The organism is Mycobacterium sp. 852002-40037_SCH5390672, from assembly GCF_001665875.1.
In the GTDB taxonomy this organism is placed as follows: Bacteria; Actinomycetota; Actinomycetes; order Mycobacteriales; family Mycobacteriaceae; genus Mycobacterium.
In genome coordinates, this window is record NZ_LZTA01000108.1 from 1 (window position 1) to 55220 (window position 55220).

60 protein-coding genes, 2 pseudogenes and 1 riboswitch (1 of these 63 running past the window's edge) are annotated in these 55220 nt (G+C 67.1%); of the genes and pseudogenes, 31 read left to right on the forward strand and 31 right to left on the reverse strand.

All coding sequences use genetic code 11. The annotated features are described in order from the left end of the window. The 4 genes from A5782_RS20455 to A5782_RS20470 all read right to left on the reverse strand — a co-directional run. Window positions 1-351, reverse strand: a 351-nt coding sequence (locus A5782_RS20455; RefSeq protein ID WP_197694293.1) for a class I SAM-dependent methyltransferase, incomplete at its 3' end; no start/stop codon positions are given. A 94-nt stretch (window positions 352-445) separates the two neighbouring features. Further along, window positions 446-1309, reverse strand: a complete 864-nt coding sequence (locus A5782_RS20460) for a 3-hydroxybutyryl-CoA dehydrogenase (protein ID WP_067103920.1) — start codon at window positions 1307-1309, stop codon at window positions 446-448. A gap of 252 nt (window positions 1310-1561) precedes the next feature. Beyond that, the gene (aceA, locus tag A5782_RS20465; protein ID WP_067103921.1) at window positions 1562-2848 is read right to left on the reverse strand and encodes an isocitrate lyase; all 1287 of its coding nucleotides are present in this window, start codon (window positions 2846-2848) and stop codon (window positions 1562-1564) included. Between the two features lie 269 nt (window positions 2849-3117). Then, window positions 3118-3912 carry an acyl-[acyl-carrier-protein] thioesterase gene (locus tag A5782_RS20470; protein WP_067103922.1) on the reverse strand — a complete coding sequence of 265 codons (795 nt, stop codon included), beginning with the start codon at window positions 3910-3912 and terminating at the stop codon, window positions 3118-3120. Window positions 3913-4067: 155 nt separating this feature from the next. Here A5782_RS20470 and ramB point away from each other — a divergent pair, with 155 nt between their 5' ends. Further along, a complete protein-coding gene (ramB, locus tag A5782_RS20475) occupies window positions 4068-5492 on the forward strand; it encodes an acetate metabolism transcriptional regulator RamB (protein ID WP_067104028.1) in 1425 nt (474 codons plus the stop codon). Further along, the gene (locus tag A5782_RS20480) at window positions 5489-6049 is read left to right on the forward strand and encodes a carboxymuconolactone decarboxylase family protein (RefSeq protein ID WP_067103923.1); all 561 of its coding nucleotides are present in this window, start codon (window positions 5489-5491) and stop codon (window positions 6047-6049) included. Before ramB ends, A5782_RS20480 begins: the two co-directional genes overlap by 4 nt. On the opposite strand, the gene A5782_RS20485 is transcribed toward A5782_RS20480, so the two are convergent. The 7 genes and pseudogenes from A5782_RS20485 to A5782_RS20510 form a co-directional block, all read right to left on the reverse strand. After that, window positions 6050-6331 carry a hypothetical protein gene (locus A5782_RS20485; RefSeq protein ID WP_067103924.1) on the reverse strand — a complete coding sequence of 94 codons (282 nt, stop codon included), beginning with the start codon at window positions 6329-6331 and terminating at the stop codon, window positions 6050-6052. It lies immediately after the preceding gene. A gap of 7 nt (window positions 6332-6338) precedes the next feature. Beyond that, window positions 6339-7736, reverse strand: a complete 1398-nt coding sequence (gene lpdA / locus A5782_RS20490) for a dihydrolipoyl dehydrogenase (RefSeq protein WP_067103925.1) — start codon at window positions 7734-7736, stop codon at window positions 6339-6341. A gap of 49 nt (window positions 7737-7785) precedes the next feature. Beyond that, window positions 7786-8379: a hypothetical protein gene (locus A5782_RS20495; RefSeq protein WP_067103926.1), complete on the reverse strand. Its 594-nt coding sequence runs from the start codon at window positions 8377-8379 to the stop codon at window positions 7786-7788. Beyond that, window positions 8372-8650, reverse strand: a complete 279-nt coding sequence (locus A5782_RS20500; protein ID WP_197694294.1) for a putative holin — start codon at window positions 8648-8650, stop codon at window positions 8372-8374. Before A5782_RS20500 ends, A5782_RS20495 begins: the two co-directional genes overlap by 8 nt. 19 nt (window positions 8651-8669) lie before the next feature. Continuing rightward, complete coding sequence (locus A5782_RS20505) at window positions 8670-9137, reverse strand: DUF779 domain-containing protein (RefSeq protein WP_067104030.1); 468 nt, start codon at window positions 9135-9137, stop codon at window positions 8670-8672. A 26-nt stretch (window positions 9138-9163) separates the two neighbouring features. Next, window positions 9164-9235 (reverse strand): annotated as a pseudogene (locus A5782_RS26930) (hypothetical protein); the annotation flags it as partial. Between the two features lie 21 nt (window positions 9236-9256). Further along, window positions 9257-10780 carry an aldehyde dehydrogenase family protein gene (locus tag A5782_RS20510; protein WP_067103927.1) on the reverse strand — a complete coding sequence of 508 codons (1524 nt, stop codon included), beginning with the start codon at window positions 10778-10780 and terminating at the stop codon, window positions 9257-9259. A 66-nt stretch (window positions 10781-10846) separates the two neighbouring features. Here A5782_RS20510 and A5782_RS20515 point away from each other — a divergent pair, with 66 nt between their 5' ends. The 4 genes from A5782_RS20515 (at window position 10847) to A5782_RS20530 (ending at window position 14716) form a co-directional block, all read left to right on the forward strand. Beyond that, window positions 10847-12889 carry a prolyl oligopeptidase family protein gene (locus A5782_RS20515; RefSeq protein WP_067103928.1) on the forward strand — a complete coding sequence of 681 codons (2043 nt, stop codon included), beginning with the start codon at window positions 10847-10849 and terminating at the stop codon, window positions 12887-12889. A 10-nt stretch (window positions 12890-12899) separates the two neighbouring features. Then, window positions 12900-13211, forward strand: coding sequence for a hypothetical protein (locus A5782_RS20520; RefSeq protein WP_067103929.1), 312 nt, complete (start codon window positions 12900-12902; stop codon window positions 13209-13211). 7 nt (window positions 13212-13218) lie between these two features. Next, entirely contained in the window at window positions 13219-14130 is a 912-nt protein-coding gene (locus tag A5782_RS20525; RefSeq protein ID WP_067103930.1) for a crotonase/enoyl-CoA hydratase family protein, read from the forward strand. Window positions 14131-14209: 79 nt separating this feature from the next. Beyond that, on the forward strand, window positions 14210-14716 hold the full coding sequence (locus A5782_RS20530; protein ID WP_064884039.1) for a DUF5078 domain-containing protein: 507 nt from the start codon (window positions 14210-14212) through the stop codon (window positions 14714-14716). A gap of 311 nt (window positions 14717-15027) precedes the next feature. Here the strand turns inward: A5782_RS20530 and A5782_RS20535 are convergent, their stop codons facing one another. The 3 genes from A5782_RS20535 to A5782_RS20545 all read right to left on the reverse strand — a co-directional run bounded on the left by A5782_RS20535 (window position 15028) and on the right by A5782_RS20545 (window position 19485). Continuing rightward, window positions 15028-17958: an RND family transporter gene (locus A5782_RS20535; RefSeq protein WP_067103931.1), complete on the reverse strand. Its 2931-nt coding sequence runs from the start codon at window positions 17956-17958 to the stop codon at window positions 15028-15030. Next, complete coding sequence (locus A5782_RS20540; protein ID WP_067103932.1) at window positions 17955-18503, reverse strand: MmpS family transport accessory protein; 549 nt, start codon at window positions 18501-18503, stop codon at window positions 17955-17957. The genes A5782_RS20535 and A5782_RS20540 overlap by 4 nt, the downstream gene beginning before the upstream one ends. 295 nt (window positions 18504-18798) lie before the next feature. Beyond that, window positions 18799-19485: a TetR family transcriptional regulator gene (locus tag A5782_RS20545; protein ID WP_156624035.1), complete on the reverse strand. Its 687-nt coding sequence runs from the start codon at window positions 19483-19485 to the stop codon at window positions 18799-18801. Window positions 19486-19607: 122 nt separating this feature from the next. On the opposite strand from A5782_RS20545, the gene A5782_RS20550 reads away from it, so the two are divergent. Continuing rightward, on the forward strand, window positions 19608-21338 hold the full coding sequence (locus A5782_RS20550) for a cytochrome c biogenesis protein DipZ (protein ID WP_067103933.1): 1731 nt from the start codon (window positions 19608-19610) through the stop codon (window positions 21336-21338). An 11-nt stretch (window positions 21339-21349) separates the two neighbouring features. On the opposite strand, the gene A5782_RS20555 is transcribed toward A5782_RS20550, so the two are convergent. Further along, a complete protein-coding gene (locus tag A5782_RS20555) occupies window positions 21350-22204 on the reverse strand; it encodes a hypothetical protein (RefSeq protein WP_067103934.1) in 855 nt (284 codons plus the stop codon). A gap of 10 nt (window positions 22205-22214) precedes the next feature. Then, window positions 22215-22733 (reverse strand): mycothiol transferase, encoded by a 519-nt coding sequence (locus tag A5782_RS20560; protein ID WP_067103935.1) that lies wholly within the window; start codon window positions 22731-22733, stop codon window positions 22215-22217. 99 nt (window positions 22734-22832) lie between these two features. On the opposite strand from A5782_RS20560, the gene A5782_RS20565 reads away from it, so the two are divergent. The 5 genes from A5782_RS20565 to A5782_RS26555 are packed head-to-tail and all read left to right on the forward strand — an operon-like array spanning window position 22833 to window position 26341. After that, the gene (locus tag A5782_RS20565; RefSeq protein WP_067103936.1) at window positions 22833-24563 is read left to right on the forward strand and encodes an amidohydrolase family protein; all 1731 of its coding nucleotides are present in this window, start codon (window positions 22833-22835) and stop codon (window positions 24561-24563) included. 38 nt (window positions 24564-24601) lie between these two features. Next, entirely contained in the window at window positions 24602-25246 is a 645-nt protein-coding gene (locus A5782_RS20570) for a PPE family protein (protein ID WP_082943036.1), read from the forward strand. Window positions 25247-25285: 39 nt separating this feature from the next. Further along, window positions 25286-25681: a hypothetical protein gene (locus A5782_RS20575; protein ID WP_067103937.1), complete on the forward strand. Its 396-nt coding sequence runs from the start codon at window positions 25286-25288 to the stop codon at window positions 25679-25681. Between the two features lie 29 nt (window positions 25682-25710). Then, on the forward strand, window positions 25711-26019 hold the full coding sequence (locus tag A5782_RS20580; protein ID WP_231986739.1) for a hypothetical protein: 309 nt from the start codon (window positions 25711-25713) through the stop codon (window positions 26017-26019). Between the two features lie 40 nt (window positions 26020-26059). Further along, window positions 26060-26341 (forward strand): hypothetical protein, encoded by a 282-nt coding sequence (locus A5782_RS26555; RefSeq protein ID WP_197694295.1) that lies wholly within the window; start codon window positions 26060-26062, stop codon window positions 26339-26341. Between the two features lie 50 nt (window positions 26342-26391). On the opposite strand, the gene groL is transcribed toward A5782_RS26555, so the two are convergent. Beyond that, window positions 26392-28017, reverse strand: a complete 1626-nt coding sequence (gene groL / locus A5782_RS20590) for a chaperonin GroEL (RefSeq protein ID WP_067103939.1) — start codon at window positions 28015-28017, stop codon at window positions 26392-26394. 176 nt (window positions 28018-28193) lie between these two features. Beyond that, window positions 28194-28760, reverse strand: a complete 567-nt coding sequence (locus A5782_RS20595) for a TetR/AcrR family transcriptional regulator (RefSeq protein WP_067104032.1) — start codon at window positions 28758-28760, stop codon at window positions 28194-28196. A 104-nt stretch (window positions 28761-28864) separates the two neighbouring features. Between A5782_RS20595 and A5782_RS20600 the strand changes: the two genes are divergently transcribed. Next, window positions 28865-29779 carry an SDR family NAD(P)-dependent oxidoreductase gene (locus A5782_RS20600; protein ID WP_067103940.1) on the forward strand — a complete coding sequence of 305 codons (915 nt, stop codon included), beginning with the start codon at window positions 28865-28867 and terminating at the stop codon, window positions 29777-29779. 54 nt (window positions 29780-29833) lie between these two features. Here the strand turns inward: A5782_RS20600 and A5782_RS20605 are convergent, their stop codons facing one another. Beyond that, window positions 29834-30589: a M24 family metallopeptidase gene (locus A5782_RS20605; RefSeq protein WP_369815659.1), complete on the reverse strand. Its 756-nt coding sequence runs from the start codon at window positions 30587-30589 to the stop codon at window positions 29834-29836. Here A5782_RS20605 and A5782_RS20610 point away from each other — a divergent pair. From A5782_RS20610 to glp, 3 genes are all read left to right on the forward strand, one after another. Then, entirely contained in the window at window positions 30568-31062 is a 495-nt protein-coding gene (locus tag A5782_RS20610) for a cupin domain-containing protein (RefSeq protein WP_067103942.1), read from the forward strand. The genes A5782_RS20605 and A5782_RS20610 overlap by 22 nt on opposite strands. A gap of 625 nt (window positions 31063-31687) precedes the next feature. Further along, a complete protein-coding gene (locus tag A5782_RS20615) occupies window positions 31688-32626 on the forward strand; it encodes an SDR family NAD(P)-dependent oxidoreductase (protein WP_067104033.1) in 939 nt (312 codons plus the stop codon). Between the two features lie 19 nt (window positions 32627-32645). After that, on the forward strand, window positions 32646-33851 hold the full coding sequence (gene glp / locus A5782_RS20620) for a gephyrin-like molybdotransferase Glp (protein WP_067103943.1): 1206 nt from the start codon (window positions 32646-32648) through the stop codon (window positions 33849-33851). 8 nt (window positions 33852-33859) lie between these two features. On the opposite strand, the gene A5782_RS20625 is transcribed toward glp, so the two are convergent. Further along, on the reverse strand, window positions 33860-35071 hold the full coding sequence (locus A5782_RS20625; protein WP_067103944.1) for an MFS transporter: 1212 nt from the start codon (window positions 35069-35071) through the stop codon (window positions 33860-33862). Window positions 35072-35136: 65 nt separating this feature from the next. Between A5782_RS20625 and A5782_RS20630 the strand changes: the two genes are divergently transcribed. From A5782_RS20630 to A5782_RS20640, 3 genes are read left to right on the forward strand one after another with little or no spacing between them, the layout of a single operon-like run. Next, the gene (locus A5782_RS20630) at window positions 35137-35859 is read left to right on the forward strand and encodes a phosphatidylserine decarboxylase (RefSeq protein WP_197694296.1); all 723 of its coding nucleotides are present in this window, start codon (window positions 35137-35139) and stop codon (window positions 35857-35859) included. Continuing rightward, window positions 35856-36719 carry a CDP-diacylglycerol--serine O-phosphatidyltransferase gene (pssA, locus tag A5782_RS20635; RefSeq protein ID WP_067103945.1) on the forward strand — a complete coding sequence of 288 codons (864 nt, stop codon included), beginning with the start codon at window positions 35856-35858 and terminating at the stop codon, window positions 36717-36719. Before A5782_RS20630 ends, pssA begins: the two co-directional genes overlap by 4 nt. After that, window positions 36716-38896: an AAA family ATPase gene (locus A5782_RS20640; protein ID WP_067103946.1), complete on the forward strand. Its 2181-nt coding sequence runs from the start codon at window positions 36716-36718 to the stop codon at window positions 38894-38896. Before pssA ends, A5782_RS20640 begins: the two co-directional genes overlap by 4 nt. Here A5782_RS20640 and A5782_RS20645 read toward each other — a convergent pair. Next, entirely contained in the window at window positions 38870-39466 is a 597-nt protein-coding gene (locus tag A5782_RS20645) for a TetR/AcrR family transcriptional regulator (RefSeq protein ID WP_067103947.1), read from the reverse strand. The genes A5782_RS20640 and A5782_RS20645 overlap by 27 nt on opposite strands. A gap of 21 nt (window positions 39467-39487) precedes the next feature. Between A5782_RS20645 and A5782_RS27125 the strand changes: the two are divergent. Further along, window positions 39488-39713, forward strand: a pseudogene (locus A5782_RS27125) (hypothetical protein); the annotation flags it as partial. A 94-nt stretch (window positions 39714-39807) separates the two neighbouring features. Continuing rightward, entirely contained in the window at window positions 39808-40344 is a 537-nt protein-coding gene (locus A5782_RS26940; RefSeq protein ID WP_231986740.1) for a DUF2867 domain-containing protein, read from the forward strand. Here the strand turns inward: A5782_RS26940 and A5782_RS20660 are convergent. After that, the gene (locus A5782_RS20660; RefSeq protein ID WP_067103950.1) at window positions 40298-41125 is read right to left on the reverse strand and encodes an enoyl-CoA hydratase/isomerase family protein; all 828 of its coding nucleotides are present in this window, start codon (window positions 41123-41125) and stop codon (window positions 40298-40300) included. The two genes, A5782_RS26940 and A5782_RS20660, sit on opposite strands and share 47 nt — an antisense overlap. Beyond that, window positions 41122-42144, reverse strand: coding sequence for a TIGR03617 family F420-dependent LLM class oxidoreductase (locus tag A5782_RS20665; protein ID WP_067103951.1), 1023 nt, complete (start codon window positions 42142-42144; stop codon window positions 41122-41124). Before A5782_RS20665 ends, A5782_RS20660 begins: the two co-directional genes overlap by 4 nt. 242 nt (window positions 42145-42386) lie before the next feature. Between A5782_RS20665 and A5782_RS20670 the strand changes: the two genes are divergently transcribed. Both A5782_RS20670 and A5782_RS27065 read left to right on the forward strand, forming a co-directional pair. Beyond that, on the forward strand, window positions 42387-43268 hold the full coding sequence (locus tag A5782_RS20670) for a formylglycine-generating enzyme family protein (RefSeq protein WP_067104035.1): 882 nt from the start codon (window positions 42387-42389) through the stop codon (window positions 43266-43268). 171 nt (window positions 43269-43439) lie between these two features. Then, window positions 43440-43568: a hypothetical protein gene (locus tag A5782_RS27065; protein WP_255360785.1), complete on the forward strand. Its 129-nt coding sequence runs from the start codon at window positions 43440-43442 to the stop codon at window positions 43566-43568. A gap of 37 nt (window positions 43569-43605) precedes the next feature. Here the strand turns inward: A5782_RS27065 and A5782_RS20675 are convergent, their stop codons facing one another. From A5782_RS20675 to A5782_RS20695, 5 genes are read right to left on the reverse strand one after another with little or no spacing between them, the layout of a single operon-like run. After that, window positions 43606-44244: an LON peptidase substrate-binding domain-containing protein gene (locus A5782_RS20675; RefSeq protein WP_067103952.1), complete on the reverse strand. Its 639-nt coding sequence runs from the start codon at window positions 44242-44244 to the stop codon at window positions 43606-43608. Then, complete coding sequence (locus A5782_RS20680; protein ID WP_067103953.1) at window positions 44244-45374, reverse strand: glutamate--cysteine ligase; 1131 nt, start codon at window positions 45372-45374, stop codon at window positions 44244-44246. Before A5782_RS20680 ends, A5782_RS20675 begins: the two co-directional genes overlap by 1 nt. Beyond that, complete coding sequence (locus tag A5782_RS20685; RefSeq protein WP_067103954.1) at window positions 45364-46044, reverse strand: superoxide dismutase family protein; 681 nt, start codon at window positions 46042-46044, stop codon at window positions 45364-45366. The genes A5782_RS20680 and A5782_RS20685 overlap by 11 nt, the downstream gene beginning before the upstream one ends. A 21-nt stretch (window positions 46045-46065) precedes the next feature. Further along, complete coding sequence (locus A5782_RS20690; RefSeq protein ID WP_067103955.1) at window positions 46066-46542, reverse strand: LytR C-terminal domain-containing protein; 477 nt, start codon at window positions 46540-46542, stop codon at window positions 46066-46068. A 19-nt stretch (window positions 46543-46561) separates the two neighbouring features. After that, window positions 46562-46870 carry a DUF3263 domain-containing protein gene (locus tag A5782_RS20695; protein ID WP_067103956.1) on the reverse strand — a complete coding sequence of 103 codons (309 nt, stop codon included), beginning with the start codon at window positions 46868-46870 and terminating at the stop codon, window positions 46562-46564. A gap of 202 nt (window positions 46871-47072) precedes the next feature. Between A5782_RS20695 and A5782_RS20700 the strand changes: the two genes are divergently transcribed. The 4 genes from A5782_RS20700 to A5782_RS20715 all read left to right on the forward strand — a co-directional run bounded on the left by A5782_RS20700 (window position 47073) and on the right by A5782_RS20715 (window position 50157). Then, window positions 47073-47666: a peptide deformylase gene (locus A5782_RS20700; RefSeq protein ID WP_067103957.1), complete on the forward strand. Its 594-nt coding sequence runs from the start codon at window positions 47073-47075 to the stop codon at window positions 47664-47666. Next, the gene (locus A5782_RS20705) at window positions 47666-48589 is read left to right on the forward strand and encodes a GCN5 family acetyltransferase (RefSeq protein WP_067103958.1); all 924 of its coding nucleotides are present in this window, start codon (window positions 47666-47668) and stop codon (window positions 48587-48589) included. The genes A5782_RS20700 and A5782_RS20705 overlap by 1 nt, the downstream gene beginning before the upstream one ends. 89 nt (window positions 48590-48678) lie before the next feature. Then, window positions 48679-49485: an exodeoxyribonuclease III gene (locus A5782_RS20710; protein ID WP_067104036.1), complete on the forward strand. Its 807-nt coding sequence runs from the start codon at window positions 48679-48681 to the stop codon at window positions 49483-49485. A gap of 210 nt (window positions 49486-49695) precedes the next feature. Next, complete coding sequence (locus A5782_RS20715) at window positions 49696-50157, forward strand: hypothetical protein (RefSeq protein WP_067103959.1); 462 nt, start codon at window positions 49696-49698, stop codon at window positions 50155-50157. Window positions 50158-50172: 15 nt separating this feature from the next. On the opposite strand, the gene A5782_RS20720 is transcribed toward A5782_RS20715, so the two are convergent. After that, window positions 50173-50448 carry an Rv1535 domain-containing protein gene (locus tag A5782_RS20720; RefSeq protein ID WP_231986741.1) on the reverse strand — a complete coding sequence of 92 codons (276 nt, stop codon included), beginning with the start codon at window positions 50446-50448 and terminating at the stop codon, window positions 50173-50175. A 63-nt stretch (window positions 50449-50511) separates the two neighbouring features. Here A5782_RS20720 and A5782_RS20725 point away from each other — a divergent pair, with 63 nt between their 5' ends. Then, a complete protein-coding gene (locus A5782_RS20725; protein WP_156624039.1) occupies window positions 50512-50787 on the forward strand; it encodes a hypothetical protein in 276 nt (91 codons plus the stop codon). 53 nt (window positions 50788-50840) lie between these two features. Here A5782_RS20725 and A5782_RS20730 read toward each other — a convergent pair whose 3' ends face one another. Further along, window positions 50841-51203 carry an STAS domain-containing protein gene (locus A5782_RS20730; RefSeq protein ID WP_067103962.1) on the reverse strand — a complete coding sequence of 121 codons (363 nt, stop codon included), beginning with the start codon at window positions 51201-51203 and terminating at the stop codon, window positions 50841-50843. 130 nt (window positions 51204-51333) lie between these two features. Then, window positions 51334-52041, reverse strand: coding sequence for a PAS and ANTAR domain-containing protein (locus A5782_RS20735; RefSeq protein ID WP_197694297.1), 708 nt, complete (start codon window positions 52039-52041; stop codon window positions 51334-51336). 107 nt (window positions 52042-52148) lie between these two features. Continuing rightward, window positions 52149-52259: riboswitch (TPP riboswitch) on the forward strand. Between A5782_RS20735 and thiC the strand changes: the two genes are divergently transcribed. From thiC to A5782_RS20750, 3 genes are all read left to right on the forward strand, one after another. Then, window positions 52251-53891: a phosphomethylpyrimidine synthase ThiC gene (thiC, locus tag A5782_RS20740; protein ID WP_067103964.1), complete on the forward strand. Its 1641-nt coding sequence runs from the start codon at window positions 52251-52253 to the stop codon at window positions 53889-53891. It overlaps the preceding riboswitch by 9 nt. Beyond that, window positions 53888-54715 carry a bifunctional hydroxymethylpyrimidine kinase/phosphomethylpyrimidine kinase gene (thiD, locus tag A5782_RS20745; protein WP_067103965.1) on the forward strand — a complete coding sequence of 276 codons (828 nt, stop codon included), beginning with the start codon at window positions 53888-53890 and terminating at the stop codon, window positions 54713-54715. Before thiC ends, thiD begins: the two co-directional genes overlap by 4 nt. Before the next feature lie 49 nt (window positions 54716-54764). Next, window positions 54765-55220, forward strand: partial view of an alpha/beta family hydrolase gene (locus A5782_RS20750; protein WP_067103966.1) — the 5' portion only. Its footprint extends 168 nt past the window's final position; 456 of the gene's 624 nt are visible here — the first part of the coding sequence; its start codon is at window positions 54765-54767; its stop codon lies beyond the right edge, outside the window.

Genomic DNA, 55220 nt, shown 5'->3' on the forward strand with positions numbered 1-55220 from the left:
CACCCGCCTGGTGCGGGGGGTGTCCATCTGGTCGAAGGTCTTCTGCACGTGCTCGGCCTGGTTTTCCGACAGCGTGAGGCCGACGACGTTCACGTCGTATTTCTCGATGGCTCGCCGAAGGGTGGCTCCCCAGCCGCAACCGATGTCCAGCAGCGTCATCCCGGGCTCGAGCTTCAGCTTTCCCAGCGCCAGATCGATTTTCGCGATCTGCGCCTCTTCGAGGGTCATGTCATCGCGCTCGAAGTAGGCGCACGTGTAGCCCATCGTGGGGTCGAGAAATAATGCGAAGAATTCGTCCGAGACGTCGTAGATGGACTGCGACTCCTCGTAATAGGGCTCCAGTTTCGTCATCCTCGATACATACCTTTCGTCCTATTCACCGCGAAATACTAACCGACGGGATAGTGGCCAGCCATCCGGACACCGGTGAGTCACGGAATGTTGCTCAGTAGGTATAGAAGCCTTGGCCCGTCTTCTTGCCCAGCCGACCTGCCTCCACCATGCGCAGCAACAGCGGCGGGGGGCCGTACTGAGGCTCCTTGAACTCCTCGAACATCTTGTCCGCGATCAGCTTCAAGGTGTCCAGACCGACCAGGTCGGCCAGCCGCAGCGGGCCCATCGGGTGCGACAACCCGGCCACCACGGCCTTGTCGACGTCTTCGACGGTGGCAAAACCGGCTTCCACCATGCGAATCGCGGACAGCAGATACGGCACCAGCAGCGCGTTCACCACGAAGCCGGACCGGTCCGAGCAGCGCACGACCTGCTTGCCCAGGACCGCGCTGGCGAATTCCTCGGTGCGCGCGGCGGCGGCGTCGTCGGTGACCAACGTGCTGACCAACTCGACCAACGGCAGCACCGGGACGGGGTTGAAGAAGTGCAGCCCCAGCACCCGTTGCGGGTTCTTGGTAGCCGCTGCGATCTTCATGATCGGAATGCTGGACGTGTTGGACGCCAGAACCGCATCGGGATCGGTGATGACCCGGTCGAGTTCGGCGAAGACCGCAGCCTTGATGGCGTCGTCTTCGATGATCGCCTCGATGACCAGTTGGCGGTCGGCGAGGTCCTTCAAATCTGTCGTGAAGGTGAGCTTGCTCAGCGCCCGGTCGCGTTCCCGCTCGGTGACCTTGCCGGCGCTGACGCCGCGCTCCAGCGACTTCACGATGCGGTTGCGTCCGGCCGTGATGAGGGCCTCGGTGGTCTCGAACACGGTCACATCGACACCGGCGCGGACCGAGACTTCGGCGATGCCGGACCCCATCTGGCCTGCCCCGACAACCCCTACGCGCTGAATCGTTGCGTCACTCACTGATTCCTCTCCGGTTCTCTCCGGTGACCCGTATCGTCTTGCACCGCAATAGGCCCCGCCCAGGTTTAGCTGGGCGGGGCCTACGCTACTTCATCTCATTCTCAGGGCGCGCGTTGCGCCGCGGGCCAGGCCCGCTCGGGCTCAGTGACTCAAGCCTTCGGTTTCACTTCATCCTCGCGGGCCAGGCCCGCTCGGGCTCAGTGACTCAAGCCTTCGGTTCACTTCATCCTCGCGGGCCAGGCCCGCTCGGGCTCAGTGAAACTGCCCCTCCTCGGTGGAGCCGGTCAGCGCGGTGGTCGATGAGGTCGGGTCCACTGTGGTGGCGATGCGGTCGAAGTAACCCGCACCCACCTCACGCTGGTGCTTGGTGGCGGTGTAGCCACGCTCCTCGGCGGCGAACTCGCGCTCCTGCAGCTCGACGTACGCGCTCATCTGGTTGCGGGCGTAGCCGTAGGCGAGATCGAACATCGAGTAGTTCAGGGCGTGGAAGCCGGCCAGCGTGATGAACTGGAACTTGAATCCCATTGCCCCAAGCTCCTTTTGGAACTTCGCGATGGTGGAGTCGTCAAGGTGCTTGCGCCAGTTGAACGACGGCGAGCAGTTGTAGGCCAGCATCTGGTCGGGGAACTCGGACTTGACGCCCTCGGCGAACTTGGCGGCGAGCTCGAGGTCCGGAGTGCCGGTCTCCATCCAGATCAGGTCGGAGAACGGCGCGTAGGCCTTGGCCCGCGCGATGCACGGCTCGAGACCGTTGCGGACCCGGTAGAAGCCTTCCTTGGTGCGCTCACCGGTGATGAACGGCTGGTCGCGCTCGTCCACGTCGGAGGTGATCAGCGTGGCCGCCTCGGCGTCGGTCCGGGCGATGACGACCGTCGGCACGTCGCACACGTCGGCAGCCAGCCGGGCCGAGGTCAGGGTCCGGATGTGCTGCTGAGTCGGGATCAGCACCTTGCCGCCCAAGTGACCACACTTCTTCTCCGAGGCCAGCTGGTCCTCCCAGTGCGATCCCGCGACACCGGCGGCGATCATGGCCTTCTGCAGCTCGTAGACGTTGAGGGCACCGCCGAAACCGGCCTCACCGTCGGCGACGATCGGCGCCAGCCAGTTCTCCACCGAGGTGTCACCCTCGACCGCGGCGATCTCGTCGGCGCGCAGCAGCGCGTTGTTGATGCGGCGCACCACCTGCGGCACCGAGTTGGCCGGGTAGAGGCTCTGGTCGGGGTAGGTGTGGCCGGACAGGTTGGCGTCACCGGCGACCTGCCAACCCGACAGGTAGATGGCCTTCAGGCCGGCGCGCACCTGCTGCACGGCCATGTTTCCGGTCAGGGCACCCAGCGCGTTGATGTACTCCAGGTCGTGCAGCTGCTCCCACAGCACCTCGGCGCCGCGGCGTGCCAGGGTGGCCTCCTCGACGACGGTGCCTTGCAGGGCGACGACGTCCTGGGCGGTGTAGGTCCGGGTGACACCCTTCCAACGCGGGTTGGTGTCCCAGTCCTTCTGGATCTGTTCGGCGCTCTTGGGGGTGCCAACGACAGACATTGGGCATGCTCCTTCACGATCTTCACTACTGAGGTGCTGGACGCCTCACCGGCGGTAGCTAGCGGCTCAACTTCACTGGTGTGCTAACTCGAAGATGGCACAGCTCGTAGGGGGCGGTCCACCCGTTTCAATTGCCAATTTAAGCAACAGGAAGGCGGGAATTTGCGAAGCTTGTTAAGTCGCTAATGAACTTAACCGTTTCAGAAGCTACCCGTCAGTAACGCTATCACCGCAGCTCACAGCACAAATTAACCGGGACGCTTGTCCTGTTACCGAGCAAAGATCGCGGCGACGGCTTTGGCTTCCTCACCGACGGCGTATGTGAGCGTTGTAACAGTGCGATCGGCCAGCTCGGGACCGAATTGTTCGGTGGATCCGGCGGGATGAATGTGCGAGATGATCTCCAGCTTGTCGCCCAGCGCCACCGGCGCCTCGTGCTCGATGGTGATGCGCAGCGGCGCCTGCATCAGCTCGGTGTGCGACGCCAGGTAGTCCTCGATCACGCTCCAGTACACGGAGTTGTTCATGTGGTCGAACAGGTCGATATCGGTGACCCGGATGGGGAATTCGTGGATTTCGACCGCATCGTCGCGGCTGGCCGGCTTCAGATACGACTTCCACCGCAACCGGTCGACCGAGGTCGTCTTGTGCAGGCCCGCCAGGAAGTCGTCGGCGATGCGTGAGGGCATCTGGGTTTCGCGGTTGATGTTGATCCAGAAAGCCTCGGACTCGATGAGCCCGCCCTTGCGGCCATCGATGCGAACCCGCATCTCACACCACCGGTTCGAGGTGCCCGAGCACCATCGGCGCAGGCGCAGCATGTCGTTGAACTCGATCGGGCGGACCATGTCGACCATGGTGCGCCGGACGATCCACAGCGGATGGGTCTCCTCGAAGCCCATCTCGCGCAGCTGATCCTGGCCGATGTCCTGGATGTGGCGGGCGGCCGCGTCCAGCCGTAGCCGGCCCGTGCGGTCGATATCGCCGACCCGTAACGGCCACTGGCGATCGAAAACGTCAGGGTGACCGTCGGGCACCGGCATCAGCTGTTTATCCAGGCTCACGGCGTCGCTCTCCGTTTCCTCGTGGCTACCCCAGGCTAAGGCCTAAGGCCCCGGTCGAATCATGCCAACGCGGTGCGTCGAATACCAATCCCGAGGCGGGTACCCGCTGCCAAGTCTGCGAACCAGATCTTCACATGGCCGGTAACCTCGGTGAAGTGTCCAAAACGTTCGTCGGCTCACGCGTTCGCCAGCTGCGCAATGAACGCGGGTTTTCCCAGGCCGCGCTGGCCCAGATGCTGGAGATCTCGCCCAGCTACCTCAACCAGATTGAGCACGACGTTCGCCCGCTGACGGTGGCCGTGCTGCTGCGCATCACCGAGATGTTCGGGGTGGATGCGACGTTCTTCTCCTCCCAGGACGACACCCGGCTGGTCGCCGAGTTGCGCGAAGTCACCATGGACCGGGACCTGGACATCGACGTCGACCCGACCGAGGTCGCCGAGATGGTCAGTGCCCATCCCGAGTTGGCCCGCGCGGTGGTCAACCTGCACCGGCGCTACCGGATCACCACGGCGCAGCTTGCGGCCGCCACCGAGGAGCGGTTCACCGACGGCAGCGGCACCGGGTCGATCACCATGCCGCACGAGGAGGTGCGCGACTACTTCTATCAACGGCAGAACTACCTGCACGAGCTGGACACCGCCGCCGAGGACCTGACCATCAAAATGCGGTTGCACCACGGCGATTTGGCGCGCGAGCTGACCCGCCGGCTCACCGAGGTGCACGGGGTGCACATCAACCGGCGGATCGATCTCGGCGACACCGTGCTGCATCGATTCGACCCTCAGACCAAGACGCTGGAATTCAGCAATCACCTGTCGTTGGGGCAGCAGGTTTTCAAGATGGCCGCCGAGCTGGCCTACCTCGAGTTCGGCGATCTGATCGACTCTTTGGTCGAGGAGGGCAAATTCACCAGCAACGAGTCACACACGCTGGCCCGGCTCGGGTTGGCCAACTATTTCGCCGCGGCCACCGTGCTCCCCTACCGCCAATTCCACGACGTCGCGGAGAATTTCCGCTACGACGTCGAGCGGCTGTCGTCGTTCTACTCGATCAGTTATGAGACGGTCGCGCACCGGCTTTCGACGTTGCAGCGGCCGTCGATGCGCGGCGTCCCGTTCTCGTTCGTCCGGGTCGACCGGGCCGGGAATATGTCAAAACGTCAGTCCGCCACCGGTTTTCATTTCTCCTCCAGCGGAGGCACCTGTCCGTTGTGGAATGTCTACGAGACGTTCGCCAATCCGGGGAAGATCCTGGTGCAGATCGCCCAGATGCCCGATGGCCGCAACTACATGTGGGTGGCTCGCACCGTGGAACGTCGCGCGGCCCGGTATGGTCAGCCGGGTAAGACCTTCGCGATCGGCTTGGGCTGCGAGCTTCGCCATGCTCACCGGCTGGTCTACTCGGAAGGACTCGACGTCTCGGGGGAACCAGGAACAGTGGCCACACCGATCGGCGCGGGCTGCCGGGTCTGCGAACGCGACAATTGCCCGCAGCGCGCCTTCCCGGCGCTCGGCCGTGCACTCGATCTCGACGAGCACCGCAGCACGGTGTCGCCCTACCTGGTGACCCAGCCATGAGCCGCCCGCCGGACGGTCGCATTGCGCCGGGGCGGTTCCGCGAACTGGGACCGATCAATTGGGTGATCGCCAAGCTGGGTGCGCGCACCGTGCGCGCCCCGGAGATGCACCTGTTCACCACCCTGGGTCAGCGCCAATTGCTGTTCTGGACGTGGCTGGCCTACGGGGGCAGGCTGCTGCGCGGCAAGCTTCCGACCATCGACACCGAATTGGTGATCCTGCGGGTCGCGCATCTGCGCGCGTGCGAATACGAGTTGCAGCACCATCGCCGGATGGCGCGGGCGGCCGGGCTGGATAAGGATCTGCAGGCCGCGATCTTCGCGTGGCCCGAGAAGCTGGACCCGGTCGATGCACGCCTGACCGTGCGTCAACAGGCGCTGCTGGCGGCGACGGATGAGTTCGTCAAGGACCGGACGGTCACGGCCGACACCTGGCAGCAGCTGGCGACTCACCTGGATCGGCGCCAGCTGATCGAGTTCTGTTTGCTCGCAAGTCAATACGACGGGCTGGCCGCGACGATGTCAGCGCTCGAGATTCCGCTGGACCATCCGCACTAGTTACAGGTAGACGTCGGCGAGGATGGCCAGCGTCAGTATCACGGGAAGTACCGGCAGCGCGAAGGCGAACGCCGCCCAAGGCTGCTTGCCGCGCCGGCGCTGCCTGAAGCCCCACACGGCGGCGCAGATCCCCAGCACCACCGATGCCAGCAGCACCAGCGGGCCCCACTGGCCGGCCGTCGCATTGTCGCCATTCGAAATGGCCAGCAGCCACAGGACATAACCCGTCGCCAGGCCACCGACGGCGCCCGCGAGGGCCTGGGGGGTGACGGTGCGGATCATCGGCGGCTCAGAAATTGATCATGTGCCCGGTCAGGCCGTGGAAGCATTCCTGCAGCGCCTCGGACATGGTCGGGTGGGTGTGCACGTTGCGGGCCAGCTCGGTGGCGGTCAGGTCCCACTTCTGGGCCAGCGTCAGCTCCGGAAGCAGTTCGGAGGCGTCGTGGCCGACGAGGTGTCCGCCCAGCAGCTCACCGTATTTGGCGTCGGCGATCAGCTTGACGAACCCGCTGGGGTCGCCCACGCCGTGAGCCTTGCCGTTAGCGGTGAACGGGAACTTCGCCACCACAACGTCGTGGCCTTCGTCACGGGCCTGCTCCTCGGTGAGCCCGAAGCTGGCGACATTGGGCTGGCAGAAGGTCGCGCGCGGCATCATCCGGTAGTCGCCGAGCGCCAAAGTCTCTGCCCCGGCGATCGTTTCGGCCGCCACCACGCCCTGGGCCTCGGCGACGTGGGCCAGCTGCAACTTCCCGGTGACGTCGCCGATGGCGTAGATGTGCTCGATGTTGGTGCGCATGTAGTCGGTGATGCCGATGGCCTTGCGCTCGGTCAGCGCGACCCCGGCCGCCTCCAGGCCGAAGCCCTCGACGTTGGGCGCAAAACCGATGGCCTGCAACACCTTCGCGGCCTTGAGTTCTTGTGAGTTACCGTCCTTGCTGACTACGACGGTCACCTCGGAGCCGTTGTCGGAGATGGACTCGACCTTCGTTCCGGTGAGGACCTTGACGCCCAGCTTCTTGAACTGTCTCTCGATCTCCTTGGAAACCTCGGCATCCTCGTTGGGCAGCGCGCGCGGCAAGAACTCGACGATGGTCACGTCGACGCCGTAGTTCTTCAGCACGTAGCCGAACTCCATACCGATGGCACCGGCGCCGGCGATGATGATCGACTCCGGCAACTCCCTGGACAGTATCTGCTCTTCGTAGGTGACCACGTTGGCCGACAGCGACGTGCCCGGAACCAGGCGGGTGCTGCTGCCGGTCGCGATGATGGCGTTGTCGAACGTGACGGTCTCGGTGCCACCCTCGTTGAGCTCAACCGACATCGTGTTGGCGTCGGTAAACCGGCCATAGCCATGGATTTCGGTGATCTTGTTCTTCTTCATCAGAAAGTGCACGCCGGCGACGCGGCCCTCGGCGACTTTGCGGCTGCGGTCAAACGCGATCCCGTAATCGAACGTCGCCTCGCCGCCGATGCCGAACGTCTTGGCCTCTTTGGTGAAGATGTGGGCGAGTTCGGCGTTGCGCAGCAGTGCCTTGGACGGGATACAGCCGACGTTGAGGCAGACTCCGCCCCAGTACTTCGGTTCGACGACCGCGGTGGCCAGGCCCAGCTGCGCGGCGCGAATGGCTGCGACATATCCGCCGGGACCGGCCCCGAGGACGACGACGTCATAGTGAGAAGTCACGAGCCCACCCTAGTGGGCCATGACCCCTGGTGGCCGCCCGGGCGAGGCGTCAATAGGGAATGACACCGACGACACAATGCCCCACTCGTTCGCAGTGGTAATAGCCGTACAGGGGTGCCGAGGCGACCAGCGCCGCGAACGGCCCGGACATCATCGCGACCGACACCGCCGAAACCAGCGGCCTGCCCTCGGTCATCGCGAGCATCACCCCGCCGACGATGCACACCACCACGTAGACCAGGACCACGAACAGCGCCGGAGTCTTGTCAACCGAGTGGTACCACCAATAGAACAGTCCCAGCCCGATCACGGCCGCCGCGGCCCACCCGCCGAACAACACCAGGACAAGCTTCCACCACTTGAGGTAGAGGTACCGGCCGGGCACGGTGACCGATTGCACCGGGCCGACGGGCTCGGCCGACTCCTGCTCGTCGGTATCCGGTGCGAGTGTCGCCGCCCCCGCCGACGCGGTCTCGGCCGAGGGCCCGGGCTCGTGCTCGGCCGCCGGGTGCTCGCCGGTGTCGTCATCGAAATCGGGCACCCATGACCGGGTGCCGGTGTTCTCGGAGTCGTCGTCAGCATCCGAGAAGTCCGGCACGAACGCCTCGGTGCCGGGGCTCGAGAGGTCCTTGTCGTCAGCCACCGGCGGCCACCCGCAACGCCACGAGCACGCCGAACCAGCCGGGCGCCACCGACAGCAGGAACGCCCCCAGCATCGTGACCCACCGGCGTCCGGAAAACAGGATCATCGTCAGCCCGGCAACGCTGAGAATGCCGACCACCGACGCGATGGCGAGGCCGGGACGGACGCTCGCGTGGATCGCCACGCGGCACGCAACTCCCGCCAAAAGTCCGACCGCACTGCCGATCAGCATGGCGCTGGCCAACAGCCAGGGGCGCGGAAGGGGGATCACTTTCTCGACTGTACTGCGGCTACCGGCGCGGAGGGCATGTTGCCGACGCCGGGTCAGCCACCACCGGACCCCGCGCCGCGGGGCGTTCGCCGCGATCGTAGTCGGCACCGGTGATCACCGCCGCGGCCGCCCGCGAGGCCTGTTCTTCGTCGGTGAAGACGCGGCCTCGGGACAGGAACCGGACCCCGTCGGGCGCTTCCAGGCTGAAGCCGCCGCCGCGGCCCGGCACCACGTCGATGACCAGTTGGGTGTGCTTGTCGAGATAGTGGGCGGTGTACTGCGGACCCGAAATCCACACCGGGACACCGTCTTTCCCGACATCGAGGACGCCTAGCAAGACGTCGCGGTCACCGACGACGAAGTCGCCGAGCGGATAACACATCGGCGACGACCCGTCGCAGCAGCCGCCGGACTGGTGGAACATCACCGGACCGTGGGCTGCCTGCAGCCGCGTCAGCACCTCGGCGGCCGGGGCGGTGATGACCACCCCGGCGGCATCACGGCGCCCCTCCTCCTCATCGCTGCGCTCTGCATCGTCGCCGGCGGCATCATGGCGCCCCTCCTCCTCATCGCTGCGCTCTGCATCGTCGCCGGCGCGCGGGACCATCAGAAGAACCCTTGCGCCTTCTCGGAGTAGGACACCATCAGGTTCTTGGTCTGCTGATAGTGATCGAGCATCATCTTGTGGTTCTCCCGGCCGATGCCGGACTGCTTGTAGCCGCCGAACGCCGCGTGCGCGGGATAGACGTGGTAGCAATTCACCCACACCCGGCCGGCCTGGATGTCGCGCCCGGCCCGATACGCGGTGTTGCCGTCGCGGCTCCACACCCCGGCACCCAGGCCGTAGAGGGTGTCGTTGGCGATCGAGATGGCGTCGTCGTAATCGGCGAACGACGTCACCGTCACCACCGGACCGAAGATCTCCTCCTGGAAGACCCGCATCTTGTTGTTGCCGCCGAAGATGGTGGGCTGCATGTAGAAGCCGCCGGACAGGTCGCCGCCGAGCTCGGCCCGTTCGCCGCCGGTGATCACCTTGGCGCCCTCGTCCTTGCCGATCTCGATGTAGGACAACACTTTTTCCAGCTGGTCGTTGGACGCCTGCGAGCCCAGCATGGTCTCGCTGTCCAGCGGATCACCCTGGCGGACCGCCTTGGTGCGGATCGCGGCCAGCTCGAGGAACTCGTCGTAGATGTCGGCCTGGACCAAACTGCGCGACGGGCAGGTGCACACCTCGCCCTGGTTGAGGGCGAACATGGTGAAGCCCTCCAGCGCCTTGTCCTGGTAGTCGTCGGCCTTGGCCATCACGTCGGAGAAGAAGATGTTGGGGCTCTTGCCCCCGAGCTCCAGCGTCACCGGGATCAGGTTCTGCGAGGCGTACTGCATGATCAGTCGCCCGGTGGTGGTCTCGCCGGTGAACGCGATCTTGGCGATCCGGTTGCTCGATGCCAGCGGCTTACCGGCCTCGGCGCCGAATCCGTTGACGACGTTGATCACTCCCGGCGGCAGCAGGTCGCCGATCAGCGACATCAGGTAGAGCACCGAAACCGGTGTCTGCTCTGCGGGTTTGAGCACCACCGCGTTGCCGGCCGCCAGTGCGGGCGCCAGTTTCCAGGCGCCCATCAGGATGGGAAAGTTCCACGGGATGATCTGCCCGACCACGCCGAGCGGTTCATGGAAGTGGTAGGCCACGGTGTCCTCGTCGATCTGGGACAGCGAGCCCTCCTGTGCGCGCAGCGCCCCCGCGAAGTACCGGAAGTGGTCGGCGGCCAACGGAATGTCGGCGGCCAGCGCCTCGCGGATCGGCTTGCCGTTGTCCCACACCTCGGCCACCGCCAGCGCGGCGGTGTGCTCCTCGATGCGGTCCGCGATCTTGTTCAGGATCGCCGCCCGCTCGGCCGGTGCCGTCTTTCCCCAACCCGGAGCGGCGGCATGCGCCGCGTCGAGCGCCTTTTCGACATCGGCCTCGTCGGAGCGGGCCACCTCGCAGAACGTCTGACCGGTGACCGGGGTCGGGTTCTCGAAGTAGCGCCCCTTCGCCGGCGCAACCCACTGCCCGCCGATGAAGTTCTCATAGCGGGACTCATACGACATCAATGCCCCGGCAGAACCTGGACGTGCGAAAACAGTCATCTGCTCTCACTCCTCGTTCGGCTATGTAATTCACCTCACACTACCGCCAGAGCCACAATGGCTTCCATGACGTCGCAAGCAAGCGCTGACCCGCACGACAACCCGGATCCGTACCTGTGGCTCGAGGACGTCACCGGTGACGAGGCGCTGGATTGGGTGCGGGCGCGTAACGAGCCGACGCTGGCACGCTTTCGCGACGAGAGTTTTGAGCGGATGCGCGCCGAGGCGCTCGAGGTGCTCGATACCGACGCCCGCATCCCCTACGTGGTCCGCCGGGGCGAGTACCTCTACAACTTCTGGCGTGATGCGGCCAACCCCCGCGGGCTGTGGCGGCGCACCACGCTGGACAGCTACCGCACCGACTCCCCCGACTGGGATGTGCTGATCGACGTCGACGAGCTGGGTCGGACCGACGGCGAGAAATGGGTGTGGGCCGGCGCGGGTGTCATCTACCCCGAATACACCCGCGCGCTGGTCAGCTTGTCCCGTGGCGGCTCGGACGCCTCCGTCGTGCGTGAATTCGACATGCTGACAAGGGAATTCGTCGACGACGGGTTCGGGTTGCCGGAAGCCAAGTCGCAGATCAGCTGGGCCGATCCAGACACCGTGCTGGTCGGTACGGATTTCGGTGCCGATTCGCTCACCGATTCCGGCTATCCGCGGGTGGTCAAACGGTGGCGCCGGGGCACCCCGCTCGCCGACGCCGAGACGGTCTTCGAGGGGGCCCGTTCCGACGTCAACGTGGTGGCAAGCACCAGCCGGATCCCCGGCTTCGAGCGCACCCTGATCGGCCGGGCCCTGGACTTCTGGAACGAAGAGGTCTACGAGCTGCGGGGCTCGGAACTCATCCGCATCGACGCGCCCACTGACGCCAGCGTGAGCCTGCACCGCGAGTGGCTGCTTATCGAGTTGCGCAGCGACTGGTCATTGGGCAACGCCACCTATACCGCGGGGTCGCTGCTGGCCGCGAACTATGAGCAATTCCTCGCCGGCACAGCGCAATTGCAGGTCGTCTTCGAACCCGACGAGCACACCGCCCTCAACCACTACGCGTGGACCAAGGACCGGCTGCTGATCGTCTCACTGGCCGACGTGGCCAGCCGCGTGGAAATCGTCGCACCCGGCAGCTGGCAGCGCGAGCCGGTGGCCGGCATTCCGGCCGCGACCAACACCGTCGTCGTTTCCGCCGACGACACCGGCGACGAATTCTTCCTGGATTCCAGCGGATTCGACTCGCCATCACGGCTGCTGCGGGGAACCGGCGACGGTCAACTCGAGCAGGTCAAGTCCGCCCCGGGCTTCTTCGACGACGAAAACATCTCGGTGACACAGAATTTCGCCACCTCGCAGGACGGCACATCGATCCCCTATTTCGTGGTGCGGCCCGGCGGCCCGCAGGCTTCCGACGGGCCGGGGCCCACCCTGCTCTACGGCTACGGCGGCTTCGAGTCGTCGAACACACCGGGCTACAGCGGCGTGCTGGGCCGGCTGTGGCTGGCCCGCGGCGGCACGTACGTCCTGGCCAACATACGCGGCGGGGGCGAATACGGACCCGGCTGGCACACCCAGGCGATGCGTGCGGGCCGGCACAAGGTGGCCGAGGACTTCGCCGCTGTGGCAACCGATTTGGTGGATCGCGGCATCACCACGGTCGAACAACTCGGGGCCCAGGGCGGCAGTAACGGAGGCCTGCTGATGGGCATCATGCTGACCAAGTATCCGGAGAGGTTCGGCGCGCTGGTGTGCAGCGTGCCCCTGCTGGATATGAAGCGCTACCACCTGCTGCTGGCCGGCGCCTCGTGGGTCGCCGAATACGGCGACCCCGACAATCCCGACGACTGGGAATTCATCTCCGAATACTCGCCATATCAGAACATTTCGGCGACGCGCCACTACCCGCCGGTGCTGATGACCACCTCCACCCGCGATGATCGGGTGCACCCGGGCCACGCCCGCAAGATGACCGCGGCGTTGGAGGCCGCAGGTCATCAGGTCTTCTACTACGAGAACATCGAGGGCGGCCACGCCGGCGCGGCCGACAACGAGCAGGTCGCCTTCAAGTCGGCGCTGACCTACTCGTTCCTATGGCAGATGCTCGCGCGGCCATAGGATCGTCGGCGTGTCAGCCATCCAACGCATCGAACTCACCCTGCTGGCGACCGGATTGATCTTCATCCTGGTTTCCGCGGCACAGGCGCGCTACCGCTTCATCAAGCACCGTCGCGCCGGGCGGCGGTTCTACTGGGCGACCGCGATCATCGGCATCGTCTGCTTTGCGTTCGGGACCGGCCAGCTCTGGCCGAACGGCGTCCTGGCGGCCGCGGTCTTTTCCGCCATCGTCACCTTCTCGGCCTACCTCACCACGCCGTACCTGAAGATCGGTGGGCGAATCTACGCATCCTCGCCGGAAAACCGTCAGCCCGACCCGTAAGGAAGCTATGCCGACCAGTGACTTCCAGACGCTGCTGTACCGGACGGCCGGCCCGGTTGCCACCATCACGCTGAACCGCCCGGAGCAGCTGAACACCATCGTGCCGCCGATGCCCGACGAGATCGAGGCCGCCATCGGCCTGGCGGAGCGCGACCCGGCGATCAAGGTCATCGTGCTGCGCGGGGCGGGCCGGGCCTTCTCCGCCGGCTACGACTTCGGCGGCGGGTTCGCCCATTGGGGCGAGTCGATGATGACCGACGGACGGTGGGACCCAGGCAAGGACTTCGCGATGGTCAGCGCACGCGCGACCGGGCCGACGCACAAGTTCATGGCCATCTGGCGGGCGTCCAAGCCGGTGATCGCCCAGGTGCACGGCTGGTGTGTGGGCGGTGCCAGCGACTACGCGCTGTGCGCAGACCTCGTCATCGCCAGCGAAGACGCCGTGATCGGTACGCCTTACAGCAGGATGTGGGGGGCGTATCTGACCGGGATGTGGCTCTACCGGCTGAGCCTGGCCAAGGCGAAGTGGCACTCGCTGACCGGCCGGCCGCTGACCGGGGTGCAGGCCGCCGAGATCGAGTTGATCAACGAGGCGGTGCCGTTCGAGCGTCTGGAGGCGCGGGTCGCCGAGATCGCGGCCGAGCTGGCGCAGATCCCGTTGTCGCAGCTGCAGGCGCAGAAACTGATCGTCAACCAGGCCTACGAAAACATGGGACTGGCGTCCACCCAGACGCTGGGCGGCATTCTCGACGGCCTGATGCGCAATACTCCCGACGCGCTGGCCTTCATCAAGATCGCCGAGGCCCAGGGCGTGCGGGCCGCGATCGAGCGCCGCGACGGCCCGTTCGGGGACTATAGCCAGGCCCCGCCGGAGCTGCGGCCCGATCCCACGCACGTCATCGTCCCTGATCGCGACTGATACTGAGATGCACTAGCGAAATCCTGGCAGTGGCCTGGGAACTGTCCCCGGTGGGCCAAAAGGTGTTACCGTATTTGCTATGTCTCGGCTGAGTACTGGCCTGCGTGCAGGCGCCGCGTTCCTTGCTCTGGGTATTACCGCTGCGATTTTTCCGTCGACCGCGGTAGCCGACTCCACGGAGGACTTTCCGATCCCCCGCCGGATGATCAACACCACGTGTGACGCCGAGCAGATCCTGGCGGCCTCCCGGGACACCAGCCCGGTGTACTACCAGCGCTACATGATCGACTTCGACAACCACCCCAACGTCCAGCAGGCCACCATCGACAAGGCGCACTGGTTCTTCGGGTTGTCACCGCAGGACCGCCGGAACTACTCCGAGAACTTCTACGCGCCGGTCTCCGACCCGCTGTGGGTGGCCTGGCCCAACCACATGAAGATCTTCTTCAACAACAAGGGCGTGGTGGCCAAGGCCACCGACATCTGCAACCAGTACCCGCCCGGCGACATGTCGGTCTGGGACTGGGCCGAGCCAACTGGTCCACCTGGGTGGCCAGGACCTACCAAGGGTAGGGTCGACCAGTAACGCGGTGATGGCGCCCGGAACCGATTCTTTTCCGGCGCGTCGTCCCCCCGGGGGCTGTATCAGCGCACGAACCTACGGCCCAGGTGTGTAGGGCCGGAGCAGCTGTTGATTGTCATCGTCATCGCGGTGGCGGGGTTCTGCGTCTCGCGACTGCCAAGCTTTCGGCAACCTCGTAAGGCCGGCGTTGCACCGCCATAAAAGGCGAATGCCGCATCGACACTTGTCACCGCGAAGGGTTCCAACCACGCCCTCAAGCCGATTCGCAGTTCTTCACGCCAGCGCGAATCTCGACACTCACGCGCCACGCACGATCAGCGCGGTTGTACCAATCCGCCCGCCGGGTGCTCCTCGACGTCGTTGAGGATCAGCTCGCGCACGGCGCGACGCGGTCCGTACGGTCGCAGCATGGTGCTGGCCGGCCGCGGACGCACGTGCTGCGGCCACCAGAACCAGCGCCCGAGCAAGGTGGCCAGCGACGGTGTCATGAACGACCGCACGATCAAGGTGTCGAACAACAAACCGAGCGCGATCGTCGTACCTACCTGGGCCATCACCAGCAGCGGACTGAACATGAACGTGGCCATGGTGGCGGCGAACACCAGACCGGCGGAGGTAACCACCGAGCCCGAACCGGCCATCGCGCGGATCGTCCCTGTCTTTAGCCCGGCGTGGATTTCCTCCTTGAACCGCGATATCAGCAGCAGGTTGTAGTCCGAGCCGACCGCCAGCAGCAGGATGATCGCCATCGCCAGCACCATCCAGTGCAACTTCATGCCGAGGATGTACTGCCATAGCAGCACGGAGAGTCCGAATGAGGCGCCCAGCGACAGCAACACCGTACCGACGATCACGAAGGCCGCCACGACGCTTCGGGTGATCACCAGCATGATGACGAAAATCAAAGTGGCTGCGGCGATTCCGGCGATCATCAGGTCGATGTTGGAGCCGTCGTGCATGTCCTTGTACGTCGCGGCGGTGCCGCCGAGGTAGACCTTGGCGCCCTCCCAGGGGGTGCCCTTGATCGCCTCGTGCACGGCCTGCTTGATCGGCTCGATGTGGTTGATGCCTTCGGGAGTCGCCGGGTCGCCTTCATGGGAGATGATCAGCCGGACGGCGTGCCCGTTCGGCGATATGAACTGTTTGAGACCTCGCGTGAAATCCGGACTCTTGAACGCCTCCGGCGGAAGGTAGAACGTGTCGTCGTTCTTCGCTTTGTCGAAGGCATCGCCTTGGGCGGTGGCGTTGTCGGACTGCGCTTTCGCCTGATCGTTGAGACCCTGTGTGGTCGCGTAGTTCGACATGATGGTGTCGAGGTTGCGCTGCTGGCTCTCGATCTGCGGCGGTATCAGCGCCACCAGCTTCGGCTGAATCTTGTCCAGCTTGTCCAGATTCGCGCTCAGGTTCACGATGTTCTCGGCCACCTGGTCGATGCCGTCGAGCGCGTTGAAGACCGACCGGATTGCCCAGCAGGCCGGGATGTCGTAACAGTGCTTCTCCCAGTAGAAGTAGCTGCGGATCGGCCGGAGGAAGTCGTCGAAGTTGGCGATGTCGTCGCGCAACGCCTCGGTGATCTTCACCGTTTCTTTGGTGAGCTTGGTGGTTTCGTGTGTCGTGTTGCTCAGATCCTGGGTCACCTGCATCTGCTCATGCAGCGTTGCCATCGTCTTGCGCAGCTCGTCGGCTTGCTTGAGGAGATTGTTCGCCTGCTCCTCTTGGTAGTGCTGCGTCTGGATCCGCCCTGCGGCTTGTGCACTCATCTGAAAACCGAGGGTGCTGTGGTCGAGCGGCGTGCCCAACGGCCGGGTGATGGTCTGCACCCGGCCGATACCGGGGATGTGGAATACCGCCTTGGCGACCTTGTCCAGGACCAGGAAATCGGCCGAGTTACGCAGGTCGTGATCGGTCTCGATCATCAACAGCTCAGGATTGAGCCGAGCCTGGTCGAAGTGCCGGTCCGCGGCGGCATAACCGACATTGGCCGGGGTGTCCGCCGGCAGGAAGTGGCGGTTGTCGTAGTCCGTCTTGTAACCGGGCAGGGCGAGCAGACCAACCAATGCGATCGCGATGGTCACCGCGAGAACCGGTGCGGGCCAGCGGACGATCGCGGTGCCGATGCGACGCCAGCCCCGGGTCTGCAGCTTGCGCTTCGGATCCATGAGCTTGAAGAACGACGCCACCGTCAGCATCGCCGGACCCAGCGTCAAAGCCCCGAACACCGCGACCAGCATGCCGACCGCACAAGGCACCCCCAGCGACTCGAAGTACGGCAGCCGGCAGAAGCTCAGGCAGTACATCGCGCCGGCGATGGTCAGGCCCGATCCCAGCACGACATGCGCGGTGCTGTGGAACATGGTGTAGAACGCTTCTTCGCGGGTCTCGCCCAGACCACGGGCCTCCTGATAGCGGCCGACCACGAAGATCGCGTAATCCGTCCCGGCGGCGATCGCCATAAGCACCAGCATGTTGTTGGCGAAGGTCGACAGCCCCATGATCCCGTAGTTGCCCAGCGTCGCGACGACACCGCGGGCCGCGGCCAGCTCGACGAACACGATCGCCAGCATGATCAAAACCGTGCTCACCGATCGGTAAACGAAGAGCAGCATCACCACAATCACCAGGAGGGTGATAAGAGTGACGACCGCGACGCCCTTCTCCCCCGAGTGGGACTGGTCGGCGAACAGCGGACCCGCGCCGGTGACGTATGCCTTGATTCCCGGCGGCGCGGGCACCGAGTCGACGATCTTGCGGAGGGCCGCGGAAGACTCGTTCGCCAGCCCGCCGCCCATGTTGCCGGCGAGGTAAACCTGGACGTACGCGGCCTTTTGGTCGTGGCTCTGGGAACCCGCCGCCGTCAGCGGATCACTCCAGAAATCCTGGACGTGCTGAACGTGTTTCTTGTCTTGCTCGATGCGCCTGACGATCTCGTCGTAGTAGCGGTGCGCTTCGGCCCCGAGTGGCTTGTCGCCCTCCAGCAAGATCATGGCCGAGTTGTCGGAATTGAACTCTTTGAACGTCGATCCGACCCGCATCATCGACTGAAAGGACGCCGCGTCAGTCGGACTCATCGACACCGAGTGGGTCTTGGCGACGACCTCCAGCTGCGGGGCCACGGTGTTGGTGATGAAGACGATGGCCAACCATGCGAGCACGATCGGCAGCGCCAACCTGTGGATCATCCGCGGCAGGAACGGCGGGATCAGCGGCTGATCGACACGCGGCGGAGCCTTGCCCGGCTCGCTCATGCGGACTTGTCCAGGCAATAGACGAAGGCGTTCACGGTTTCGTCGGAATCTGAGTGATTCGGAGCCTTGATGACGTCACCGTGGCCGTCGTGGTTGTTCACGACGAATTGGCAGGCGATCCAACTGCCGTCTCCTTGCGCCACCAGGTTTGCCGGGATTCCGGGCTTCGTTGAACTCAATACTTTGCTCCAGGGCAAGGGCACGTTCAGGGCCTGCTGCGGATGGCTGTTTTCGTCGAGGTAGTTGATGGTCGCCGTGCTGCCCGGTGAGCCCCAGACCTCGAGGGTGATCGTCTTGGCGTTGAACTGGTCGAGGACCTCGCCCGACGTGCCGCCACCGAACGAACCGCGGTGAACGCCAAAGACGCCGTGCAGCCGGTACACCACGAATCCTGACAGCGCGACGACAGCTGCGATCGTGAGGACCAGCCAGAAACGCCCCAGAAGCCCCTTTTTCTTGGCGCGCTGCGGGGCGGCCTTGTTGCCCTCGCTGCCGGCGGGGCCCTGCTTCTTCAACGGCTCGGTCCTTGGCTCAGTCGTCGTCATGGGCGCTTCAAGTCCTTCACCACGGGCGAAACATTAATTAGCCGATGTGCAACCTTAGCGACGACCCACGGTTCCTGGATCGCGTTGGCCACCGCAGTCCCCCTTTGGCTGCCTTGCTTCACCCGGGCGTCGCTGCGGCGCTTGGTATCCGGGGGCCGCGGCGTGGCCCCCGGCGCCATACCGCTTGCGGCGGGAGGTTGCGCGGTCGGCCCAGGCCCCGGGCGCTCGAAGTGTTCGGGAGCGTCTTCATCGGTTGCAGTTCGCCAAGCCACAGCGCCCGGCCTCCTCTCTGAGTTCATGACGATTCCGCGATGAGGCCGATACACGTTGCCGTGAGCAGGCGGGTAAGCGCGGTTGCGAAGTCCAGATTCCACTCTGGCGGAACCACTTCCGGCTCCTCGGCGTAGACGTCGGTCAGGTGCTCGGGCGGGTTCGCGACCTGCCACAGCGTGGCCGCCAGCGAATAGGCCGCCAGCAGGATGTCGAGTGAGCCCGCCCGTCCGAGTTCCGGCAGCGAGCTGCCGATCGCATCGGCCAGCGAGAGAGTGGCCGCGGTGCTGATCCGCCTGACCTCGATGACCCGCTCCGCGTCCACCTCGTGTTCGAGGTGCAGGTGCAGGTTCGCCAGCAGGTCGCAGAACAACGGGTCGTCGGCCAGGGCTTCGGCCAGTGTCTCGGCGATGCGCGACGGCGACTTCGCGCCGGGCTCGGCCAGCTTCTCCGACACCGTATTCGACCATCGCACCCAGCCCTCGGCGGACAAGTGCAGCAGAACTTCTTTGTGCGAGCTGAAGTAACGGCGTACCGCCGAATAGTGAATTCCGGCGCGGCTGGCGACCGCGGTCAGGGTGACCGACGCGACGCCTGTTTCCATTGCCAGCGAGCGTGCGGCCTCCACGAGGGCCTCCGCACGTTGGCGCTTCTTCTCCTCAGTGCGGGCGCGCTGGAACGTGAGTTGCGCCACCGGCTGAGCGTAACGCACGTTGTGTGATTTGCATAACGCACGTTACGTGATTTGTGCTGGGTCACGCGTCGGCGCCAAAAACAGGTAAAGGTGTATCCATGCTCATCGCCCGGCACCCCTCGAGCCTCTCCGCGTAACCCGTGCAGACCATCGCCTTGATCGGCTTTCTCGGTGGCCTGATCACCGGTGTCTCGCCGTGCATCCTGCCGGTGCTTCCGGTGATTCTGCTGTCCGGCGCGGGCAGCAGCCGCGGCGTGAGTTCCGCGGCGCGCCCGTACCTGGTGATCGCGGGCCTGGTGTGCAGCTTCAGCTTGGCCACGTTGATCGGCTCCGCGCTGCTCACGGCGCTGCACCTGCCGCAGGACGCGATCCGGTGGGCCGCACTGGTGGTGTTGATCCTGATCGGTCTGGGGTTGATCTTCCCGCCGGTGCAGCACCTGATCGAGCGGCCGTTCGCGTACTTCCCCCAACGCCAAATCTGCTCTGGCACAGATGGTTTCGGACTGGGGCTGACGTTGGGCGCTCTGTATGTGCCCTGTGCGGGACCCGTGCTGGCCGCCATCGTGGTGGCCGGCGGGACCACGTCGATCGGCCCCGGCGCGCTCGTGTTGACCGCAACGTTCGCCATCGGCAACGCGTTGCCACTACTGGCCTTCGCACTGGCCGGCCGGCGCGTCGCCGAACGAGTGGCCGCGTTTCGCCGCCGGCAGCGCGCAATTCAGATCACCGGCGGCATCGCGATGATCATCCTGGCCGTGGCGCTCGTGTTCAACCTGCCGGCGATGCTGCAGCGCGCCGTGCCCGACTACACGACGGCAATGCAGAACAAGCTGGGGGCCAACGACATCGAGCGCAGCCTGGGCCCCGCCCCCACGCAGCAGCCGAACCAGGGCGGCGGGGTGCAGCTGAGCCAGCCCAGCACCACCATCGACGGCGCGCTAAGCGATTGCTCCAGCGGTTCCGCCGAACTGCAACAGTGCGGACCGGCTCCCGCGCTCACCGGCGTCACGGGGTGGCTCAACACCCCGGACGGCAAACCGCTGGACCCCGCATCGGTGCACGGCAAGGTGATCCTGATCGACTTCTGGGCCTACTCGTGCATCAACTGTCAGCGCGCCATCCCGCACGTAATCGATTGGTACAACCGGTATCGCGACAACGGCTTTCTGGTCGTCGGGGTGCACACCCCCGAGTACGCCTTCGAGCGGGTGCCCGCCAATGTGGCCAGCGGCGCAGCCGACCTGCACATCACCTATCCCATCGCACTGGACAACGACTACGCGACGTGGAACAACTTTGCGAACCTGTACTGGCCGGCCGAGTACCTGATCGACGCGAATGGGCAAGTGCGACATACCAAGTTCGGTGAGGGCGACTACGACGGCACCGAGAAGCTGATCCGCAAGCTTCTCGTCGACGCCCATCCCGGTGCCCAACTGCCCGCACCGGTGAACTCGACCGACATGACCCCGCAGACCAGGCTCACACCCGAGACCTACCTGGGTGTAGGCAAGTCCGGAAACTACGGCGGCAGTGGGGATTACAAGGAGGGCGCCGCCACGCTGAGCTACCCGCCGAACCTGGCCGATGACAAGTTCGCCCTGCGGGGCCGCTGGAACCTGGACGACCAGGGAGCCACGGCGGACGGCGACGACTCCGCCATCCGGCTGAATTACACCGCGAAGGATGTCTACGCCGTCGTCGGCGGCACCGGCACCATCACCGTGACCCGGGACGGCAAGACCACCGCGACGCCGATCGGCGGAGCGCCCACGTTGCACCGGATCGTCGCCGATGACGCCGCGCACCGCGATCAGCTGGACATGCAAGTCAGCAAGGGCTTGCAGGTGTTCTCGTTCACGTTCGGCTAGCCGGGCAGGGCTCACGACCTCTTCGCGAGACCGCCCAGCACTGCGACGATCACGCCGAATGCGACGAGCCCGGCGCCGGTGAGCAACGTGATGTTGAGCCATTCGTGCAGACCGGCTTCGGCGCGGGCGACCATCACCTCGGCGACGCCGCGGACGTTGCCGGTGGTGCGGTTGAGCGCTTCGTTGAGGTAGCGACCGGCGACCTCGATGCCCGCCCATCCACCCGCACCGACGAGCAGCGCCGAGACACCCAGGCCGCAAAGCGCCTTGCCGCGGCGGCGGGCGACGGCCAACGTGAGCAGCGCGCCGACACCGCACAGCGCCGCCGCGCCCACGCTCATCCACGGACCCCAGGTGTGCAGCCGGCTAAGCCGTCCCTGTCGCATCGACTGCGGTACCGAAAAGGTCAGTGGGACAGTCAGTTTCGCGGGGACCGTTACGTTGTGGCGGCGCAGCAGCGGCTGAATCGAGCCGTCTTGGAGCATCGGTGCCACATCGACCGCCCATTGATTGCCGTTCTCGCCGGCGCCCGGGTCGCCGAACAACCAGCCGTGCGCCGCCCGGTTCGCCTGCGCGAACAGCGGCGGAAACGCGGGGCCTGCGGTGAAGGCGCTGGCGGCCTCGTGTACCTCGGAACTGTCGAGCGGGTAGCCGCCCCCGCGCTGCTGGGCGGCCAGAGCCGTTGCCCGGCTACTCAGTTCGGCTGCCATGGCGGACTGCAACGCCGGATCGGTCGCCGCGCTGCGCGCCATTGCGGCGTAGCCGTCGGCGTCAACGACATGCAGCTGCGCCCACGCCGCGGGGATCGCGACCGCGAGCGCGAGCGTGGTGATGAGCCACAACAGCACGGTCGCCACGAATCGCACGCCTGCGAATCTACGCAATCCCCCGCACGTACGCGGCCTGCCCGAGGTGCTGGGCGCAGTCGTCGATGATGCTCACCAATCGCCCGCTGGCCGTCACCGGTGGATCCCAGTTGGTGTCCACGACGCGGGCCAGCTCCTCGGCGGACACCCCGGCGACATAGTCGAGGGTGAGCTTGTGCACCGCGTGGTAGTAGCCGGACAACAAGTCCGCGGGCGCCTTGACCTTGGCCACGTCATCGGGTCCGTGCCCATAACCGGTGTCGTTGCGCGGCAGGTCCAGTCCGAACCGGTCCACCCAGCCGTCGCGAAACCACACCTGCTCGACGCCGGCGACATCGGCCAGCTGGATGTCCTGCACCCGCGCGCTGTGCCAGAGCAGCCAGGCGATGCTGTTGGCGTTCGGGGCCGGCCGGTAGCCGGACACCTCGTCGGTCAACCCCTCGGTGATCTCGTCGACGTGCTCGATCAACCGAGTGAACGCGTCGCGCAGGAGCTCTTGAAGAACGGCGGCATCGTCGGTGCTGGCCATACACGCGACACTACGGGAGGATCCCGAGGAAGATTCCCACATGGTCGATCACCGAGTTGATCCTGGCACGAGCCACCGGAACGGTCGTAGATTGTTTGGATGACTTACGACCTCATCATCCGCAACGGCACCATCGTCGACGGGCTGGGCGGTGAGCCGTTCGTTGGTGACGTGGCGGTGCAAGGCAACATCATCAGGGCGGTCGGCGCTATCAACGGCGCGGCCGCCGACCGGGAGATCGACGCCACCGGCCTGCTGGTCACGCCCGGCTTCGTCGACCTGCACACCCACTACGACGGCCAGTCCATCTGGTCGGAGCGGCTGACCCCGTCCTCGGCGCACGGGGTGACGACGGTGGTGATGGGCAACTGCGGCGTCGGCTTCGCGCCCTGCCGCCAGTCCGACCACGACGTGCTGGTCGACGTGATGGCCGGTGTCGAAGACATTCCCGGCGTCGTCATGACCGACGGGTTGCCGTGGACGTGGGAAACCTTCCCGGAATACCTGGACGCGCTCGAGTCGGGCAGGCGAGACATCGACGTGGCGGCGTATCTGCCGCACTCGCCGCTGCGGGTGTACGTGATGGGCCAGCGCGGCGCCGACCGCGAGCCGGCCACCGACGACGACCTGGCCAAGATGCGCGAGCTGGCCAAAGAGGCGATCGAGGTGGGCGCGCTGGGCTTCGCGTCGTCGCGGTTGACCATCCACAAGACCGAAAGCGGTTCGCCCATCCCGAGTTACGAGGCCGCCCGGGAAGAGATCGAGGAGATCGCGCGTGGGGTCGTGGACGGCGGCGGTGGGCTGCTGCAGTTCGTTCCCGACATCCCGTCGGGCGGATACCAGCCGGTGCTGCAGACGGTGTTCGACGTCGCCGAGGATGTCGGGCTGCCGGTCACCTTCACCCTCGTCGTCGCCAACTCCGGCGACCCGTCCTGGCCGGACGCCATCACCATGATCGAGAAGGCGAACGCCGCCGGCGGTGACGTCACCGCGCAGCTGCTGCCGCGCCCGATCGGGTTGATCATCGGCCTGCAACTGACGGCCAACCCGTTCGTGCTCTATCCCAGCTACCGCGAGATCGCGCACCTGCCACTGGCCGAGCGGGTCGCCGAGATGCGCAAGCCCGAGGTCCGCGCCCGCATCCTGGCCGACAAGCCCGGCCAGGGGCACCCGATCCTGTACGTGGCGCAGATGTGGGATTGGATCTTCCCGCTGGGCGAGGATCCCGACTACGAGCCCGACCCGTCGACCAGCATCGGGGCCCGCGCCCGGGCCCGCGGGGTGGACCCGATGGAAGAAGCCTACGACCGGCTGCTCGACGACGAGGGCCGGGCCATGCTGTTGGTGACGACCAGCAACCTGCAGAACAATTCGCTGGACACCGTCGGGGAACTGCTGCACCGCGACGACGTGGTGCTCGGCCTCGGCGACGGCGGCGCGCACTACGGGATGATCTGCGACGCCAGCTACTCGACCTACTTTCTGACGCACTGGGCACGTGACCGCAAGGCCGGACGCTTCACGGTGTCCGAGGCGGTTCGCGAGCTTACGTCGGTGCCGGCCCGCATCGCCGGGCTGGGTGATCGCGGCCGCATCGCGGTCGGCTACAAGGCCGATCTCAACGTCATCGACCACGCGGCGTTGCGGCTGCACAAGCCGATGATCAGTTACGACCTGCCCGCCGGGGGGCGGCGCCTGGACCAGACCGCCGAAGGGTATGTCGCCACGATCGTGGCCGGGGAAGTGATCGCCGAAAACGGCGTCCCCACAGACGCCCGTCCAGGCAAGTTGGTCCGTGGCCGCCAGCCCATCCCCGTACCCTCGCGATAACGCCACCAAAAGTGGCATATACCAGCTAAGTTGGGTCCGTGACGAACCCGCATTTTGCGTGGTTGCCGCCAGAAGTCAACTCGGCACTAATTTTCTCCGGTCCTGGACCCGGGCCGCTGCTTGCTGCCGCGGCGGCGTGGGACGGGCTGGCCGGGGAGTTGGCATCGTCGGCATCGTCATTTTCCTCGGTGACGTCAGATCTGGCCAGCGGATCGTGGCAGGGCGCGTCGTCGACGGCCATGATGTCGGTGGCCAGCCAATACGTGAGCTGGCTCAGCGCGGCGGCCGCGCAGGCCGAAGAGGTGTCGAACCAGGCCTCGGCGATCGCGACCGCGTTCGAGGTGGCCCTGGCGGCCACGGTGCAGCCCGCCGTGGTGTCGGCCAACCGCGCCTTGGTGGCGGCGTTGGCGGCCAACAATCACCTGGGCCAGAACACCCCAGCCATCGCCGACATCGAGGCCGCGTACGAGCAGATGTGGGCCTCGGACGTGGCGGCGATGTTCGGTTATCACGCCGACGCGTCGGCGGCCGTGGCCAAGTTGCCGCCCTGGAATCAGGTGCTACAAAACCTCGGCTTTTCCAACACCAGCACCGCCGTCGCACGCCCGGCCAGCTCCGGCGCCGTCGCCCGCGGCTACACCTCCCGCATCGCCGGGTTCCTCAGGCCCTCGGCGCCGCAGTAGCGCACCGGCCCGCACCGCTCGCGCCTATCCTGGAAGATCATGCGCACCAAGAAGAAGGTTGATCTCAAGGCGCTGGCCGACGCGCTCGTCGACTATCCGTATGCGTACTTGATCACCGTCGACGACGAATACCGCGTGCACACCGTGACGGTCGAGCCGCGGCTGCGTGCAGCCACTCTCGACGTCGGACTCATCGGCGGGCGAACCCGCAACAACCTCGCCCACCGCGCCGACGTGACCCTGTTGTGGCCGCCCGCCGAACCGGACGGCTACTCGCTGATCGTCGACGGCACCGCAGAGGTGACCGGGGCCGGGGCCGAAATCGCCCACCTGGACGTGGTTCCCACGCGCGCGCTGCTGCACCGCGACGCCGACTCGCCAGACGCGGCCAAGGGCTGCCTGCACGACTGCGTGGTGTTCTCGCTGCCGGCCTGACCCCGGACGCAAGCTCGGCGAATCCCTTTATGCGGCAGCGCTTTAGCCGGGCCGGACGCGCAGCATCGCCATTCTTCGCAGCTGCGCGCTGCTGGGCTGTCAGTACGAGTGGGGCGGGGCAGGCGGCGTTCTGGAGTCCGATCGCGGGCGTCAGCGACGACGAGTGCGACGCGCTGGTCACCGGTGGTCCGGACGACCCGCGGTGGAGCCCGGCCGAGCCGACGTTGATCGAGGCGGTGGACGAACTGGAGCGCACCGGCTCGTGGTCGGAGGCGACGTGGAGCGCGCTGGGGCGCAGAGCGGTCCTTGCGCAATCTCGGATGCCGGTTCTTCAATAGCGGCAACAGCATTCGCCGCGGCATGAACTGAAACAGCTTGGTGCTGATCCGGCTTGGCAGCCCGGGGATCACGGACCCGCGATCGCGGTCGCGCGCCTCGATTCCGGTGCGTGCCACGTCGCGCGCGGGCATCCACATGAACTTCGGGAACGCCTTGGTGGCGGCGCAAGGGCTCACCGGCGGGCGGGCGCACCGCCCCTCCCCCGCCAGGGCAATGGCCGAATTGCCCGCCTTGCAGCGACAATTCGGCCTGTCGCTGCAAGGCGGGCAAAAGCAGCACGGAACTTTCCAGGGGCGGCTGGGGCAACTGGGACACCCGTAGACACGAAAAAGCCCGGCCCCCAGAGGGACCGGGCTTTTTCGAACTTGGACTTAGAAGTCCATGCCGCCCATGCCACCGGTCGGGTCGCCCGCAGGTGCGGACGCCTTCTCCGGCTTGTCGGCCACGACGGCCTCGGTGGTGAGGAACAGCCCCGCGATCGACGCGGCGTTCTGCAGCGCCGAACGGGTGACCTTCACCGGGTCGGCAACGCCGGCCTTGAGCAGGTCCTCGTACTCACCGGTCGCGGCGTTCAGGCCGGTACCGGCGGGCGAGTTGCGGACCTTCTCGGCCACCACGCCGGGCTCCAGACCACCGTTGAAGGCGATCTGCTTCAGCGGAGCCTCGAGCGCCACGCGGACGATGTTCGCGCCGGTCGCCTCGTCACCGGTGAGCTTCAGCTCGTCCAGCGACGGGATCGCGTGCAGCAGGGCCACGCCACCACCGGCGACGATGCCCTCCTCGACGGCCGCCTTGGCGTTGCGCACCGCGTCCTCGATGCGGTGCTTGCGCTCCTTGAGCTCGACCTCGGTCGCAGCGCCGGCCTTGATCACCGCAACACCGCCGGCCAGCTTGGCCAGACGCTCCTGCAGCTTCTCGCGGTCGTAGTCGGAGTCGCTGTTCTCGATCTCGCTGCGGATCTGGGCCACCCGACCGGCGATGGCGTCGGAGTCACCGGCACCCTCGACGATGGTGGTCTCGTCCTTGGTGACGACGACCTTGCGGGCCTTACCCAGCAGGGCGACGTCGGCGCTCTCCAGCGACAGGCCGACCTCTTCGCTGATGACCTGACCACCGGTGAGGATGGCCATGTCCTGCAGCATCGCCTTGCGGCGGTCACCGAAGCCGGGGGCCTTGACCGCCACCGACTTGAAGGTGCCGCGGATCTTGTTGACGACCAGGGTGCTCAACGCCTCGCCCTCGACGTCCTCGGCGATGATCAGCAGCGGCTTACCGGCCTGAATGACCTTCTCCAGCAGCGGCAGCAGGTCCTTGACGGTCGACACCTTGGAGCTGACCAGCAGGATGAAGGGGTCCTCCAGGACCGCTTCCTGCCGCTCGGCGTCGGTGACGAAGTAGCCCGAGATGTAACCCTTGTCGAACCGCATGCCCTCGGTGAGCTCGAGCTGCAGGCCGAAGGTGTTGGACTCCTCGACGGTGATGACGCCCTCGTTGCCGACCTTGTCCATCGCCTCGGCGATCAGGTCGCCGATCGACTGGTCGCCGGCGGAGATGGCTGCGGTTGCAGCGATCTGGTCCTTGGTCTCGACCTCTTTGGCCGACTTGAGCAGGGTCTCGGTGACCTTCTCGACGGCCTTCTCGATGCCGCGCTTCAGACCCAGCGGGTTGGCGCCGGCCGCGACGTTGCGCAGGCCCTCTTTGACCAGCGCCTGGGCCAGAACCGTGGCCGTCGTCGTGCCGTCACCGGCAACGTCGTCGGTCTTCTTGGCGACTTCCTTGACCAGCTCGGCGCCGATCTTCTCGTAGGGGTCCTCCAGCTCGATCTCCTTGGCGATGGACACACCATCGTTGGTGATCGTGGGGGCACCCCACTTCTTCTCCAGGACGACGTTGCGGCCCTTGGGGCCCAACGTCACCTTTACCGCGTCGGCGAGGGCGTTGAGCCCCCGCTCGAGGCCGCGACGGGCCTCCTCGTCGTACGCAATTGTCTTGGCCATTGCGAAGTGATTCCTCCGGATTGGGGATGACACGTTCTGGCCGGGTGCAGTGCCCGCGACGGACGACCGCAGCTGTCTTGTGGCTAGGTCTCACCGTCCCGACCTAGCACTCGCTGGTCGCGAGTGCCAAGTCATTCTTAGCACTCGCCCATGTCGAGTGCAAGAAGAGGTGAGCGCTATCGCCCAGCGCGTAAACCGTCGACGACGACGTCGGTCACCCGCTCGGCCAACGCCGAGTTGTATGCCTCCATCGCCTGGCACCCGACCATGATCGCCTTCACTTCACGCACTCCGATGTCTTGGCGGGCGGTGCCCGCCCGCTGCGCGGCCCGCAACAGCTCGTCGAGCATGGCCAGGAACGCGTCCTCGGCGTCGGGCGCGGCGCTGGCGATGTCGATCCCGAAGCCGGCCAGGGCGTCGACCAGACCGCGATCCGCCGCTCCCCACTGCAGCACAATCGAGCGCAGGCAGGCGAAGAGCGCTTCGCCGGGGCCGACGGATTCCAGGAGGGCGCGCCCGTCGTCGACCAGCCGATACATCCGGTCCTCGATGACCGCCTGGAACAGCGCCTCTTTGGTCGGGAAGTGCCGGTAGACGGTGCCGGCCCCGACGCCGGCTCGCCGGGCGACCTCGTCGATGGGCACCGAGAGGCCCTCGGCCGCGAAGGTGTCGTAGGCGACTTCCAGCACGCGCGCGCGATTGCGCGCCGCGTCGGCGCGCTGCCGGCGTTCGGGCTGTGCCATCTGTTCACTGTCCATCGGTTGACAAAGCGGGGCGTGCGTTCCGTATAGTCATCAATCAACCGGAGCGCTCGCCCCGTTTACTCTACAAGTTCAAGGAGCCTCTGATGGCCAAGTGGACCACCGCGGACATTCCCGACCAGGCCGGCCGGGTCGCCGTCATCACCGGAGCCAACACCGGCCTGGGCTACGAGACCGCCCTGGCGCTTGCCGACCGCGGCGCCCACGTGGTGCTGGCGGTGCGCAACCTGGACAAGGGCAAGGACGCCGCGGCCCGCATCACCGCCCGCAGCCCCCATGCCGACGTCGCGCTGCAGGAGCTCGACCTCACCTCGCTGGAGTCCGTCCGGTCCGCGGCCGCGCAGTTGCGGTCCGCGCACGACCGCATTGACCTGCTGATCAACAACGCCGGGGTGATGTACACGCCGAAGTCGAACACCAAGGACGGGTTCGAGTTGCAGTTCGGCACCAATCATCTGGGCCACTTCGCCTTCACCGGTCTGCTGCTGGACCGGCTGCTGCCGATCGCCGGCTCGCGGATCGTCACCGTCAGCAGCGTCGGCCACCGCATCCTCGCCGACATCCACTTCGACGATCTGCAGTGGGAGCGCCGCTACAACAGGGTCGCCGCCTACGGACAGGCCAAGCTGGCCAACCTGCTGTTCACCTATGAACTGCAACGGCGGCTTGCCCCGCAGGGCACGACGATCGCCGCGGCCGCCCATCCAGGCATGTCGGACACCGAGTTGATGCGCAACATGCCCGCCCCGCTGGCCGTCGCCTTCGAGCGGATCGCACCCCTCGTCGCCCAGAACGCGGCCGTCGGCGCGCTGCCCACCCTGCGCGCAGCCACCGACCCGGCAGTGCTCGGCGGGCAGTACTACGGACCCGACGGCCTCGGCCAGACGCGGGGCTATCCCAAGATCGTGGGGTCCAGCGCCAAATCGCACGACGCCGACCGTCAGCGCCGGCTGTGGGCGGTCTCCGAGGAGCTCACCGGGGTGGTTTATCCCCTCGACTAGTCCGATGGTGCCGACCCGCTGCGCCCGGCGTCCGCGCCGCGCTTGCGATCGGCACTAGCCCGAGGGCAGGTCGAGCAGCTGCTCGTAGAAGCCGCCGAAACCGCGCGGACGATCGACAAGGTGGATCTCGAGAATCCAGTGGCAGATGCGGCCGCGCGGATCGGTGCGGCGCATCGGTTTGTTCGAGCCGGGCATGATGTACCACTCGATGCCGGGGCCGGCGATCTTCTTGTGCGGGAACTCGCCGATCAGATGGCCCGCGATGCGGCTGCCCCACTCGAAGCCCTCGGCACGGGCCACGCCGACGACGTAGTCGAACAGCTCGGCGCCGGTGATTTCGGGGTGACTCGCGAAGTGGTCGCGGCCGGCCTCCCAAACCCGCGGTAGGGCGTCGCGAACGGCCGCCTTGTGCGGGTCGTCGCCGAGCACGAACGTCCGCCCGAAATCGGCCTCCCACTCCTCGAAGATGGGCCCTAGGTCGAGGAAGACGATGTCGTCGTCGACGATCACCCGATCCGGCGGGCGTTCCTGGAACGGCTGCAGCGTGTTCTCCCCGGCCCGCACGATCCGCCGGTGCCAGTGCCGGGTCACCCCGAACATCTCCCCGGCCAGGTCGTGGATCTGGTCGGAGAGTTCCTTCTCTGCCAGCCCGGGACGAATCATGGCCCGCCGCTCGATCTCGTCGAACAGTTGCGCGGCCTTGCCTTCGGCGTCGAGCAGCCGGTGCACGCGAACATCTTCGGCGCTCGATCGGTCCACACCGGCGATGCTATGCGCACACTGGAGCCATGTCCCTTGTCGTGCCGCCATACCCGCCAGCCCGATACACCAAAGACGAACCGGAGATCAGCGCCTGGCTCAAGCGGGCCGATCAGCCACCTGACTACGAGACGACGGGGGTCAAGTACCACTACCTGGCCAACCAACAGGACACCGCCGGCGATTACGGGCTCTACCGCGTCGACATCGGCCCGGCCGGCGGCGGACCCCCGGCGCATTTCCACCGCGCCATGTCCGAGGCGTTCTTCGTCTTGTCCGGGACGATGAAGCTCTACGACGGCACCCAGTGGACAGATGGTCGGCAAGGCGACTTTCTCTACGTCCCGCCCGGCGGCATCCACGGTTTCCGCAACGAGGCGGACGAACCGGCCTCGATACTGATGTTGTTCACGCCCGGCGCACCCCGCGAGGCTTACTTCGAAGGTTTGGCGGCCCTGTCCGACATGACCGACGACGAGCGCCGGGAATGGTTCATCCGCCACGATAATTTCTGGGTGCAGTAAACCCTTCCGTTAATCCGAAATTACCTCTGCCGTAACGTTTCTGCCCTTTGCGCAGGCCACGTTAGCGGCAGGCGTAGGGTGTGGCCGTGCGGACGAGCAAACCGTCGAAGCGGGCTGCGGCCTGGATGCGGCAACGAATCGATTGGTCGATGAGCGCCCCGGTCATGATCAGCCTGCGGGTCAAACGCCCGAAACCCCGGAGCTCACCGGATTTTCGGCGGCGTTCACCGGCGCCGACCGCCGCCCGGGAACGCGGTACCCGGGTAAGCGGCTATCAGCGTGGCGGGCGCGGATTGCGCGATCGGGCCCGCGCACGATTGTCCCTCGCACCGCCCGCGATGACGCGACGCCCGCGCGTGCCACACACGTCAACCCGGCGACCGCGGCCGTCCATCGCCACCGCAGTCACTTCGCCGCGACGTAGCTCCTGAACGAATTCGTCTACGCTGCAGTAGATCTCGGGGCACGCGCCGGGCGCTGCCACGCATTCGGATCACTTGACCGTCCATCGGTATTCGATTGCCCGGCAAGGTAATTCGGCACTACTAGTAGTCAACCGGGCCGACGACTGGTTCACCGTCGCCCAACCCGGCGGCAGTCGTTTCGCATGAGTATGTTTTGGGCCATGGCTTCCAACGACACAGAGAACCGCAATTGGTCGGAGGGCGACGTCCCGGATCAGAGCGGCCGCGTCGTCGTCGTCACCGGCGCCAACACCGGAATCGGGTATGAGGCGGCCGCCGTGCTGGCCTACCGCGGCGCCCACGTCGTGCTCGCGGTTCGCAACCTCGAGAAGGGCAACGCGGCGCTGTCGCGCATCGTCGCCGCGAGTCCGCGCGCGGATGTCACGCTGCAGCAGCTGGATCTGACCTCGCTGGACGCGGTGCGCTCGGCCGCCGACGCGCTGCGCGCGGCGTACCCGCGCATCGACCTGCTGATCAACAACGCCGGGGTGATGTGGACGCCCAAGCAGGTCACCCAGGACGGCTTCGAATTGCAGTTCGGCACCAATCATCTGGGCCATTTCGCGCTGACGGGGCTGCTGCTCGACAACCTGCTGGTGGTGCGGGATTCGCGGGTGGTGACGGTCAGCAGCCTCGGCCATCGGCTGCGGGCGGCGATCCACTTCGACGACCTGCAGTGGGAACAGCGATACGACCGGATCGCCGCCTACGGGCAATCCAAGCTGGCCAACCTCCTGTTCACCTACGAGCTGCAGCGCCGGCTGGCGGCCAAGGCCGACGCGAAGACCATTGCCGTCGCCGCCCATCCGGGTGGCTCCAATACGGAGCTGGCCCGCAATCTGCCGGGCGTCTTTCGGCCGGTGAAGGCCGTGCTGGGGCCGGTGCTGTTCCAGAGCCCGGCCATGGGCGCATTGCCGACGCTGCGGGCCGCCACCGATCCGGCCGTTGAGGGCGGGCAGTACTACGGTCCGGGGGGCTTCCTCGAGCAGCGGGGCCGCCCGAGATTGGTCAAATCCAGCGCCCAGTCCCACGACGAGGAGTTGCAGCGCCGGCTCTGGGCAGTCTCCGAAGAACTCACCGGCGTCAGCTTCCCCGTCTGACGCGCGGATAATGGCTCCGATGCGCTCAGTCGCCGAACATCAGCGGGTCGTCACCGAGTTGATTCGGGCCCGGCCGCCGGTCGCGGTCCCGCTGACCGAGGCCCAGGGTCTGGTCCTGGCCGAGGACGTGGTGGCGCAGCTGGCGTTGCCGGTCTTCGACAACTCCGCGATGGACGGCTACGCGGTGCGCGCCGACGACACCTCGGGCGCCACGCCCGAACACCCGGTGGTATTGCCCGTTGCCGAGGACATTCCAGCCGGGCGCACCGACGAACTGACGTTGCAGCCCGGTACGGCCCACCGGATCATGACGGGCGCGCCTCTGCCGGCCGGGGCGACGGCCGTCGTTCCGGTGGAGGACACCGACGGCGGTGTGGACGTCGTGTCCATCCGCGCGCCCCGCGAGGCAGGCAGGCACATCCGCCGTGCGGGCGAGGACGTGTTCCCCGGCACCGCCGTCTTGCGCCAGGGTCAGGTCGTGACGCCAGCCGTGCTGGGCTTGGTGGCGGCGCTGGGAATCGCCGAGTTGCGCGTGATTCCGCGCCAGCGGGTGCTGGTGATCTCCACCGGATCGGAGCTGGTGACGCCGGGCACCGCGCTGCGGCCCGGGCAGATTTACGAGTCCAACTCGATCATGCTGGCCGGGGCGGTCCGGGATGCGGGCGCCGATCTGGTCGCCGTCGCCACAGCGGAAGACGAAGTGGCCCAATTCAGTTCGATCATCGACCAGTACGCGGGCGATGCCGATTTGATCATCACCAGCGGCGGCGTCAGCGCCGGCGCCTACGAGGTGGTCAAAGACGCGTTCGGGCGCGAGGGTGACCAGGGCGTGGAATTCGTCAAGGTCGCCATGCAGCCGGGCATGCCACAGGGCGTGGGACGGGTGGCCGGCGCGACGATCGTCACGTTGCCCGGCAACCCAGTCAGCGCGCTGGTGTCCTTCGAGGTGTTCATCCGGCCCGCGCTGCGCCGAGCAATGGGCCTGCCGGATCCGGACCGACCGCACCGCAACGCGGTCCTCGCCGAGTCGCTGACCTCGCCGCGCGGCAAGCGGCAATTCCGGCGCGCGGTGCTCAACGACGACGCCAGCACGGTCACCAGTTACGGGCCGCCGGCATCGCATCACCTGCGATGGCTGGCGTCGGCGAACGCGCTGCTGGACATCCCCGAGGACGTCGTCGAGGTGTCCGAGGGAACCCCGTTGCAGGTCTGGGATCTGCGCTAGCCGGGTGACTACGCCGCGGGCGTGGCGACGTCGCGATGGAATTCGTCGGCCCGATCGAAAGCCGGTGTGTAGCGGATGGCGATGCCGACGACCGACATCATCACCGGAACGGTGACCAACGCCGCCGACAGCCCCACCCGGCCGGACAGGTGGCCGATCAGCGGCGGCCCGAGCAGGTAGCCCAGCCAACCGGTCGCGGCCACGATGGCGATCGCCCATCCGGCGCCGCTCGCACCGTACGCCGCGCTGAAGGCGGTAGGCACCAGCAGCGCCACGCCGACGCCCAGCGCGGCGAAACCGAGCACGCTGATCCAGGCGTTGGCGCTCGCGAGCATCACGCTCATGCCGACGACGGCCACCAGCGCCAGCCCCGGCAGCAGCCTTCGACTGGAGACGCGCGCGTGCAGTCGCGGTGCGCCGAACCGGGTGATGACCATCGTCAGGGTGTACGCGGCGTAGCTCAACGCGGAGACGCTCGGGCCGGCGCCGATGACGTTGCGCAGGTAGTTGGCCGACCAGTCGGTGGCGGCGCCTTCGCACAGAAACGACGCGAACGCCACGGCCGCCAGGATCGCCACCGTCGGCGTCATCCAGGCCCGTTTACCTCCGGCCGAGTCCGACGCGGCGGCGGTATCCGCCGCATCGGGGATCAGGCGCCGGGTCAGGGTTTCCACCACGATCAGGACGACCAGCCCCAGAACCGTCAGCTGGACGGTGAGGCCGACGCCCGCGCTGACGCACGCCGCACCGATCACTGCGCCCAACAACGTTCCGACACTCCACATGCCGTGGAACCGCGCCATGATCGGAGCCCCGGCGAGCCGCTCGACCGTGCCGGCCTGGGTGTTCATCGCGACATCCAGTGCACCCTGAAACAGGCCCCACAACGCCAGCGCCATGAACAACGAGGCCGCGGATGTGGCCAGGCCCACCGTCGTTCCGGCCGCGGCATAGCCGGCCACCGTGACCGGGATCAGCCGGTGGCTACCCCAGCGGGGCAGCGCCCAGTGGCTGAGCAGCGTGGCCACCACAGACCCCAGCGGTGCGCCGAAGAGCGCCGTTCCGAGCGCCGCGTCGGACAGGCCGAGCCCGGCCTTGACGTGGGGAATGTGGGCGGCCCAGGACGAGAAGACCACACCATGCGCGATGAATACGGCGGTGACCGCGACTTTCGCCCGGCGCGCTTGGGTTGCCCGCCGATCGGCGCTGTGCGATTGCATGTCGAAGGTGGGCGTTCCCTCTGCGGGCGTCTACGAATCAGCGGCGGGCTCCGTAAGATGGCCGCGTGGCACGACGCCCCCGCACTATCGGCCCCTCTGCTCAAGACCCGGGCTTCAGCCCGCAGCATGCGCTGGAATTGGTGCGCTCCGCCGTCCCACCAGTGCATCCGGCCGGGCGACCGTTCATCGGCGCCGGGCTGGCGCTGGCGCTGGTCGGCCGCAAGCACCGATGGGTGCGACGGGCGGGCCTGCTGGCCGCCGGCGCCTGCGCGGGGTTCTTCCGTCACCCGCCGCGGGTGCCACCCGCCCGGCCCGGCGCGATCGTCGCACCCGCCGACGGCGAGATCTGCGTGATCGACTTCGCCGCCCCGCCCGCCGAATTGGGCATGGGCGAGGTGCCGCTTCCCCGGATCAGCATCTTCCTGTCGCTGCTGGACGCGCATGTGCAGCGGGCGCCGGTCAGCGGCGAGGTGATCGCCGTGCAGCACCGGCCGGGCCGGTTCGGCTCGGCCGACCTCGCCGCGGCGAGCACCGAGAACGAGCGCACCAGCCTGCACCTGCGCACTCCCAGCGGCGCGGACGTCGTCGCGGTGCAGGTCGCCGGGCTGCTGGCCCGCCGCATCATCTGCGACGCCCACGTCGGGGACAAACTGTCGATCGGTGACACCTACGGCCTGATCCGGTTCGGCTCCAGGCTGGACACCTACCTGCCGGCGGGCTCCGAGCCGCTGGTGAAGGTCGGCCAGCGTGCGATCGCCGGTGAGACTGTGCTGGCCGAGCTGCCATGATCAGCAAGCCGCGCGGACGGCCGGCGGTCAATCTGCAGATCCTGCCGAGCGCGATGACGGTGCTTTCCGTGTGCGCGGGACTGACCTCGATCCGGTTCGCCCTCGAACACCAGCCCAAGGCCGCGATGGCGCTGATCGCGGCGGCGGCCATCCTGGACGGACTCGACGGGCGGGTGGCCCGCATCCTGGACGCGCAGTCGCGGATGGGTGAAGAGATCGACTCGCTGGCCGATGCGGTGAACTTCGGCGTGACCCCGGCGATCGTGCTGTACGTGACGCTGCTGACCACGTCACCGGCCGGCTGGGTGGTGATCCTGCTCTACGCGGTCTGCGTGGTGTTGCGGCTGGCGCGATTCAACGCCTTGCAAGACGACGGCAGCCAGCCGTCCTACGCGCACGAGTTCTTCGTCGGCATGCCCGCGCCTGCCGGTGCGATCTCGATGATCGGTCTCATCGGACTCAAGCTGCAGTTCGGTGACGGCTGGTGGACGTCGCCGCTGTTCCTGTGCATCTGGATCACCGGGACCTCGATCCTGATGGTCAGCAAGATCCCGATGCGCAAGATGCACGCGGTCGCCGTGCCGCCGAGTTGGGCCGCGCCCCTGCTGGCCGTCTTGGCGATCTGCGCGGCGGCGGCCGTACTGGCGCCCTATGTCTTGATCTGGGTGATCATCGTCGCCTACCTGTGCCACGTGCCGTTCGCCATCCGCAACTCGCGCTGGCTGGCTGCGCACCCCGAGGCGTGGGATGACGAACCCAAGCAGCGTCGCGCCACGCGGCGCGCGATCCGCCGGGCACAGCCCAACCGCCGCTCGATGGCGCGGCTGGGCCTGCGCAAGCCGGGCAGGCGCTTGCCGTGAGTCGCTCCGGCGACGATGCGGCCCGTCGGCTCACGCTGACCGCCCGGCTGAACACCTCGGCGGTCGACTCCCGCCGCGGCGTCATTCGGTTGCATCCGAACGCCATTGCCGCACTGGGGATTCGGGAATGGGACGCGGTATCGCTGATCGGGTCGCGGACCACGGCGGCGGTAGCGGGCCTGGCCGGACCGGACACACCGGTCAGCACCGTGCTGCTCGACGACGTGACACTGTCCAACGCGGGACTGCGCGAGGGGACCGCGGTGGTCGTCGGCGCGGTCACCGTTTACGGGGCGCGGTCGGTGACGCTGTCCGGCTCGACGCTGGCCACCCAGTCGGTCACGCCGGTCACGCTGCGACAAGCCTTGCTGGGCAAGGTGATCACCGTGGGCGACGCCGTATCGCTGCTGCCGCGCGATCTGGGTCCTGGCACCTCGACGTCGGATGCCACCCGCGCGCTGGCCACCGCGGTGGGCATCAGCTGGACCTCGGAGCTGCTGACGGTCACCGGCGTCGACCCCGAGGGACCGGTCAGCGTGCAGCCCAACTCGCTGGTCACCTGGGGCACCGGTGTTCCGTCCGGCGCCGGAACCTCGTCCCAGATATCGGTCGAGCTCGCCAGGCCGGAGATGGTCGTCGAGGAACTCAAAGGCACCCAGCCGCAGGCCGCCAAGCTCGTCGAATGGCTCAAGCTCGCGCTCGACGAACCGCATCTGCTCAAGACATTGGGCGCGGGCGCCAACCTCGGCGTGCTGGTGTCCGGTCCGCCCGGTGTGGGCAAGGTGACCCTGGTGCGCGCGGTATGCGGCGACCGCAGGCTCGTCACGCTGGACGGCCCGGAGGCCGGCGCGCTGGGTGCCGAAGACCGGCTCAAGGCCGTCGCTTCCGCGGTGCAGACGGTCCGCGACGGTGGCGGCGTGCTGCTGATCACCGACGTCGATGCACTACTGCCGGCCACCGCCGAGCCGGTGGCGTCGCTAATCCTGGGCGAGCTGCGTACCGCGGTGGCCAGCGAGGGCGTAGCCCTGATCGCCACCTCCGCGCGACCCGACCAGCTCGACGCCCGACTGCGGGCCCCGGACCTGTGTGACCGTGAGCTGGGCCTGCCGCTTCCCGATGCCGCCACCCGCAAAGCGCTATTGGAGTCGCTGCTGCGAAACGTGCCCACGGGCGATCTTGAGCTCGACGCAATTAGTTCTCGCACACCGGGTTTCGTCGTCGCCGACCTGGCCGCGCTGGTGCGCGAGGCGGCGCTGCGGGCGGCGTCGCGGGCCAGCACCGACGGCCGGCCGCCCGAGCTGAAACAGGAGGATCTAGTCGGTGCGCTGAGCGTCATCCGGCCGCTGTCCCGCTCGGCCAGTGCGGAAGTCAGCGTCGGCAACATCACGCTCGATGACGTCGGCGACATGGCCGAGGCCAGGCAGGCCCTGACCGAGGCCGTGTTGTGGCCGTTGCAACATCCGGACACCTTCGCCCGGTTGGGTGTGCAGCCGCCGCGCGGGGTGCTGCTGTTTGGACCGCCGGGCTGCGGCAAGACGTTCATCGTGCGTGCGCTGGCCAGCACCGGGCAGCTGTCCGTGCACGCCGTGAAGGGTTCCGAGCTGATGGACAAATGGGTGGGCAGTTCGGAAAAGGCTGTGCGCGAGCTGTTTCGGCGCGCCCGGGATTCGGCGCCGTCGCTGATCTTCCTCGACGAGGTGGATGCGCTGGCGCCGCGGCGTGGGCAGAGCTTCGATTCGGGCGTGACCGATCGGGTGGTGGCCGCGCTACTGACCGAACTCGACGGTGTCGATCCGCTGCGCGACGTGGTCGTGCTGGGCGCCACCAACCGACCGGATCTCATCGACCCCGCACTGCTGCGTCCGGGCCGGCTGGAGCGGCTGGTCTTCGTCGAGCCTCCTGACGCCGCGGCCCGCCGCGAAATCCTGCGCACCGCGGGCAAATCGATCCCACTCAGCGCCGACGTCGATCTCGACGAGGTGGCGGCCGGACTCGACGACTACAGCGCCGCCGATTGCGTGGCGCTGCTGCGGGAGGCCGCACTGACCGCTATGCGCCGATCCATCGACGCCACCGACGTGACGGCGGCCGACCTCGCGGCGGCACGCGAAAACGTCCGTCCCTCTTTGGATCCCGTGCAGATCGAGTCGCTACGGACGTTCTCCAAAGCTCCGTAGTACGGCCTGGGCCGACGCCGCGACGTCGTTTTCCAGCCAGGACGGCATCGGCTCGTCGCGCGCGTGGCGCCGCACCACGGCGTAGGGCAGGTCGGCCACCGCCCGCGCGACGGCGTCGACGGATCGCGGTCGGGAGTTCCCATACAGTTGGCGGGCCAACACCGCGATGCGTTGTGTCAGGGGGGCGTTCATCGCGGCGAGCGTCTGCTGGAATGCCGCGTCGGGCTCACCGTCGAGCAGGTCGCCCGGGCGGATCGTCAAGAGCAGCCGGGCATCCTCGGGAAGGGCACGCGCGAAGCCGACGGCGGCCACGGCCATCGCCACGGCGGTGTCCGTCGGGGTTTCGCCGTCGGCGGCCAGCGCCCGCCGTTGGAAGCGCTCGAGGGCGCGCAGCCACGCCGCGGTCAAGATGCCGTCTCGGTTGCCGAACCGGTGATACAGCGTGCCCGCCGGTGCGCCACTGGCTTTCGCGATGGCGGCCACACTGGCCGCCCGCGGTCCGCCGTCGAGCACCAGCGCCCGGGCGGCGTCGAGGATCACATCGGTTTCATGCTTCCGCGGAGGTGCCACGATCTAGTATGGTCCTTCTATATGGAACGATTACCCTATATCGATGAGCATGCCATAACCATCGTCGCGAACCGCGCAGACACGTGGTCGGCGCTGCTGCGGGTGATGTGCCGCGATCCGCACGACCCGTCGACCGTGCCGATCGGTTTCAGGCTGGACGAAGCGCGACCGCCGGCGCGGTTCGCGTTGAAGGGCCGCCACTGGTTCGCCGTCTACCGATGGGTGTTCGAGCTGGACGCACTCGACGCCGCCCGGGCGCTGGTGCTCGACGGCGGACCGCGGGCGGCCAGTGTGGCCGCCATCGCGAAAGCCAGTGGCGCACCGGCGGGCACCGCATCGTGGTGCGGCGGACCCTGAAACGCGTTGCCGCCACGGTGCTCGACGAGCGGGCGCAAACCGGCGAAACCGCGGCCGACTACGTGGACGTCTTCGAAGTGCCGATCGCCGCCGGGGACGCGCGCACGGCCGAACAGGCCTTCCGTGACGGCCTGGGCGACAGGCCCGGCGCAGGCGGACGCCTGGTGTTGTGGATCCACCGCAACGTGCTGCGGTTGAACCTGGGCCCGGCCCGCTCCTCCGGTCACCTGATCGGCTGGCCGATCGTCCGGTCGGATCCCGACGAGCTGGTGTTGGCGACGCGCGGGCCGCTGATGCGCGGGGAGCTGACGCTGCGCCGCCAGGACGGCCGGCGGGCGGTACTCACCACCCGCCTGCACTATCGCCGCCGGATCGCCGCCCGGGCGGTCTGGACGTTGATCGGTCCGCTGCATCGGGTCGTCGCCCCCCGCCTGATGCAGCGCAGCGCCCGGAGGCGTCGCGCCCCGGCGCCGTTCACGGCTCGGGCAGCGGTGTCCACTCGCGGGACAGCCGCGCGGTGAAGTTCGGCGGTCGGTGATCGAGGAATGCCGCGACGCCTTCACCGGCGTCGGCGCTGCCCATCACCCGCTGGTGCAACTGGGTTTCCAGCGACGCGACCTGTCGCGGTGTGTAGCGATTGATCGCGCTGTCCCAGAGCAGGCGTTTGCACAGCGCCGCCGACATCGGCGCCACGTTGACCGCGATGTCGCGGGCCACTGTCATCGCGTGGTCGAGCACCTGCTCGGCGGGTACGGCGCGGTTGGCCACACCGAGCGCCACGGCCTCGGCCCCGCCGAAGGTGCGCCCGGTGAGCAGGATGTCGGCCGCTACCCCCAGCGTGGTCAACTGGGTCAGCGTCCAGTGCGACATGCAGTCGGGCAGCACACCCCGGCGGACCTGCGCCACACCGTATTTCGCGTCCTCGGCGAGGATACGGATGTCGGCCTGCAAGGCGATGGTCAGGCCGATGCCGATGGCGTGGCCGTTGACCGCGGCGATTACCGGTTTACGCAATTCAAAAGCGGCCGGGGTGATCGGCGACGCCGTAAACGTGCCCTGGGGCCCGGGCTCGCCGGGCGCGTCGAATGGGCTTGTGTCCCCGGAGAAATCGGCCCCGGCGCAAAACGCGCGCCCGGCGCCGGTCAGCACGATGGCCCGCACGTCGTCATCTTCGTCGCAATCGCGGTACGCGCGGCTCAGCAGCGTGCCCATCTCGCCGGTATACGCGTTGAGCTGCTTGGGCCGGTTGAGGGTGAGGACCGCTACGCCACAGTCGATTTCGACCGTAAGGTCGGCGCTCATGACAGGGCCGGCACCCGGTGCAGGGCGCTGATCATGTCGGCGACGTCCGCGGGGCGGGGCGGGTAGCCGGGGAAGTAGCAGCACACCTCGTCGGCGTGCTGACCGAACCGCGCCGCGATCTGCTGTGCGCACTGCTCGGGTGTGCCCACGATGCCAATCCGGGCCACCATCTCGTCGGTGACCAGCCGGCGCATCTCGGCGAAGCGGCCCTGCTTGGACAGCGCATTGAGTTCGGGCTGGACGTCGGCCCACCCCTCGACCTCCAGCACGGGCAGGTAGGCCGGCGTCGAGCCGTAAAACGCGATGAGAGAAGCCACCCCGTTGATCGCGGTCGCCAGGTCGGCCTCGTCGCGCCCGACGGCCACCATGGCCTGCGCGATGATCTGAAACTCACCGAACGTCCGCGCCGAGCGGCGCAACCCCTCGGCGATGGCCGCAACGGTGCGGTCGGCGAAGTGGCGGGCACTGTTGAACGGCATCACCAACAGACCGTCGGCAACCTCGGCGGCGGTGCGCGTCATCACCGGTCCCAGTGCGCCCAGCAGGACCGGAGGCGGCCCGAACGGATTGGGTCCGGGGTTGAAGTTGGGCGCCATGATGGTGTGGGTGTAGTACTCGCCGCGAAAGTCCAAGCGGGCCTGGCCTTCCCAGGCGGCAAAGATCGCCTTGATCGCGGCGATCATCTCGGCCATCCGCGCAGCAGGTCTGTCCCACGTACTGCCGTAGCGCTTTTCGATGTGTACCTTGATCTGGGAGCCAAGGCCGAGCCGGAACCGGCCGCCGCTGTAGAGCTGCAGGTCGTAGGCGGAGTGCGCGAGATGTAACGGGCTGCGCGGTGGGGCAATCGCCACGTTGGTCATCAAGTCAAGGCCCGTCGCTGCGGCGGCAATGAGCAGCGGGAAGAAGACATCGTGCTGGCCCTCGAAGGTGAACAGGGCATCCGCGCCCGTCGCGGCGATCTCGGCGGCACTCGCCGCCGTCTCCGGCGGTGAACCGCTGACCTGAAGCTGTACCTTCATTCGTTCACCGTTCGTCAGCAAAACGTAGTATTCCTACCGCAACGGCAAGCGCACTGGCAAGCGCGAGCCAGCGTCGAGATATAGCGAAGGTCGACAGGAATCGCCACAGCGGCCCGACCCAACCAACCGGTTTCTTCCGATACGGCTGACGAAACGGATCCGCTGACCGTGGTGAGCGCACGGCGATGCGAGCGCCGTTCGCCGGAACGCACGAATGATGCCGCAACGAATAGCCTGTGGTGATGCTTACCGAGTTGGTCGAACTTCCCGGCGGTGTGTTCGCCATGGGGTCGAATGACTTCTATCCGGAGGAGTCACCGGTCCACGAGGTGACGGTGGGAAAGTTTGCGATCGAGCAACATCCGGTGACCAATGCGCAGTTCGCCGCATTCGTTGCCGACACGGGCTATGTCACCGTCGCCGAGCAGTCACTGGATCCGGCGGCTTTTCCCGGGGTGCCGCCCGAGGAGCTGATTGCGGGTGCGCTGGTGTTCACGCCGACGTCGGGACCGGTGGATTTGCGTGCCTGGCGGCAATGGTGGACGTGGGTGCCCGGCGCGTGCTGGAACCTGCCCTTCGGGCCGGGGTCCTCAATTGAGGACCGACTCGATCATCCGGTGGTGCAGGTGGCTTACCCCGACGCCACTGCGTACGCGGCCTGGGCCGGCCGGCGGCTGCCCAGCGAAGCGCAGTGGGAGTATGCCGCCCGGGCCGGAGCCGTGTCGACCTACGCGTGGGGCGAGGACGTCGCTCCCGGTGGGCAGCTCATGGCCAACACCTGGCAGGGCCGGTTTCCCTACCGCAACGACGGTGCCCGGGGCTGGGTGGGCACATCCCCGGTGGGAACGTTCGCGCCCAATGGATTTGGCCTGGTCGACATGATCGGCAACGTCTGGGAATGGACCACCACCCGCTACACCGCGGGGCACCACCCAGGACGTGCCTCCGCCAGTTGTTGCCCGTCGCCGGCGACCGGGGATCCGTCGGTCATGCAGGCGCTCAAGGGTGGCTCGCATCTGTGCGCGCCCGAGTACTGCCACCGCTACCGCCCGGCTGCTCGGTCGTCGCAGTCGCAGGACAGCGCGACCACCCACATCGGGTTCCGCTGCATCGCCGAGCGGTAAGCGCGCGGCCCGATGGCGAAACAACGGTGGTAACGCCGCGGTATATGCCCTGGCCTAGGGCTTAACGCCCCGGCAGGTGGCGTAACATCCTGCTAACCGCCACCCCGGTGTTTGGTGACACAGTGAGCTCATGCCACGGCGCCCGCACGTCCCTCCCGGGCAACACTAAAAGTGCTGCCGCGCAGCGAAACCCTGGTCATGATCGTCACCGTGGTCGCCACCGTGACCAGTGGCAATCTGGCCGTCGACGGCGCGAGTTTGGAACGCCTCAACCGGCTTTCGGGCCGACTGGGCATCTAAGGACACCGACTGGTTGCGGCGCCGCCGCTATGCGCCCTCATTCCGAAAGCTGAAACTCCACCACTTCGGCGACCGCGGCCACGGCTTCATGCAGCGCGACGAGGCGGTCGGCGGCCGTCGGCGCCGACAGCACCGAATAGCGGTCGGCCGTCCCGATCGGGATGCGAGACGCCAACGCCAACAGGCGTTTCCCCGCCGGACCGGCCGGGACGTGGCCCAGGATCACCTCGCGGCCCGGCAGCTTGATGTCGCGCGCCTGCGCGATCCGCTCGAACAGCGCCATGGCCCGGTCTTCGAGGTCGAGCAACTGGGCGTCCGACACCGCATCCCCCGGCTCATCGGGCCACAGCGTGACCGTCGCCCGCGGATAGGGGTCGTCGGGCAGCCATTCGAACACCCGAATTCGTTCCCCGGTCCGGCAATCCAGTGAATACCGGCCGGCGCCGTGGTCGACGCATTCGACGATCCGGGACAAGACGCCGACGTCGCAACGCGCATCACCACCGCCGACCTCACGCCCGCGCGAGATCAGCACCACCCCGAATGGGTCGCCGGTGTCCAGGCAGTGCCGCACCAGCGCGCCGTAGCGCGGCTCGAAGATCCGCAACGGCAGATCTTGGTCGGGCAGCAGCGCCGTCTCCAGCGGAAACATCGCCAGAGCAAAGGATTCCGTCATCAGATCTTCAGTTCCGCCACCAGCGCGTCGACGACCGCACGCAGGTCGCCGTCATGTTCTTCGGCCACCCGGCGCTGCCGTTGGTAGGAGGCGCCCTGCCGGGGTATGTCGGCCACCGCGGCCAGCTCGTCGACGCAGTTCAACTTCCTGGCCACCGGCTCCAGCCGGTTCAGCACGTCGTCGAGATCCTCGGTGACCAATCGTTCGTTGCTGTCGGCGTCCAGGATGATCACCGCGTCCAGGCCGTAGCGGGCGGCGCGCCATTTGTTCTCCTGGTTATGCCAGGGCGGCATGCTCGGCAACGACTCGTCGGCTTCCAGCCTGCGGTCCAGATCGACCACCAGGCAGTGCGTCAGCGCGACCAGCGCGCCCAGCTCACGCAGGTTGGACACGCCGTCGCAGATCCGCATTTCGAGCGTGCCCAGCCGCGGGGAAGGCCTGATGTCCCAACGGACTTCGTCGACATGGTCGATGATCCCGGTCTTCTTCTGGTCGTAGACGAAGCGCTCGAACTCCGCCCAGGTCTGGAATTGGAACGGCAGCCCGGCGGTGGGCAGCTGCTGAAACATCATCGCCCGGTTGCTGGCGTATCCGGTGTCCACGCCCGTCCACCACGGTGAAGACGCCGACAGCGCGAGCAGGTGCGGATAGTAGTTGAGCAGCGACGTCATGATCGGCATCACCTTGTTCGGTGAGGAGAGGCCGACGTGCACGTGCACCCCCCAGATCAGCATCTGCCGTCCCCACCATTGGGTGCGCTTGATCAATTCGGCATAGCGCGGGGCGTCGGTGAGTTTCTGAGAAGTCCACTGCGCGAAGGGATGTGCGCCCGCACAGAACAGCTCCATGCCGCGATCCCGCACAATGCGGCGCGCGGGCCCCAGGGTCTGCCGCAGGTCTTCCATGGCCTCGCCCGCGGAGTGGCAGATGCCGGTGACCACTTCGACGGTGTTGCGCAGCAATTCCTTGTGTACGCGCGGGTTTTCGCCGATCTCGGCGATCACCGCGGTGGCTTCGTTGCTCAGGTCGCGAGTGTGGGCGTCGACGAGGGCGAACTCCCACTCGACCCCCAGGGTCGGCCGTGGCGAACGGGCGAAATCGATGTGGGTATTGGCCCTTTTAGCCGGCACCGATGACACCGCACGCCACCCGCTTGCCGGCGTCACCGGTACTCATCGTCATGTCGTCGGGACCCGGCGTTCCGTTGGTTTGGTTGTAGCGCTCCGCGGGGATGTTCGCGAAGTTGTCGGCAGCGGCATGGATGATGATCGCGGTCTTCTGCCCACTGAGCAGATCCTGCATGGCGAATGCGTCCGTGGTGGTCATCAGCGTTCCGGAGCCGTCCTTGCGCACCTGCAGCGAGGTCAGGTCGCCGCTGGCGGGTTCGGCGGTGTGCCCGGGCGCCTGGAAGTGGCCGCCGGCGGACAGGAAGTCGCCGGGTGCACCGCCGGTCGGGGCGACCGAGTTGGGCTCGCACTTGCCGACCTTGTGGATGTGCACCCCGTGGAAGCCCGGAGCGAGCACGCCGTTGGCGGTCGTCTCGATGGTGACGGTGGCATAGCCGTTGTTGAATTCGAACGTCGCGGTGGCGACCTGGGTGCCGTCCGGCGCCTTCAGGTGCGTGATGATGCTCGGGGCCGTCGCGGGCCCCGGCTCCGAGGCTTTGGCCCCCGACGGCGACGGCGATCCGGTCCAAATCGCGGGGGTGGTCCCGGGGACCGAGGAGACGTGCTCGGGCGACGAACAGGCGCCCAGCAGCACGACACAACCGGCCAGAACCAACGGAGGCAGCTTGCGCATAGCCAGCAGCCTATCGCGGAGTTAGCCCGCGACGAGGACGATGACACCCGGCGGCTCGCCGCTGAGTGCGGGAATTCGTGGTTCGACGGGCGCACCCAGGTTTTTACCCACGGCATCGGCGGTGGCGTGCTCGTCGCCGGCGTCGGTGTAGTAGACCGTGGTGGCCGAGACGTCGGGCACGGCCAGGTTGTCGACCTTGGTGACCTTGAATCCGGCGGACGTCAGCTGGTCCTTGGTGCGCGCGCCGACACCCTCTTTCGAGGAGATGTTGTAGATCTGCACCTCGGCCTGGGTGGACGCCGGCTTGGTGGTTGGCGACGCGGACGCCGAACTGGTGGCGCTCGCGCTGGACGCCGGCGATGCCGAATCGTCGTCAGAGCTCCCGGACGAACCCAGAGCCTGCCAACCGAGCAGCAGGAAAATGACGCCGAGGAACAACAGCACCATCACCATCGCCCGCAGGGGCAGCCCAGTGGAGTCGGGAACTCGTTCTTTCATCGAGCCCTACTGTAACGAGTCAGGTCACCTCGAAGCCGAGGCGCCGCGCCGCACGTGCCTTCTGTCTGCTGGCGCGCAGCCTGCGCAGCCGTTTCACCAGCATCGGGTCGGCGGCCAGCGCCTCGGGCCGATCAACGAGCGAGTTGAGCACTTGGTAGTAACGGGTCGCCGACATCGAGAACAACTCTTTGATGGCGTCTTCCTTCACACCGGCGAACTTCCACCACTGGCGCTCGAAGGCCAGGATGTCATGCTCGCGGCGGGTGAGCCCATCTGCGATCTCAGAGTCGTCCCCCGATCGATTTGCCCGCGCCATGGCGCTGTCCATATCGCTTCCCCTGGACCCTTCCGGCGAATTCCGAACTGCTCGAATGACTTGACTTAGCTAAGGGCGTGTTTCGGCGAATATTGAAACACGCGCCAAACCCTCAAGCCGTCATCCAGACCCGCGAGTCGGCGATTGACCTAGATTGCCCACACCGAAGATCGCCGGCTGAGCAGCCTGCGGGCGTGCGGTAGCTTAGCCGACCATGGCAGTCGTTCCGATCCGCATCGTGGGAGATCCCGTCCTGCACACCCCGACACAGCCGGTGCCGGTCGCTGCCGACGGTTCACTGCCGGCGGAGCTGGCCGAGTTGATCGCCAACCTGTACGACACGATGGACGCCGCGCACGGGGTCGGCCTGGCGGCCAACCAGATCGGAGTCGGCTTGCGGGTCTTCGTCTACGACTGCGCCGACGACCGGGGCCGCACCGACCGGCGCCGCGGTGTCGTCGTCAACCCGGTCCTGGAAACCTCCGAGATCCCCGAGACCATGCCCGACCCGGACAACGATGACGAGGGTTGCCTGTCGGTGCCCGGCGAGTCGTTCCCCACCGGACGGGCCAAGTGGGCACGCGTCACCGGACTCGACGCCGACGGCAAGCCCGTCTCCATCGAAGGCAACGACCTGTTCGCGCGGATGCTGCAGCACGAGACCGGACACCTCGATGGCTTCCTCTATCTGGATCGCCTCATCGGCCGGTACGCGCGCAGCGCGAAGCGCGCGCTTAAATCCCACAACTGGGGCGTTCCCGGCCTCTCCTGGATACCCGGCGAGGGACCGGACCCGTTCGGTCACTGATGTTCTCGTGGCCCGACCCGGGAACGCGGGTGACGGTTCGCTACCGGCGCCCGGCCGGGTCGGTGCCGCCGTTGACCGATGCGGTGGGCCACCTGCTGGCCATCGACCCGATGGTGCGGGTGCGGACGAAGACCGGCGCGGTCGTCGAGTTCGCGCCCTCCGATGCGGTCGCGCTGCGGGTGCTCACCGACACCCCCATCCGCACCTCGCAGATCCGCGGTCTCGAGCATGCCGCCGCCGCGGCGTGGCCGGGCGCAGAGCACACCTGGCTGGACGGCTGGCTGCTGCGGGCCGTCCCCCTGTCCGGCCAGAGCGTCGGACTCGCCGCGAATTCCGCTGTGCCACTGGATCCTTCCGCTCACTTCAGCACCGTCCCTGCGATCGTCGACTGGTACCGGCGCCGCGGCCTGACGCCACGATTGGCCGTGCCCGATCGGGTGCTGGCGCTGCCGCCCGGGTGGACCGGCGAACGCACGGAACGGGTTGTGGTGCGCGGTCTTTCCGACGTGGCCGCGGGTGAAACCCACCCGTCCATCATGTTGGCGCCGTGGCCCGATGCCGCGTGGCTGCGGATAGCCGGGGGCGAAATTCCGCTCGACGTGCTCACCGCCGTCATCGACGGCGAGCTCGTGTTCGGCACGCACCGCGGCGCCGTCGCGGCGCGTGCCGCGGTGACCGAGGCACCCGATGGCGCGCGGTGGGTGGGCATCTCGGTCGTGCGTTCGGCCGACGGTGCCGACGAGCTTTCGGCAGCGGACTTGTGCGAAGCGTTGTTGGCGTGGGGTGCCGACCGGGGTGCCACGCGCGGCTATATGCGGGTGCCCGACACCGGCGCGGCGACGCTCGCCGGGGCGCTGAGATTCCGGCTGCATCACCGCCGCCGCTACGTCCCGGTGCGCCCAGACGTCTGGGATAGCGTCTAGCCATGCCCGACGGCAAGATTGACGGCGGCGACCCGATTGATGGCGGCGACCCGCTGCGCCCGGCTTCACCGCGCTTGCGATCGCCGCTGCTGCGGCTTGCCACGTGGAACGTCAACTCGATTCGCTCCCGGCTGCCCCGCGTCATCGACTGGCTGGCCCGCGCCGACGTCGACGTGCTGGCCATGCAGGAGACCAAATGCTCCGACAGCCAATTCCCCACCCTGCCATTCTTCGAACTCGGCTACGAGGTCGCCCACGTCGGTTTCAATCAGTGGAACGGGGTGGCGATCGCCTCACGCGTCGGTCTTGACGATGTGCAGATCGGATTCGACGGACAACCCAGCTGGAGTGGCAAGCCGGAAGTCGCCGCCGCCGCGGAAGCCCGCGCCCTGGCCGCGACGTGCGGCGGCGTGCGGATGTGGAGCCTCTACGTTCCCAACGGCCGGGCTCTGGGCGATCCGCACTACACCTACAAACTCGAATGGCTTGCCGCATTGCGTGATTCGGCGTCGGGCTGGTTGCGCGACGATCCCAGCGCCGCGATCGCGCTGGCCGGCGACTGGAATATCGCGCCGCGGGACGACGACGTCTGGAGTATGGAGTTCTTCGCCGGCGCCACGCACGTCTCCGAGCCCGAGCGCCGCGCCTTCGACGCCATCGTCGAGGCGCAATTCACCGACGTGGTGCGCCCTTTCACGCCGGGTCCCGGGGTCTACACGTACTGGGACTACACCCGGCTGCGGTTCCCGAAGGGACAAGGGATGGGCATCGATTTCATCCTGGGCTCACCGGCTTTGGCCGGCCGCGTGACGGACGCGCAGATCGTCCGTGAAGAACGCAAGGGCAAGGCGGCCAGCGATCACGCGCCGGTGCTCATCGAGGTGAGACGCGTCTAGCCGCGTTCACGGCGGTCGGGTCAGAGCAACATCACGTTAAGCTCAGGCAAATTTGATGCGACTTCTCGTTGTCTGTGCGATGGCAAGGTGGCAGGCTTTAACGATTAGAAGCGGAAACCATATTGCTTTGTTGTTGAGGCTGCCTTCAGCGGGTGTCCCCCGCTGCCGACACCGGTTCGCTGCAGAAGCAATCACAGCCAGGGAGTCATCATGAGTGTCATCGGCGGAGCAGTCCGAGGCGTGAGTCAGGCGGTGAACCGCGCGGCGAACGCGACGACCGCGGCCGCCGGTGCCGTAGGTGGCGCGGCGGTCAACGGAGTCATCGGTGGCGTCACCGGAGCCGCGGAGGGCGTCAAGCGCGGCATGAACAGCGGCAGCCACTCGGCGCCCGCGGCCGCGCTGGCCATCGGCGCGCTCGGCGTCGCGGGATTGGTCGAGTGGCCGTTGCTGTTGGCGGTCGGCGGCAGCGCTCTGCTGTTGCAGAGGTTGAGCCGCAAACAGGAGACCGAGCCCCGGGCGGTCAAAGCGAATCTGAAAGCGGTTCCGGTGGAATCGGAGCCGCAGAAATCGACGCCCGCGAAAGCCGCGCCGACGAAGGCTGCGAGCAAGTCGACTGCCAAGAAGACGGCCGGACGCCGGGCGGGCACCACGGGGTTGCGCAGCACCAACTAGGCGAACCGCTGCTGATCAGCCGATCGCCCGGCTGATCACCGCCGGGGCCAACTGCTGCGACGTCCAGCGCACTGCGCGATCAGCCTCGTGGGCCGCCGGATCCGGACAGACCGGGCCCCGAACCGCCCGGGATGGCGCCTTCGCGCCACGACGAGTCGTCGGATCGCTGTGCCGAATCTCGACGACCCCAACGCGCCACAGCAGCGCATAGAGTTCCAGTAGCGGCACCCTCAGCACCGAAGCAAACGATGAAACTAGCGGATCGCCCCCGGTGCCGGTCATCGTTGACATAAGTCCGACGGTGGACGCGCGACCCAGCGAGATGGGAAACCCTTCGTTACCGAAAGGCAAATGATGGCGGAAAAGAAGTCGCGGCGCGGCACGCCCCAGCGCGAGGCGGTGGACAAGATCCGCGAGGGCGAGACCTTCGCGGTGAATTTGCCGGCGATCGGCCAGGTGGAAATCCCCAGGCCAGAGCAGTTGGCCTACTTCGGCGGGCTGGCTGCCCTGGCGGCCCTCGAACTCATCGACTGGCCGGTGGCCCTGGTCATCGCCGCCGGACACTTCCTGGCGAGCAACCACCACAACAAGCTGCTGGAGGAGCTCGGCGAGGCCATGGAGGAGGCCTAGCTGTCAGCCGCCGCGCGGCGCAGCAGCGGCGAGGTCAGCCGGCAGCCGCGAGTTCATCGGTGTCGTCGTCGTTGCAACGCCGCGGCCAGCGTCGGGTAGATGTCGAAGACCCGGTCCAGCTCGGTGACCTGGATCGGGCGGAGCACCTGGTCGTGGTCGGCGATCAGTCGAACCGCGGTCCCGCCGGCAATCGCGTTCTTGTGACAGTCGAGCACCGCGTTCAACGCCGCACTTCCGAAGAATTCAACTGCCTCCAAGTCGATCACCACCGGGCGCACCGGATGCGCCGAGGCGAGCTCGAGCGCAGTGGTCAGGTGAGCCGCAAGCTCACCGACTGTCCTGGAGTCGACATCGCCTTTGACGCTCACGATCACTACGTCTTCGTGGGCCTCGTGTTCGACCGCCAACAACTTCATGCCTTTCGCCGCAGCCAACGTTGGGATCTGCAGCCGCTAAGCCCGACGATGCGGCGGGGATGCGCAATCACGCATCGCAGATCACCAGAGAGTAACCCCTACCCGAACTGCTAGTTTACCGATTCGCCGGTTACCCGGTGGGCTCGGACGGGATCCTCTCGTGGGCGGTCAGCAGCAAATGGTCGAACTGGCTTTGCAGAGCGGCCGCCGGTGTCGGCAGGGTGACCATTTCGGCGAGTAGCTGCTTGGCGAACGCACGCAGTTTCACATTGGTCTCTTGGGAGCGCCACTGCAGCACCCGAAACGCCTGCTCGGAGCTGACCCGGTAGACGTACATCAGCACGCCCTTGGCCTGTTCGATGGCGCCGCGGCTCTCGAACAGGTCCGGCAACGCGGAGTCGAGCACCTCCTGCCGGGTTTCGTCGAAGGTGTCGGTGAGGTCGATGTAGTAGCCGGCGGTGCCCAGTACGGCGCCCGACTCGTCGAGCATGCGGTCGGCGACGACGATCGCGTCGTGCACAGTGCCGCCGGTGTCGATGAACCGGTGCCGGCTCGAGAACGACTCTTCGGAGCGAAGCGCGTAGTCGAGCAACTCCTGCACATGTGCGCGGTCATCGGGATGCTTGTGCGACAACAGCAGTTCTGTCGTCGGCTCGACCTCCCCCGCTTCGTAACCGTGCATCTTGGCCACCTCGTCGGACCATTCCCAGCGCTGACCCACGAACCAGAAGCGGAAGGTGCCGATGTTCAGGTATCCGGGGGCCGCCTCGATCGGTTCGGAAAAACGCACGCCGCCCCCGTCGGATGGCGATTCCCCTGTTTGCCTGCGCTGTTGCACGTTTGCATTCTCCACGAGGGGAACGCCCTCGGCTACCACCCCGGCTGAAAAGCCCGTCTGATCCTGCCATCCGGTCGGCGGTGGGGGTAACGTCGCGTGCGCAACCATCCATAGGACGCGGGAGCGCACGCCGAGTGCGCTGAGAGGACGGCTCGGGGCCGTCGACCGTACGAACCTGACCGGGTAATGCCGGCGTAGGGAGATGAAAGATGACCGTAACCGTCGAACCTTCCGTGACCACCGGACCCATCTGGGGCAGCAGCAAGGCCTACCGCGAGATCGAGGGCCCGGGTGGAGTCACCCTGCGGGTGCCGCTGCGGCGGGTGAACCTGTCCACCGGTGACGACTTCGACCTGTATGACACCTCGGGGCCATACACCGATCCGGACGCGACGATCGATCTGACGGCCGGCCTGCCGGCGCGGCCCGGCGTGGTCCGCGATCGCGGCACCCAGCTGCAGCGCGCCCGCGCCGGCGAGATCACCGCGGAGATGGCCTACATCGCCGCCCGCGAGGGCATGCCCGCCGAGCTGGTGTGCGACGAGGTCGCGCGGGGCCGTGCGGTGATCCCGGCCAACCACAACCATCCCGAGATCGAGCCGATGATCATCGGCAAGGCGTTTGCGACCAAGGTGAACGCGAACATCGGCAACTCGGCGGTGACGTCGTCGATCGCCGAGGAGGTCGACAAGATGGTGTGGGCCACCCGATGGGGCGCCGACACCATCATGGACCTGTCCACCGGCAAGAACATTCACGAAACCCGCGAGTGGATCCTGCGTAATTCGCCGGTGCCGGTCGGCACCGTGCCGATCTATCAGGCGCTGGAAAAGACCAAGGGCGATCCGACCGAACTGACCTGGGAACTCTACCGCGACACCGTGATCGAGCAGTGCGAGCAGGGCGTGGACTACATGACCGTGCACGCCGGCGTGCTGCTGCGCTACGTGCCGCTGACCGCGAAGCGGGTCACCGGCATCGTGTCGCGCGGCGGCTCGATCATGGCCGCATGGTGCCTGGCGCATCACCGGGAGTCGTTCCTGTACACCAACTTTGACGAGCTTTGCGAGATCTTCGCCCGCTACGACGTCACCTTCTCCCTCGGTGACGGTCTGCGTCCGGGTTCGATCGCCGACGCCAACGATGCGGCGCAGTTCGCGGAGTTGCGCACCCTGGGCGAGCTGACCAAGATCGCGAAATCCCATGGCGTGCAGGTGATGATCGAGGGCCCGGGACACGTTCCGATGCACAAGATCGTCGAGAACGTGCGGCTGGAAGAGGAGTGGTGCGAGGAGGCCCCGTTCTACACGCTGGGCCCGCTGGCCACGGACATCGCCCCGGCCTACGACCACATCACCTCGGCGATCGGCGCGGCGATCATCGCACAGGCCGGCACCGCGATGCTGTGCTACGTCACCCCCAAGGAACACCTGGGGCTGCCGGACCGCAAGGACGTCAAGGACGGGGTCATCGCCTACAAGATCGCCGCGCACGCGGGCGATCTGGCGAAGGGTCACCCGCACGCCCAGGAGCGTGACAACGCGCTGTCGACGGCGCGCTTCGAGTTCCGCTGGAACGACCAGTTCGCGCTGTCACTGGACCCGGACACCGCGCGGGCGTACCACGACGAGACGCTGCCGGCCGAGCCGGCCAAGACCGCGCACTTCTGCTCGATGTGCGGGCCGAAGTTCTGCTCGATGCGCATCACGCAGGACGTCCGCGACTACGCGGCCAAGCACGGCCTGGACAGCGAGGAAGCGATCGAGGCCGCCATGTCCGAGGGCATGGCGGAGAAGTCTCGCGAGTTCGCCGAGCAGGGCAACCGGGTGTATCTACCGCTGGCACAGTGACTTTCCTGCCGCTGCCCGCGCCTGGCACGACGCCGCGGCGGGTGCTGTCCATCGCCGGATCGGACTCCGGGGGCGGTGCGGGCATCGAAGCCGACATGCGCACGATGGCACTGCTGGGTGTGCACGCGTGCGTCGCGGTCACCGCGGTCACCGTCCAGAACACGTTGGGCGTGCAGAGTTTTCACGAGGTGCCCGGTGATGTCGTCGCCGGACAGATCGAAGCCGTGGTCAGCGACATCGGCGTCCAGTCCGCCAAAACCGGGATGCTGGCCTCGCCGCGCATCATCGACACCGTGGCCACCACCTGGCGCCGGCTCGGGTTGACGGTTCCGCTGGTCGTCGACCCGGTAGCGGCTTCCATGCACGGCGACGCGCTGATGGTGCCGGCGGCCCTGGATTCGCTTCGCAATCAACTGTTTCCGTTGGCGACGCTGGTGACACCGAACCTGGACGAGGTGCGCCTGCTGGTCGGCATCGATGTGGTGGACGCCGAGTCGCAGCGGGCTGCGGCCAAGGCACTGCATGCACTGGGCCCGCAGTGGGTCCTGGTGAAGGGCGGTCACCTGCGGTCATCGGATCGCAGCTGCGACCTGCTCTATGACGGCGCCTCCTGCTACGAGTTCGACTCGCAGCGTTTGCCTACCGGCAACGACCACGGCGGTGGCGACACGCTCGCCAGCGCCGTGGCGTGCGCGCTGGCCCACGACTTCACCGTGCCGGACGCCGTCGAGTTCGGCAAGCGGTGGGTCACCGAATGCCTGCGCGCCGCTTACCCACTGGGCCGTGGCCACGGGCCCGTCTCCCCACTGTTTCGGCTGTCATGATTGCCCGCCTCCTGCTCGGTCCGTTCCGCAGCGCATCGTCGGCGGGCGCGTGAACCTCGATCACATCTCGGGCATCGCACACCAACCAGGCGGCGACCCAAAAGGCGTGGTGGTGCTGACCCACGGCGCCGGCGGCAACCGGGATGCTGTTCTGCTGCAAAATGTGTGCGACGAATGGGCGCAGCGCGGCTGGCTTGCGGTGCGCTACAACCTGCCCTACCGCCGGCGCCGGCCCACCGGCCCGCCCTCTGGTTCCGCCGCCACCGACCGGGCCGGCATCGTCGAGGCCATCACGTTGTGCCGCGGCCTTGCCGGCGGCCCCCTGATCGCCGGTGGCCACTCCTACGGCGGCCGGCAGACATCCATGGTGGTCGCGGCCGGCGAAGCGACGGTGGACGCACTGACGCTGTTCTCCTATCCGGTTCATCCCCCCGGCAAACCCGAACGCGCCCGTACCGAGCACCTGCCCGACATCACGGTGCCGACCGTGTTCACCCATGGAACG

What these genes read in the sequence shown, in the direction of transcription:
- aceA (WP_067103921.1), bottom strand. Translation starts at nt 2,848, where the DNA reads ATGTCTGTCGTTGGCACCCCCAAGAGCGCCGAACAGATCCAGAAGGAC.
- A5782_RS20480 (WP_067103923.1), top strand. Translation starts at nt 5,489, where the DNA reads ATGAGCCGCCCGCCGGACGGTCGCATTGCGCCGGGGCGGTTCCGCGAA.
- A5782_RS20485 (WP_067103924.1), bottom strand. Translation starts at nt 6,331, where the DNA reads ATGATCCGCACCGTCACCCCCCAGGCCCTCGCGGGCGCCGTCGGTGGC.
- A5782_RS20510 (WP_067103927.1), bottom strand. Translation starts at nt 10,780, where the DNA reads ATGACTGTTTTCGCACGTCCAGGTTCTGCCGGGGCATTGATGTCGTAT.
- A5782_RS20515 (WP_067103928.1), top strand. Translation starts at nt 10,847, where the DNA reads ATGACGTCGCAAGCAAGCGCTGACCCGCACGACAACCCGGATCCGTAC.
- A5782_RS20525 (WP_067103930.1), top strand. Translation starts at nt 13,219, where the DNA reads ATGCCGACCAGTGACTTCCAGACGCTGCTGTACCGGACGGCCGGCCCG.
- A5782_RS20530 (WP_064884039.1), top strand. Translation starts at nt 14,210, where the DNA reads ATGTCTCGGCTGAGTACTGGCCTGCGTGCAGGCGCCGCGTTCCTTGCT.
- A5782_RS20535 (WP_067103931.1), bottom strand. Translation starts at nt 17,958, where the DNA reads ATGAGCGAGCCGGGCAAGGCTCCGCCGCGTGTCGATCAGCCGCTGATC.
- A5782_RS20540 (WP_067103932.1), bottom strand. Translation starts at nt 18,503, where the DNA reads ATGACGACGACTGAGCCAAGGACCGAGCCGTTGAAGAAGCAGGGCCCC.
- A5782_RS20560 (WP_067103935.1), bottom strand. Translation starts at nt 22,733, where the DNA reads ATGGCCAGCACCGACGATGCCGCCGTTCTTCAAGAGCTCCTGCGCGAC.
- A5782_RS20565 (WP_067103936.1), top strand. Translation starts at nt 22,833, where the DNA reads ATGACTTACGACCTCATCATCCGCAACGGCACCATCGTCGACGGGCTG.
- A5782_RS20575 (WP_067103937.1), top strand. Translation starts at nt 25,286, where the DNA reads ATGCGCACCAAGAAGAAGGTTGATCTCAAGGCGCTGGCCGACGCGCTC.
- A5782_RS20580 (WP_231986739.1), top strand. Translation starts at nt 25,711, where the DNA reads ATGCGGCAGCGCTTTAGCCGGGCCGGACGCGCAGCATCGCCATTCTTC.
- groL (WP_067103939.1), bottom strand. Translation starts at nt 28,017, where the DNA reads ATGGCCAAGACAATTGCGTACGACGAGGAGGCCCGTCGCGGCCTCGAG.
- A5782_RS20595 (WP_067104032.1), bottom strand. Translation starts at nt 28,760, where the DNA reads ATGGCACAGCCCGAACGCCGGCAGCGCGCCGACGCGGCGCGCAATCGC.
- A5782_RS20600 (WP_067103940.1), top strand. Translation starts at nt 28,865, where the DNA reads ATGGCCAAGTGGACCACCGCGGACATTCCCGACCAGGCCGGCCGGGTC.
- A5782_RS20610 (WP_067103942.1), top strand. Translation starts at nt 30,568, where the DNA reads ATGTCCCTTGTCGTGCCGCCATACCCGCCAGCCCGATACACCAAAGAC.
- A5782_RS20605 (WP_369815659.1), bottom strand. Translation starts at nt 30,589, where the DNA reads ATGGCGGCACGACAAGGGACATGGCTCCAGTGTGCGCATAGCATCGCC.
- A5782_RS20615 (WP_067104033.1), top strand. Translation starts at nt 31,688, where the DNA reads ATGGCTTCCAACGACACAGAGAACCGCAATTGGTCGGAGGGCGACGTC.
- glp (WP_067103943.1), top strand. Translation starts at nt 32,646, where the DNA reads ATGCGCTCAGTCGCCGAACATCAGCGGGTCGTCACCGAGTTGATTCGG.
- A5782_RS20625 (WP_067103944.1), bottom strand. Translation starts at nt 35,071, where the DNA reads ATGCAATCGCACAGCGCCGATCGGCGGGCAACCCAAGCGCGCCGGGCG.
- pssA (WP_067103945.1), top strand. Translation starts at nt 35,856, where the DNA reads ATGATCAGCAAGCCGCGCGGACGGCCGGCGGTCAATCTGCAGATCCTG.
- A5782_RS20660 (WP_067103950.1), bottom strand. Translation starts at nt 41,125, where the DNA reads ATGAGCGCCGACCTTACGGTCGAAATCGACTGTGGCGTAGCGGTCCTC.
- A5782_RS20665 (WP_067103951.1), bottom strand. Translation starts at nt 42,144, where the DNA reads ATGAAGGTACAGCTTCAGGTCAGCGGTTCACCGCCGGAGACGGCGGCG.
- A5782_RS20670 (WP_067104035.1), top strand. Translation starts at nt 42,387, where the DNA reads ATGCTTACCGAGTTGGTCGAACTTCCCGGCGGTGTGTTCGCCATGGGG.
- A5782_RS20675 (WP_067103952.1), bottom strand. Translation starts at nt 44,244, where the DNA reads ATGACGGAATCCTTTGCTCTGGCGATGTTTCCGCTGGAGACGGCGCTG.
- A5782_RS20685 (WP_067103954.1), bottom strand. Translation starts at nt 46,044, where the DNA reads ATGCGCAAGCTGCCTCCGTTGGTTCTGGCCGGTTGTGTCGTGCTGCTG.
- A5782_RS20690 (WP_067103955.1), bottom strand. Translation starts at nt 46,542, where the DNA reads ATGAAAGAACGAGTTCCCGACTCCACTGGGCTGCCCCTGCGGGCGATG.
- A5782_RS20695 (WP_067103956.1), bottom strand. Translation starts at nt 46,870, where the DNA reads ATGGACAGCGCCATGGCGCGGGCAAATCGATCGGGGGACGACTCTGAG.
- A5782_RS20700 (WP_067103957.1), top strand. Translation starts at nt 47,073, where the DNA reads ATGGCAGTCGTTCCGATCCGCATCGTGGGAGATCCCGTCCTGCACACC.
- A5782_RS20705 (WP_067103958.1), top strand. Translation starts at nt 47,666, where the DNA reads ATGTTCTCGTGGCCCGACCCGGGAACGCGGGTGACGGTTCGCTACCGG.
- A5782_RS20715 (WP_067103959.1), top strand. Translation starts at nt 49,696, where the DNA reads ATGAGTGTCATCGGCGGAGCAGTCCGAGGCGTGAGTCAGGCGGTGAAC.
- A5782_RS20720 (WP_231986741.1), bottom strand. Translation starts at nt 50,448, where the DNA reads ATGTCAACGATGACCGGCACCGGGGGCGATCCGCTAGTTTCATCGTTT.
- A5782_RS20725 (WP_156624039.1), top strand. Translation starts at nt 50,512, where the DNA reads ATGGCGGAAAAGAAGTCGCGGCGCGGCACGCCCCAGCGCGAGGCGGTG.
- A5782_RS20730 (WP_067103962.1), bottom strand. Translation starts at nt 51,203, where the DNA reads ATGAAGTTGTTGGCGGTCGAACACGAGGCCCACGAAGACGTAGTGATC.
- thiC (WP_067103964.1), top strand. Translation starts at nt 52,251, where the DNA reads ATGACCGTAACCGTCGAACCTTCCGTGACCACCGGACCCATCTGGGGC.